Raw genomic sequence first — 55676 nt, forward strand, 5'->3', positions numbered from 1 at the left:
CGAGCGTGTCCAGCAGCGCTTCCGGCGGCTTGCGGGTCGTGGTCAGCAGCACGTCGAGCAGCTCGCCTTCGAGGACCCGGAACCCGGCGGCCACGGTCAGCAACGGCGCGACGAGGACCTCCGGGTCCGCCGACTTCGTGAGGTAGCCGTCCGCGCCGGCGCGCAGGGCCTGCTCGGCGAGCTCCAGATCGTCCGATCCGGACAGTGCGAGCACGCGGGTGGCCGGGTGGCGCCGCTTGATCTGGCGGATCGCGGCCGCTCCGCCCAGCGGCGGCATGGCCAGGTCGACGAGCGCGAGATCGGCGGCACAAGACTCGACCAGCGCGGGCGCCTCCTCGACGTGCGTGGTGGTGCCACCCACCTCGAAGCGGTCACCGGCGTTGGTCGTCAGCAGCAGCGCCAGCCCTCGGGCGAACAGCTCGTGGTCGTCCACGACCACGACCACCAGGCGCCGATCATTCACGGGCCTAGTATGGCAGGTACGTTCCGCCACCAAACCAGCCGCGTCGATCACAGTGAGTCATGAGGAGGGCCGACGTGCCGACCGTGCCGGGTGCGCTGCCGGTCGCCCGGGTGATGGTCACCGTGCGGCTCGCGGTCGCGCTGTCGATGGTCCTGCTGCTGGTCACCGGCGGCGACGACGTCCGGCGACACCTTCCGTGGGTCATCGTGACGCTGGCCGTCGCGTCCGGCTACGCCGCCGTCGTCGCGGCGAACCCGCGCTGGGAGCTGTACACCCGGCCGGCCGCCTGGCTGCTCACCGTCCTCGACGCGACCTTCACCCTGCTCACGATCGCCATGACCGGCGCGGCGACCAGCCCGGCGGTGGCGATTCTCGTGCTCGTCGTCACCGCCGCGGCCATCCGCCTGCCCCTCGGCCCGACCATGGCGCTCGCCCTCGGGCTCGGCGTCGCCTACCTGGCCGTGGTGCTCTTCGTCGACCCGGAGTTCACGTCGTGGCCGGAACGCTGGCTCCAAGGCCTCTGGTGGACGGGCTACCTGCTGCTCACCGGCCTGCTCGGGGCGAGCCTGTCCCGGCTGGTCGACCGCGAGCGCGAAGTCGGGATCGCCGCCCGGGTCGAGGCGATGGCCGAGCACGCCGCGGCCGAGGAGGAACGCGACCTGCGGCGGCGGCTCCTCGAGTCCTACCAGTCCCAGCAGGACGGCCTCGCTGTCGTACTGCACGAGTTCCGCACGCCCGTGACCTCGCTGCGCGCGCTGGCTCGCGGGCTCGCCGAGGAGGGCGCCCTCACCCCGGCCGACCGCGAAACGGGCAACCGGCTGATCGCCGAGCACGCGAACCACCTCTCCGACATGCTCGACGCCCTGGGCGACGTCGCGGCGAGCCGCCGTCCGGCGTTCGGCACCGGCCGGCCCCGGCCGGTGCAGCTGCGGGCCCTGGTGCTGGCCTCCGCGGACGCGGCCGGACTCCAGCCACCGCGGCTGCGAGTGTCCTTCGACGACGCCCTGACCGTCAAAACCGACCCCCAACGGTTCCGGCGCGTGCTCACGAACCTGCTCGAGAACGCGGCCCGCCACGGTGAAGGCAAGCCCGTCGACGTCGAGGCCGAAGTGACCACCGGCCGGCTGCGGCTGCGGGTGCTCGACCGCGGCTCCGGGGTGGACGCCGGCAACCTCGCGAAGCTGACCGGCAAGTTCACCGCGGCCGGCTCGAACCGCGGCACGGCCGGCCTCGGCCTCTGGATCGTCGAACAGATCGTGCAGGCGCTCGGTGGCCGGGTCGGCTTCCGGAACCGTCCGGGCGGGGGACTCGTCGCCGAGGTCGAGATCCCGGCCGACTGAGCGGGCCGGAAGTTTGGCCCGCGCGGGCCAGCCGTGGCGCGCGCGGACCATTCCCCCACCGCGCCCGCCGGGTGATCCTGGCGGCCAGAGCACCCGGACACCTGGAGTGGCCATGTCCCTCACCCGCGCCATCGAGCCCAGCCGCCACCCCGGGTTCGGCGGCGAAGCCCGCACCGGGCGGCGGCCAGACCCAGTCCCCCGGCAGCTGTTCCGCGACGGCAACGCGACGTTCTGGAACCCCGACGACATCGACCTCACCGACGACGCAGCCGATTTCGCCACGCTGTCCCCCCGCGAGCGGCGGCTGACCTGCCTGTTCGTGGCGAACCTCATCTCGATCGGCGAGTCGGCGCCCCAGGATCTGCAGCCGCTCGTGACGGCGATGGCCACCGAGAACCGGCGGCACGACGAGACGTACCTGACGCAGCTGGTGTTCGAAGAGGCGAAGCACACCCTGGCGCTGCGCGCGTGGTTCGACGCGGTCGGGATGAGTGACTCCCTGCCGTGGTTCACCGAGACCGGGGACGTCCGCCGCCGGGCCTTCCTGGAAGAGCTGTCCTGGGCGCTGTACGCCCTCACCGACGACCACTCGCCGGCCGCGCAGATCCGGGCCGCGGTGACCCACAACCACATCGTCGAAGGCTGCCTCGCCTTGACGTGCTACACCGCCGCGGCGCGGATCTGCCGCAGCCGAGCCGTCTTCCCCGGCCTCGTCCGCATCGTCGAGAACATCGCCGCCGACGAACGCCGCCACACCGCGTGGGGCACGTTCACGTGCCGCCGCCACGTCGCGGCCGACGACGCGAACTGGGCGATCGTCCTGCAACGCACGCAGGAGCTGCTGCCGCTCGTCACCGAGATGATCGGCGAGCTGCTGGCGCCGTTCGGCCCGGGAGCGCCGTTCGGGATCAGCGTGCAGGGGCTGATGGGCTCGGCGCTGAGCGACGTCGGCCGTCGCCTGGACTCGGTCTCGCAGGCGCGAGGTCGCCGCGTGGAGGAGATCGACCGCGACCACGCGCCGATGCGCCTGGAGCGGGAGATAGAGCGGGAAGGGAGCCACTCGGACGGCCATCGGGCCGTCGTGGCGTTCAAGCGCCCGGTGTGACCCGCGAGGCGACCGTCATGCTGCCCGACGAGGCCCACCTCGTCGGGCAGCGAGCTGTGCGCCGGTCAGCAGGTGGGGGGTGGCGAGCGGGCGGGTGCCCCGGGTGATCGGCCCGCTGAGCACGATCCGCGCCAAGTCGGCGATCACCTGGCACTTCGCGCAGCCGGAGTCGCTCACGTCGAGCCGCGCCGCGGCGGCCCCGGTCGAGGCGATGGCTTCGGGGAAGCCGCGGTTTCCGCCGCGGCACAAAACGCAAGGCAGCTCGGGCACGGGGATGTGCCCGAGCTGCCCTCCGCGGCGCCGTGCAACAGCCTGCCGCCGGAACCGACCCGCCGCCGTCAGGCGTGGGTGGCGTCGTCGGCGACGGTGCGCGTGCCTCGGTCGCGGTCGCGGTCCAGCGCGCCCCGGGTTTCCGGGCCGGCCAGCAGCGCGATGACGAACACCACAGCCGCTCCCACCAAGAAGATCGCCAGCCGCGAAGGGACGTCCGACAGCTGCGGGCTGAGGAGGCTGACCAGCGTCGGCATCAAGCCGCCGAGCATGAAGCCGAGGTTCCAGCTCACCGCCGTGCCCCGGGCGCGCAGCTCGGTCGGGTACTGCTCGTTGAGGAAGATCATCAGCGGCGCATACGCGGCGTTCGACAGCATCACCATGACCACGCACAGCAGCGCCACGACCGCGCCTCGACCACTCCCGGCGGCGGCGATGCCCCAGGTGAGCAGCGGCAACGCGACGAGGTTGCCCACGCCGAACCCGAGCATGGTCCGGCGGCGGCCGAGCCGTTCGCTCAGGTGGCCCGCGGCGATCGCGGCCCCGATCACCAGGATGCTGCTGACCAGCAGGATGGTGCCGCGCCGGCCGGCCGGGACCCCGACCACCTCGCTGAGCAGCGTGGGCAGGTACCCCGACGTCAGGTAGTACTGCGCACCACCACCGGCGGCCACCGCGATGTTGCGGGCGAGGATCTTCTTGCCCCGGCCGCGGACCAGCTCCCGGAACGCCACCGGCGCGCGCCGTTTCGCTTGGAACTCCGGGGATTCTTCGACCTTGCGCAGCACGAACAGGCTCAGCAACGCGCTGAGCAAGCCGCAGAAGAACAGCACCCGCCAGCCCCACTGGTCGAACGCCGGGCCGGGGAAGATCGCCGTGACCACGATGTACGCCACGCTGGCCAGCGCCGCACCGAGACCCGCTCCGCCGGCCCCGATCAGCCCGCTCATCAGGCCGCGCCAGCGCGCGCCGATGCTCTCCGTGCCGAGCGTGTGCGTGGTCGCAGTGACGCCGCCGACGAACAGTCCCTGCGCGACGCGCAGCGCCAGGAACAGGATCGGCGCGAGCACGCCCACCGCGGCGTGCGACGGGACCAGCCCCATCGCGGCCGTGGTGACGCCGACGCCGCCCATCACGAGCACCATGGTTCCCTTGCGTCCCTTGCGGTCCGCCAGCTCGCCGAAGATCGCGGCGCCCGCCGGGCGCATCACGACGGTGACCGCGAACGAGCCGAACACCGCGGCGATGCCCAGGGTCGGGCTGGTGCTGGGGAAGATGTTCTTGCTGATCGGTCCGGCCACGTAGAGCAGCAGGAACAGGTCGAACAGGTCGAAGGACCAGCCGGCGACGGAAGCGAATACCGCGGCACGAGGCGACTTTGACCGTGGTGCGATATCGGGTGCCAAGGTTTTCCCCTTACGGGATAGGGACCGGGATCAGCGGGACTTCCGGCGCGGACGGCGCAGGACGGCCCGGATCCGGTCGATCAGCGGAGCGAACAGGAGTTTCAGCGCGCTCGGCGCCTTGACCGGGCCGCTGGGCGCCTGCCCGGACGTCGCGGCTTCGCGCAGCGCGTCCGCGAACTGCTCGAACATGCGCCGGCTCACGTCCCCGGCCAGCGCCCGGCCGAACTGCGCGATGCGGCCGGTGAGGTACACCTTCGCTTCGGCTCGCATCGCGGTGCCGGTGGCCGTGGCTTCGGTGCGCAGCACGATGTCGGCCTGGGTCTGCGCGCCACCGGTGTCCTGCCCCTGCGCGAGCACGCGCAGGCGCTGACCGGCGCGGTCGTGCTCGACGACGTGCGCGACGCCCTTGAAGGCGAGCTTGATCGGGCCGACCGACACGCGCGCGCGGCCGGCGTAGTGGTCCTCGCCCAGGTCTTCGGTGAGCTCCGCGCCGGGCAGGCAGCGGGCGAGCAGCGAGACGTCGTCGAACACGCGCCACACCGCGTCCACCGGCACGCCGATCTCGGTCGTGATGTCGACGGCGATCGTCGGATCCCCGTCCGGCAGCACGATGTCGATCCGGCGGGTGTCCTCGGTGTGCTCGGCGGCCTCGCGGCCGTCGGTGCTGCCACCCGCCTGACCGGTGGCCCGGCCGACGAGCGCCCGGTGCGCGCAGTTGCCCGGGCCGGGAAGGCCGTCGGGGTACGCCTCGTGCGTTTCCTTGACGGCGGTGAGGATGTTGCGGTAGCCGGTGCAGCGGCAGATGACCCCGGACAGTTCTTCGGGCAGTTCCTCCGAGGTCACCTCGGGCTTGTTGCTCAGCAGGTCGTAGGAGCTCATCAAGAAGCCCGGAGTGCAGAAACCGCACTGCAGCGCGTGGTTGCGGCCGAAGGCCTCCTGCAGCGGGTGCAGGTCGTCCGGCCGGCCGAGGCCCTCGACGGTGACGATGTCCGTCCCGTCGAGCTGGACCGCGAACAGCAGGCAGGCCCGGGCCGCCTCGCCGTCCACGAGCACCGTGCACATCCCGCACACGCCGTGCTCGCAGCCCACGTGCGTGCCGGTGAGCCCGAGGTGGTCCCGCAGCGCGTCGGCGAGCGTGACCCGCGCGGGCAGGCTGAGCACGGCGGGCGTGCCGTTCACCGTCATCCTGACCTCGACGAGGTCGTCCACCGCGGCCTTCACGGCCCGCGGCTTTCCGTTCTGTGCCACCACTTCGGTCGTCACGAGTCCACCTCACCGGCGCTCCGGCGAGCGCGCTCGTATGCCTTGCCCAGTTCCCGGACCGCCAGCGTGCGGAACAGCCGGCGGCGGTAGTCGCGCGACGCGTGGGCGTCGCCTTCGGTGTCGACGAGCTCCTCCGCCACCGCGGTGAGCGGGTCGGACAGCGCGCTCGCCAGACGGCTCACGTCGCCGCCGCTCTCGCTCAGCGCGGCGGCCAGCTCGCCCCGGACCGAGCGCGTGACCGGCCGGTCGGACACGCCGAACCCGGTCAGCTCCGCTTCGATCGCGGTGGTGGATTCCGGGCCGCGCACCCGGACCCGGGCGACGACCCCGGCGAGCGCGAAGTCGCCGTGCCGGCGCGCGATTTCGGCGAACCCGAAACCCTCGCCCGTCCCGGCGGCCGGGAACCGCACCGCGGTCAGGATGTCGTCGGCCCCGAGCGCGGTCGTCATCGCGCCGGAGAAGAACTCCCGCGCCGGCACCCGGCGGGCGCCGCCGGGTCCGGTCACGGTCAGTTCGGCGTTCAGGCAGCACGCCACGGCCGGCAGCTCGGCGGCCGGGTCGGCGTGCGCGAGGCTGCCGCACACGGTGCCGCGGCTGCGCAGCTCCCGGTGGCCGACCCACGGCAAGGCCATGCCCAGCAAGGGAACCGCGGCAGCGGCCGGGTCCCGCTCGACCCGGCGCTGGCGCACCGTGGCGCCGATCTCCAGGTACCCGCCCGCGGCGCCGATCCGGTCGAGCTCCGCGACGGAGTTGATGTCCACCAGGGTTTCCGGGCGGGCGAGCCGCATGGCCAGTACCGGCACCAGCGACTGCCCACCGGCGATGACCTTGCCGCCGCCGCCCGCGCCCGCCAGTTCGGCGATCGCGTCGGGCAGACTCGACGGCCGGACGTAAGCGAACGGTGCGGCCTTCATGGTTTCACCTCACCGGCCCTGGAACTTCGGCGCGCGCTTGTCGGCGAACGCGGCGACGCCCTCGGCGAAGTCCTTGCTGGAGCGCAGCATCGAGTACGCCTTGCGCTCCAGCTCGATCCCGGAGTACAGCGGCGCGTCGATGCCCTTGTCGAGCACCTCCTTGGCGGTGCGGGCGGCCAGCGGGGAGAACCCGAGCAGCACGCCGACGATCCGCTCCACCTCGGCGTCCAGCGCGGCGCGGTCTTCGACCACGTTCGCCACCAGGCCCCAGTCGCCGGCCTGCTGCGCGTTGATCCGCGACGCGGTCATCACGTGGTACTTCGCACGGGACAGGCCGATCAGCCGGGCGAGGCGCTGCGTGCCGCCGGAGCCGGGGATCATGCCCAGCCGCATCTCCGGCAACGCGAACTCGGCACGCTTGGTCGCCACCCGGATGTCGGTGGACAGCGCGAGTTCGAGCCCGACGCCGAAGCAGTAGCCGTCGACCGCGGTGATCACCGGCTTGGGGCTGCGTGCCGCGGCGGTGACGTTCTGTCCCAGGTCGGTGAAGTCGATCGGGTCGACCTCCATGAACCCGGCGATGTCGCCGCCGGAGGAGAAGTGCTCCCCTTCCGCCTGGACGACGACGACCTTGATCTCGTCGTCGGCGTCGATCTCGGCGAACCGGTCGGCCAGCACCTGGCGGGTCTCCCAGGTGATGATGTTGTACTTGCCGTGATCGAGGGTCAGGTAGGCGACCCGGCCTTCGTGGCCGCGGTCGAGCCTGATCTCGCCTCCGGTGAGTGCCATCGTCAGTGGTTCCTTTCGTCTTCCGGGGTGCTGCCGGTCAGCAGCTCGTGGAGCACGTTTCCGTGCAGGGGCAGGCTGGTGACGTCGACGCCGGCCGGGGCGAGCGCGTCCGCGACCGCGTTGGCGATCGCGACCGGCAGGCTCATGCAGCTGCCTTCGCCACAGCCCTTCGCGCCGAGCCGGGTCAGCGGTGACGGCGTTTCCAGGTGGTCGCTGTTCAGCTCGAACGTGGTTTCGGCGGTGGTCGGGCACAGGTAGTCCATGAAGGTGGCGGTGGGCTGCCCGGCGTCGGTGTAGCGCATCTCCTCGAACAGCGCGCCGCCCAGTGCGTGCGCGAGCGCGCCGTGCACCTGGCCTTCGAGCAGGGTCGGATTGAGGATCGTGCCGGCGTCGTGCACGGTGACCACCTGCTCGAGCTTCACCTCGCGGGTCTCCGGGTCGATCCGGACGACGGCCAGTTCGGCCACGAAGCCGTAGCAGAGGCTCGAGTTGATCTGGTCCGAGCGGCTGGCCGCCTTCGACTGCGGCGGGGTGAACGCGGCCTCCTCGTACAGACGGGCGGAAGTGCCTTCCGGCAGCGCGCCGGGGTCCCAGTGCACCAGCCCGGCCGCGTGCTTGAACGAGACCGCCCGGCTCGGCTCGGCGCGCAGCCGGATCCGGCCCTCGTGGAGTTCCACTTCCTCGGCCTCGACGCCGAGCAGGGTGGCACCGGCGACCTTGATCGTCTCCGCGAGCTTTTCCGCGGCTTCGACCAGTGCGCTGGTCAGCAGCGGCGCGAACCGCGAGGAGTAGCTGCCCGAGCTGATCGTCCACGGCGTGGTGGCGGTGTCCATCTCGACGAGCGGGCGCACCTGGTCCAGCGGCAGGCCGAGCTGGTCGGCGACCACCTGCTGGGCGACGGTGGCGTGGCCCTGGCCCTGCGGCACGGTGCCCAGCAGCACCGAGACCAGCCCGTTGGGGTCGACGCTGATCCGGACGTGCTCGGTGGAGCCGGACTTGCCGCGCCCGGACGCCCGCTGCTCGGCCGGGGTGGCCAGGCCGACGTAGCCGATGTTGGTCGCGGACGGGTCGACGATGGTGGCCACGCCCAGGCCGAAGTACTCGCCCCGCGCCCGCGCTTCCCGCTGCTTTTCGCGCAGCGCCTGGTAGTTCGCGTTCTTCACGACCAGGTCCAGCGCACGGTCGTAGTCGCCGGAGTCGTAGATGCCGCCGGTCGGGGTGGCGTACGGGAAGTCTTCGTGGCGCACGAAGTTCCGCTTGCGCAGCTCGACCGGGTCCAGCCCGCAGGTCTCGGCGACCTTGTCCATCAGCCGTTCCAGGCCGAAGTACAGCTGCTGGCCGCCGAAGCCGCGGTTGAGGCCGGTGGGCGTCTTGTTCGTGACCACGGCCCGCGAGCGGATCTCGACGGCGTCGATCTTGTAGGCGCCGGTGATGTTGCCGAAGCAGCGGTAGAGCGTGCTGGGTTCCGGCGGCCGCAGGTAGGCACCCACGTTGTCCACCAGGTCCGCGCGCAGCGCCTGCACCGTGCCGTCGGCCGAGACGGCGGCCTCGAACCACATCGCCCGGTCCGAGCCGGCCGAGCTGGCCAGCAGGTGCTCGATGCGGTCCTCGGTCCAGCGCACCGGCCGGCCCGCGTGCTTGCTGGCCAGCGCCATCAGCGCGACGTAGGGGTAGATGCCCGCCTTGATGCCGAAGCTGCCGCCGTTGTCGGCCGGGATCATCAGCCGGATCCGCGACGTCGGCAGGCCGAACGCGCCGGCCAGCACCGCGACCATGGAGAACGGGCCGTGGAAGTTCGCCCACGCCTGGATGGCCGGGCCGTCCCCTTCGTCCTGCCACTCGGCGACGACCGAGTAGCACTCCATCGGCGTGGACGAGTAGCGCGGGAAGTCGTACTTGCCCTTCACCACGTGATCCGCCCGGGCGAACACGCCGTCCACGTCACCGAAGCTGAAGGTCCGGTCGGTCGCGACGTTGCCGTCCGCGTCCTCGTGCAGCCGCGGCGCGTCCGGCAGCAGCGCCTTCTCCACGTCGACCACCGGCGGCAGCGGCTCGTAGTCGATCTCGACGAGCTCCGCGGCGTCCTCGGCCAGGTACCGGTCGTTGGCGACGACCACCGCGACCGGTTCGCCGACGAAGCGCACCTTGTCCGTCGCCGTCGGGTAGTACGGCATGGGTGCCTTGAGCGCCAAGGGGAACGGGCGCAGGGTCGCCTTGACCTCCTCGGGGCCGATCACCGCGGCGACGCCGGGGTGCCGGCGGGCCCGCTCGAGGTCGACGCTCCGGATCCGGGCGTGCGGGTGCGGGCTGCGCACCACGGCCGCGGTCAGCGTGCCCGGCAACGGGTCCAGGTCGTCGAGGAACCGGCCGCGGCCGGTGAGCAGCGCGGGGTCTTCGATCCGCGCGGTCCTCCTGGCCGGCTTGTCGGCGACTGCGGTCATGCGGCTCACCTGCCTGCTTCTGCGGCGCTGTCGGACAGCGCGCGGTAGTTTCCGGAGCTCAGTTCGCGGCGCAGGATCTTGCCCACGCCGGACTTGGGGATGGTGTCGACGGCGACGAACCGCTTGGGGCGCTTCAACGACGGCAGCCCGGACTGCTCGCGGACGAAGGCCTCCAGCACCGCCGTCGCGTGCTCGGGTGTCATGCCTTCGGCGGGGACGAAGAACGCGGTGGCGGCCTGGCCCCACCGGTCGTCGGCCATGCCGACCACGACCACCTCGCGCACCGCGGCGCAGCGGATCAGCGCGTCCTCGATCTCGTCGGGGTAGATGTTCTCGCCGCCGGAGTTGATCATGTCGTCGACCCGGCCGGCGACCCAGAGGTCCCCGTCCTCGTCGGCGCTCGCCAGGTCGCCGGGGAAGTACCAGCCGTCGCGGATGGACTTGGCGTTGGCGTCCGCCCGGTGCCAGTACCCGGCGAACGCCTCGGGACTGGCCATCGAGATGGCGATCTGGCCCTGCTCCCCCGGCCGCACCTCGGCGTCCGGCGGGGCGGCGGGATCCGGGTCCACCAGCCGGACCCGGGAGAAGATCCCGGCGCGGCCCGCCGACCCCGGCTTCGCGAGCACGTCCGGGCCGATGGTGAAGGTGTAGATCTCGGTGCTGCCGAAGTGGTTGACGAAGGACTCCGGGTCCAGCGCGCCGGCGAGCTGCTCGGCCAGCGCCGGGGTCATCGACGAGCCCGCGTAGGCCAGCCGGCGCACGGTCCGCGCCTCGGCGAGCCGGCCGGTGCGCACCAGCGACCAGTAGATCGTCGGCACCAGGTACAGCGAGCCGATCCCCTCCGCGGTGATCAGTTCCAGGGCCTCGTCCGCGTCGAACTTCACCTGCGGCACCCAGGTTCCCGCGCCGACCAGGGTGGCCAGCAGGGTGCGCAGCCCCATGGTGTGGAACAGCGGCATCACGCCGAGGGTGGCGTCGAAGCGGGACTGTCCACTTTGGATCAGGTGCGCGATCGCCGCGTGGTGCTCGGCGGAGTGCGTGCGCGGCACGCCCTTCGGTTTTCCGGTGGTGCCCGACGTGTAGAGCATCACACTGATGTCCGTGTCGGCCACCCGGACGTCCGGGGCGCCGCTCGGCTGCCGCAATGCCAGGCGCTCGATGGTGTCCTCGTCCGGCGGCCCGGAGGCGATCCGCGGCACCGGGGGCAGGCCGGCCATTGCTTCGTCCGCGAGAGCCTCGGTCGAAGCGTCGGTGATCACCAGGGCGGGCAAGGCGTCGGCGACGCAGTAGGCGAGCTCGGGAGGCGCGAACCGGTACGACAGCGGCACCGAGACCGCGCCGAGCTTCTGCGCGGCCAGGTGCAGGCTGGCCAGGGGTTCGCCGCCGGCCAGCGACAGGACCACCCGGTCGCGGGGCCGGACGCCGAGCTCGGCCAGGGCCCGGGCCAGGCGATCGGTGTGCGCGTCCCAGTCGGCGTAGGTCATGGGACGTGCGCCACCCACCGCGCGGCGCCGGGGATAACGCTCCGCCGTCCAGCGCAGAACCGTGCCCAGATCCATGACCGTCCCTCCATCGCGACAGTGGCCGACCGCCTGTACCTAACAGTACGATACAGACCATCTGTTTCGGATGGTTGCGAACCTACGATATGGTTCGGAGCATGTCAACGGTTCGGTTGTCGACGACGTCGTACGTGGTGCTCGGGATGATCGCCCTGCGCGGGCCGTCCACGTCCTACGACCTCAAGCGCGCGATCGGCCGGTCGGTGGGGTACTTCTGGAACTTCCCGCACGCGCAGCTGTATTCGGAGCCCAAGCGGCTCGAGGAGGCCGGCCTCCTGGAGCTCGACGAGGAGGACTCCGGCCGCCGGCGCAAGACGTTCTCGATCACCGAAGCCGGCCGCAAGGTGCTGCGCGACTGGGTCGCCGAGCCGGTGAACGAGCACTTCGAGCTGCGCGACGTGGCGGAGATCAAGCTCTTCTTCAGCGAGCTGGCCGGCCCGGACGACGTCGCGCGGCTCGCGAAGGGGCAGGTCGAGCAGCACGAGCGCCGGATCGCCGAGTACGAGGAGATGCAGCGCCGCTTCGGTCACATCGAAGAGGTGGCCGGCCGGATGATCACCCTGGAACTCGGGCTGGGCATGGAGTACGCGGCCCTCGAGTTCTGGCGCGGCGTGTGCGACCGCGCCGCCCGCGGCGACTTCGAGATCGGAAAGCACTCGCTCCAGGAATAGCCCGCGAGGAACCCGGCGAGGTGGTGCACCACCGGACCAGGGCCTCGAGCGGTTCGTGCTCGGCGGCCAACGCCGCCGCGCGGTCGGCTCAGGACGCGACGCGCAGGACGAGCTTGCCGCAGGTGCGGTTGGACTCGCCGCGGGTGTGCGCCTCGGCGACCTGCTCGAGCGGGAACACCTCTTCGACCTCCACCACGACCTCGCCGGAGTCGATCAGCGCGCCGATGGTGGTGAGCGCGGGGCCGTCCGGCTCGACCAGGAACGGGGACACCCGCACGCCCTTCGCCTCGGCCGCGGCGGCCAGCTCGGGCGACACCCCGGCCGGGACGGCGACCAGCAGCCCACCCGGGCGCAGCACGTCCAGCGACCGCGTGCTGGTGTTGTCGTGGTGGTCGCCGACCAGGTCGAGCACGACGTCGACGTCGGAGACCGCGTCCTCGAACCGGACGCCTGCGTAGTCGATCAGCTCGTCCGCGCCGAGCTTGGTCAGCCAGTCGTGGCCGCCGGCCCGCGCGGTACCGAGCACGTGGGCGCCGAGGTGCTTGGCGAACTGGACCGCCAGGTGCCCGACCCCGCCGGCGGCCGCGTGCACCAGCACGCGCTGCCCCTGCCGGACGTGCGCGGTGTCCACCAAGGCCTGCCACGCGGTGAGCGCGGCGAGCGGCACCGCCGCGGCTTGCTCGTGGCCGACACTCGAGGGCTTGCGGGCGAACTGCCGCGCCGGTGCGGTGACGTATTCGGCGTAGCCGCCGGCCGCGCGAGGGAACCAGGGCATGCCGTAGACCTCGTCCCCTTCCCGCAGGGTCGTGACACCGAAGCCGACCTTCTCCACCACACCGGAGACGTCCCAGCCCAGGATGAACGGCGGCGCACCGAGCACGCCGGCCATTCCGGCCCCGGCCCGCGTCTTCCAGTCCACCGGGTTGATGCCGGCCGCGTGCACCTTCACCCGGACTTCGGTGGGCAACGGTTCCGGGCGGGCTACTTGCTGCACCGAAAGCACGTCGGGACCGCCGAGGGCGTGCTGGATGACGGCGCGCATCGATGTGTCGGACACTGGTTCTCTCCTCGGATCAGCTACCGGGAAAGAGCACGAGGTGATCTTTCCCTTGACCCGGACAACGTAGGTCCGGGGATATGGTTACCCGCAAGGGCTACAACTTCCCAATGGGAAGTATCGAGGTGAGAGGCTTGCCATGACCACCGTCTGCCTGACGGGACAGCATTCCGACCACGACGTCTACGCGGCGCAGTGCCCGTGCCGGGCGATGCTGGACCTGCTGGCGAACAAGTGGTCCGCGTTGGCCATCGGCGCGCTCGAGGACGGTCCGCAGCGGTTCGGCCGGCTCCAGCGGCACCTGCAGGGAGTCAGCCCGAAGGTCCTGACCCAGACCTTGCGGCGCCTGGAGGAGTCCGGCCTGGTCGATCGCACCGTCTACCCCGCCGTGCCACCCCACGTCGAATACTCGCTCACCGACCTCGGGCGCAGCGCGGCCGTGCCCCTGGGCATGCTGCGCAGCTGGGTCGAAGACAACATCGACAACGCTGTCCGCGCCGGCGCGTCAACGGCATCCCGCGTCGGCGAGAACACCGCGCAAGACTGAACGCACCACGGCCCGGACGAATCCACTGTGGACTCCACGCCGGGTCCGGGTGGCACGAAATTGTCCCTTATGGACGGTCCCGGAAGGCCGCCACCGCGCATTCGGCCGCGCTGCCCGCGTCTTCGGCGGCGACGACGACGCCGGCGATCGTGATCGCCGGTTCGAGCGGGATCGCCCGGACGCGGGTCGAGTGGATCTCGGCGACCTGGTCGGCGGGCAGCACCGTCCAGCTTCGGGAGTCCGAGCCGACTTCGACGATCGTGTCCTGGAGTGTGCCCGTCGGCCGGCCTGCCGGCGGGCACAGGCCGGTGTCGCGCAGCGCCAGGACCACCGCGTCGTACAACGCCGGGTCGTGCTCCCGGGCGGGCAGGCGCAGCATGTCGCCGGCCAGCTCGGCCAGGCCGACGGCACCGCCGTCGGCGGCCGGGTGGTGCTTGGACACCACCGCCAGCAAGTTCTCCTCCCAGGCCGGCAACACCGTCAGCCCGGCTACGGTGCCCACGCCGCGCGTCAGCGCCAAGTCGAGGTCACCCTGCCGCAGAGCGTTGAGCCGGGCCTCGACCGGCAGGTCGACCAGCACCACGTCGAACTCCGGCGCCCGCTCGCGCAGGGCGTCGATACCGCGTTCCAGACGGGCGGTCAGGCCGGCGGCGGTGCCGATGCGCACCGTCGTCGGGACCTGCTTCGCCGCAATCTGCACCTGGCCGGCCGCGGCGAGCGTGCTGCGCGCCGCGTCGAGCACGCGCTGCCCGGCCGCGGTGAGCCGGACCCGGCGGGGCGACCGGTCGAGCAGCCGGACCCCGAGCTCCCGCTCCAGCCGGGCGATCTGCTGGCTGACCGCGGGCTGGGCGACGTGCAGCCGCTCGGCGGCCCGCCCGAAGTGCAGCTCGTCGGCGACGGCGACGAAATAGCGCAGCGCCCGCAGCTCCATGCTTCCCGCCCCAGTCCGGATCGACGATAAGGTCAGCTTATCGCAGCACGTAGTGGTTGCCGCTGGTTCGCGTCGCCGTCCGGTGTTGTAGTCGTGATCATGACCATCGAACTCGGGCCGCTCGGCGCCTACCTGACCGCTGCCGGGGCGACCGCGACGGACGCCGTCGCGCTGGAGGAAGCCGGCTACGGCGCGATCTGGCTGGCGGCGTCGCCGGCCGCCGATCTCCTCACGGCGGAGCGGCTGCTCGACGCCACCAGCCGGATCGTGGTGGGCACCAGCGTGCTCAACGTGTGGCAGGCCGACGCGGGAACCGTCGCGGACTCCTACCACCGGATCGCGGGCAAGCACCCCGATCGCCTGCTCATCGGCATCGGCGCCGGCCACCGGGAAGTCGATACCGGGTACACGTCGCCGGTGGCGAAGATCGCCGGCTACCTGGACACCCTGACCGCCGCCGGCGTCCCCGCCGAGCGCGTGCTGCTGGCCGCACTCGGTCCCAAGATGCTCCGGCTGGCCGCCGAGCGCGCCGCGGGCACACTCACGCTCCAGGTGACGCCCGAACACACCAGCCGCGCCCGGGAGGCCCTGGGACCGGCCAAGCTGGTGGTGCCCGGCCACGGCGTGCTGCTGGACACCGACGCCGAACGGGCCCGGGAGGCCGCCCGGGCCGGCGTGCGCCCCATGCTCGGGATCGCCAACTACGCCAACAACCTCCGGCGAATCGGCTACACCGACCACGACCTCACCGAGCCGTTCAGCGACCGGTTGATCGACGCGCTCGTGCTCCACGGCGACGCGACGGCCATCGTGGCGGGCATCCGCGCGGAGATCGCGGCGGGGGCGAACCACGTGGGCCTGCACGCGATGGGTGCGGATCCGATCGGTGACCTGCGCGCGATCGCGACGGCAGCGCGTGACCTGGAAGCGTTGCGGGCGTAGCGATTCGGCCACTGCCCGGAACAGCAATGCGGGGCGACGCGCCGGCGTCGCCCCGCATTACGTCATCGCGCTACTGGATCGCGAACGGCGCCGACACGTCCACCGCGTACGGCGTCGTGCCGTTCTTGTCCAGCTGCAGCACATACCCGCCCGGCACCACGGCGGGCGGGCCGGACGCGTTGATGTCCGGCGCGCTTTCGGCCAGCGTGGCCGCCGGGAAGGACACGCGCACCACCTGGGACCGGCCCGGGTCGAGCGTCACCCGCGCGAAGCCGACCAGCCGTTGCGGCGGGACGACCACCGGGCTCACCGGCTGGGCCACGTACACCGGCACGATGTCGGTGCCGCTGCGGGTTCCGGTGTTGGTGACCGTGAACGTCGCGGTGGCCGTGCCGTCACGCGCGACCTTCGGCGTCACCGCCAGGTTCGTGTGGGTGAACGTCGTGTACGACAGGCCGTACCCGAACGGGAACTGCGGGTTGTACGCGTTGCCCGCACCGGACGCGGTGCTGGGCAGCTGGTCGAAGAACTTCGGCTGGTCCCCCAGCGGGGACGGGGCCGTGCCGGCGAAGTCGGCGCCGACGGCCGGCGCGTCGGACGGCCAGCTGATCGGCAGCTTGCCCGCGGGGTTCGCCTTGCCGAACAGCACATCCGCCACCGCCGTGCCGGCTTCCGTGCTGCCCTGGTACGCCATCAGCACCGCGTTCGCCTTCTCCGCCGGGCCCAGCCCGACCGGCCGGCCCGCGACGACCACGACGATCACCGGCTTTCCGGTCGCCTCCAGAGCCGAGATGAGGGCCTGCTGGTCGGGCGCCAGGGCCGGAGCGGGGTTGTCGCCCAGCCCTTCCGCGTAGGCCTTCTCCCCCACCACCGCCACGTAGGCACTGGTGCCCGCCGCGGCCGCGACCGCGCTGGCCTGGTCCGGCGCGTAGACCGCGCCCGGATCCGCGGCCCGGATGCCGTTCAGCACGGTGGTGCCCGGCGGAATCTGGTTGTCGGGGCCCATGCAGCACACGTGCCCGGCACCCGCCACGCCCTGCCAGCTCACGCTCCAGCCGCCGAGCTGGTTGGTCATCGAGTCCGCGCTCGGGCCGGTCACCACGACCTTCGCGCCGGCCGGCAAGGGCAGCGCGTTGTTCTCGTTGCGCAGCAGGGTGATCGACTCCCGCGCGGCCTTCGCCGTCTGGTCGCGGCCCGCGGTGACGGCGGCGTTGGCGGCGTTCGCGTCGACGCACGGTTTCGCCGGGTCGGCCACGCACGGCTGGTCGAACAGGCCGAGCTGGAACTTCAGCGTGAGGATGCGGCGCACGGCCTGGTCGATCCGCGCGTGCGAGATCTTGCCCGTGTCGACGGCCTGCAGGATCGCGGTCTGCCACCCCGCCGGGTCGGAGACCTGCATGCTCATGTCGACGCCCGCGTTCACGGCGGCGGCGATGGCACCCGAAAGGTCCGGCGCGATGTGGTAGGCGGTCTGCAACGCAGTGACGTCCTGGTAGTCGCTGATCACGACACCCTGGAAGCGCAGCTGGTCGCGCAGCACGTCGGTCAGCAGGTAGTGCGACGAGGTGGCGGGAACACCGTTGATCGAACCGGAGTCGACCATCACCGTCCCGGCGCCCGCGTCGATCCCGGCCGCGTACGACGGCAGGATCGTCGTCTGGAGGTAGTTCATGGGGAGCAGTGCCTCGGCCCGGTCGTGGCCGTTGACCGACTGCGAGTAGCCGGCGAAGTGCTTGACCGTCGCGCTGACGTTCAGCTCACCGCGCTTGGCGGGCGTCTGCATGCCCTTGATGTTCGCGGCGCCCATCGCGCCCGCCAGGGCCGGCTGCTCGGCCCACGTCTCGTAGGTGCGGCCCCACCGGTTGTCGCGCGCGATGTCCTGGACCGGCGCGAAGTCCCAGTTCCAGCCGGTGGCGCGCAGGGCGTCCGCGGTCGCCTTGCCGCCGGCCTGGGCGAGCGCGGGGTCCCAGGTGGCGCCCATGCCGATGGACTGCGGGTACAGCGGCGCCTGCCACGGGTGGCCGAAGCCGTGCACCGCGTCGACGCCGAACACCACCGGCAGGTGCAGGCGCGAGTTCTTGATCGCGAACTGCTGGATGATGTTGTACTCGTTCGCCCAGTCGTAGCCGGTGTTGCCCACGCCGCCCTTGCCCGTGGTGTCGACCGGGTTGTCGGTACCGCCCGCGAGGACCGAGCCGACGTGGGCGTCGACCAGGATTTTCCGCATGCACTCGGGATTGGGCAGGTTGAAACCGTTGTTGCCGCACGTCGCGCTGTTCGCGTCGGTCAGCGTGCCGACCAGCTGCTGGTCCATCTGGCCGACCTTCTCGGGCAGCGTCATCGCGTGCAGCAGCGCCTCCACCCGCGCCGGCACCGGGCGATGGGTGTCCAGCCAGGGCGCGGCGCCCAGGTCGATGGCGGCACTGCTACTGGCGGTGAACGCGGGAACCGCGAGTAGAGCCGCCGCCGCGAACACCGTGACGGTGGCGCGGGTACTGCGTCTGTGGTTGCGGAACACCTGACCTCCTTCAGCCGTGGTCGGTACGGACCGGCCGCATTGGGGCGAGCGCACCCTAGGCACCTTCCGCCTGGGCTGTAAAGCGCCGAACGGTGGCCGGACGCCCGTTCGTCCACACCTTGAAGTAAGAGGTGACCCGGGTCGGCGAGCCCGTTGTACGTTGTCCAAGAGCCGTCAGCGCCGATGGAAAGCAGTTGGCCGCGTGGCTAGGAGGCAGTGTGCTGGAAGCGCTGGGCATGACTCCCGGGGAAGAACGGGTCTACCGCGTGATCGTCGGCGGGTACCGGACCACGCCCGACGAAATCGCGGGCAGGATCGGCGTGGGCCGCGGCGAGCTGGAGCCGATCCTGGAGGCCCTGCTGGCGAAGGGGCTCGTCAGCAGGACCGAGGGGCACTACGTGTCCGCGCCACCGGACGTCTCCCTCGGCCCGCTGCTCGTGCACGGCCAGGAGAAGCTGGAGGCCGCCCGGGCCGCGGTGTCCCAGCTCGCCGAGGAGTACCGCGGCAGCGCGCGGCGGCGCGACTCCGCGCAGCTCGTCGAGGTCATCACCGGGGTGGACGCGATCCGGCGGCAGGCGCTGGCCATCCAGCGCGGCGCCCGCGAAGAGTCCCTGTGGTTCTGCCTGGAGGGCAACGTCGCGATGGCGGCGTCGGAGAACGTCGAGGAAGCGCTGGCGCAGGCCCGCGGCGTGCAGTACCGCGTGATCTACGAGACCGGCCTGCTCGAGGAACCCGGCCGGATCGTCAACGTCCTGGAGGGGATCGAGGGCGGCGAGATCGCCCGCTCGATCTCGAAACTGCCGGTGCGCCTGGCCATCTCCGACCGCTCGGTGGCGCTCTGCCCGCTGGTCACCCACGACAGCACGGGCGAACCCACCGCCGCGCTCGTCCGGGAAAGCAGCCTGCTGTCCGCGCTGGTCGCGTTGTTCGAGGTCTACTGGGAACGCGCGTCGCCGCTGCGGATCGGCGACACCGCGCCCACCGCCCACCTCGACCCCGACGAGCGGCGGCTGCTGTCCCTGCTCATCGGCGGGGTCAGCGACAAGTCGATCGCGACCCAGCTCAACGTCAGCTACCGGACCGTCCAGCGGCGCCTGCAGGACCTCATGCGCCGGGTCGACGCCCGCACCCGGATGCAGCTGGCCTGGCAGGCCAGCAAGCTCGGCTGGCTGGACGAGCCGAGCCCCGGGCACCTCCTGCCGCGTGACGGCGGAAGGCACCCGGAGCCCTTGGGCGGCGCTATTTCGAGCTGAGCCCGTACGCCCGGAGCACCGTCTGGTCGACGGCGTTGCCCGCGTTGTCGGTGGCCTGCACCCGCAACGCGACGTAGGAGTTCGTGGCCCCGAGCGACGGGTGGTCGATCGTGGCCTCATAGGACTTCCCGGCGCGCTTGACGTCGACGGCACGCCAGGTCTTGCCGTCGTCGTAGGACGCCCAGGCCTTGACCGACCGCACGTCCGGCGCGGCCATCCCGTCCTGGAACCGCGCGGTCAGGCCGATCCTCGCCCGGCGGCCGGCCGGGAGCCGGTTGCCGGCGTCCGCGTCGACCGCGTAGTCCAGCTGCAGCAGCGGAAGCAGCGTCGGGGCCGCCGACCGGGCCGAGCGGAACGTCCACGACGTCTGCGTGCTGGTGCCGAACAGCCACTCCGGCGAATCGCGCCGCACCGACAGGTCGAGCCGGTAGGTTGCCGGATCCCCGCCGGCGGGGAAGGTGCCGTACGCGTAGGGCTGCTCCGACACGAGCTTCCCGTCGCGGAACAGTTTCGCCGAGGTGGCGGCCGGTCCGGCCTGGTCGTCGCCTTCGTTGAAGCCGTAGTGCCCGGCCTGGCTGTCGGCGAACTCCGGGACGCGGATCCGGAGGTTGTCGCCCTCGCGGGTCGAGTCCATGCCCGGCACGCCCCGCGGGATGGCGGGCCGGACGACCGGCGCGAACCAGTCCTCGGTGAGGTTTTCCCGGCCCGTGTAGGTGCGCGGCGCCGCGGTCATGCCGCCGTCGAGCGGCGACATCTCGTCCCAGACCAGGCCGTGCTTGACCCGGTGCTGCCACTGGACGTCCCCGGAGCTGACGTACTCCTGCCGGGTCGACGGCGTCGTCACGTACCGCTGGTATTCGTTGACGGCGAAGTCCTGCCACGGCTTCCACGCGAACCGCTGTTCCTTGGCCTCACCGCCGCTGCCGGTCTGGCGGTAGTGGGTGGTGACGGTCGCGGTGTTCGCCGCGGTGACCTGGTGGACGATCTTTTCCGGGATCCGGTCGTGCTCGGTCTGCACGACGTCGTAGAGGTACGGGCTGACCGCGATCCCGTCCAGGCTCAGGAAAGTGGGGAAGCGCTTGATCTTGGCGAGGAGTGCCGTGCCCTCGTCCCGGTCGAGCTGGACGGTCGGGATCGCCAGGTTCGGCGCCGCGCTGATCGAGGGCACCGAGGCGGTGCTCCAGCCGTCCGGCACGACGATGAAGACGATCGCCGCCCCGGCGTCCGCGGCGGCACGGGAGACTTCGTCGCGGTTGTAGTCGGCCGGGTCCGGGTCGACGATCGCGGCCTTGCCCCGCGCGTTCTTGAAGTCCGCCGGTTTTCCCTGTCCGGCGGAGACGGCCTGCAGCAGCCGCCAGCCGTCCAGCTTGGGCGACCCGGCGAGGTAGCGGTTCGTGAGCGGGTCACGGCCGCCCAGGACGTTCACCGTCAACGGCGGCGCGATCCTCGACCAGCGGGAGCCGAACTCGAAGGCCCCGGTCGTCACCTTCGGCGTCGGGGTGACCCGGAGCTCGCGGGTGTAGTCGAACTGCATGGCGTAGTTCGCGATCTTGCGCGAGCCGAGTTCCCGGTAGGTGTAGTAGCTCCAGATCCCGGCCTGTTCCGACGGTTTCGGCGTCTCGATCTGCACCTTCACCGCCTTGCGGGCGTCCAGCACGAGGTTCGTGTCGCCGGTGATCCGGATCTCCGGCTGGACGACCTGGAACGCGGTGAGGCCGTCCTCGGTGCCGTTGACCTGGGCGGTCAGGTAGTACACGCCCGCGCCGAGCTCGACCGTCAGGCCGTCGCCGGCCAGCCAGGTGTTGACGTCGAAGCGGTAGTCCTCGCCGTACATCAGCAGCCACGGGGCGACCGTCGGCTTGCCCTGCAGGTCGAGTGCGGTGAGGGTGACCTTGTGCTTGGGCGCGGTCTTGTCCGCGCCGAGCGAGGTGTGCACTATTACGCCGTTCGCGGTCGCGGTGAGACGGCCGCTGTAGGTGCCCGGCGCCAGTTTCGCCGGGTCGCCGGTGATCGTGACGGTCGCCTGGCCGCCGGCCGGTACGTCCACAGTGGACGTTCCGAGCCGGATCCCGTCGGCGGCGGGGACACCGGCCAGGGACTTGGCGTCGAGGGCGAGCTTCAGCGAGACCGGCGTGGTTCCGACGTTGGTGTAGGTGACCTCTTTGGACACCGGCGCTTTGCCGTCCTCGACCGCGCCGAGGTCGAGCGTGCCGGTGGCGAAGACCTGCTGCTTCACCGCGCGCGCCACGTCGACCCGGCCGCCGCCCTGCTCGAACACCGAGCGCCCGGGGGCGGTCAGGGAGGTGCTGGCCAGCGCGTCCTTGAGCTGACTGCCCTTCCAGCCGGGGTGCTGCTGGGCGAGGATCGCCACCGCGCCGGCGACGTGCGGCGTCGCCATCGAGGTGCCGGAAGCGGCGGTGTAGTGGTCGTCGACGACGTCGCCCATGGCGGTCCCCGCGGCACGGGCGGCGACGATGCCGACGCCGGGTGCGGTGATGTCGGGCTTGACGGCGTTGTCGCCCAGACGCGGTCCGCGGCTGGAGAACGACGCCAGGCTCTCGTCACGGCCGACGGCGCCGACGGTCAGCGCGGCTTCGGCGGTGCCCGGCGAGCCGACGGTGTAGGCGCCTTGTTCGCCGTCGTTGCCGGCGGCCACCACGAAGAGCGTGCCGGTCTGTTCACTGAGCGCTTCGAGGCCGACGCTGAGCGCGTCGGTGCCGTCGGTCGGGCCGCCGCCGAGGCTCATGTTGACCGCCTTGGCGCCGGAGTGCGCCGCCCACTCCATCCCGGCGAGGACCCAGGACTCGTAACCGAAGCCGTCGTCGTCGAGCACCTTGCCGACGAGCAGTTTCGCGCCCGGCGCGACGCCCTTGAGCCGGCCGCCCGAGGCGGCGCCGGAGCCCGCGATCGTCGAGGCGACGTGCGTGCCGTGGCCGAAGTGGTCGGTCGTGTCGGGGCTGGTCGTGAAGTTGACCGCCTCGCTCACGCGGCCGGCCAGGTCGGGGTGGGTGGGGTCGTAGCCGGTGTCGAGCACCGCGACCGTGGTGCCGGTGCCGTCGTAGCCCGCTGCCCACGCCTCGGGGGCGCCGATCTGCGGGACGCTGCGGTCGAGGGAGACGCGGACCTTGCGGTCCAGGGAGATCCGCTCGATGTTTCCCGACGAGGCCCAGAACGCGGTGGCGTTCGCCTTGCCGGCCCGCGCGGAACGGCCGTTGACGCTGGTCAGCGTCGCGCCGAGGTCGGCTGCCGCCGAGGCTTTCCGGAGGTCCGTGCCCTTGCGGTAGGTGAGGATCAGCGGCAGGGTCGCCGACTGCTCGTCGGCGTACCCCTCGGCGATCAGCTCGGTGACGTCGAAGAGGGTCCGGTCGACCTGCTTCGCGGCCAGCCGCGGGGTGACGTCTTCGGGGAAGACGCTGAGGTGGCCGTCGACCTCCTGCTGGTGGAACCGGATCTTCTCCCGGCCCGGCGCGGGCCGGACGGTGGCGGCCTGCTTGCCGCCGGGCTGCCGTTCGACCTGGACGACGTCACCGGTGAGCAGGGTGACCGAGTGGCGTTCGAGGCCCGCGGGTGACGGTGCCGCCTGCGGGCCGGGCGCCGCGTTCGCGACTCCGGCGGTGCCCGCGGCGAGGGTGCCGACGCAGGCCACGACCAGAACAGATGATCTCCAGTGCATCGCACCAGGCTCGCGCCGCCGCCGGCATCCGTCACTAGGGCGGACGCGTCCGAATCACGACACGTCGCATCTTCGTCAGCGGCCGGCTACCGGCGGAACGCCGCGACGAGGAGCCGCCGGAGCTCGCGCCGGCCGTGGTCGTCGAGCCCGGCCAGGACCCGGTCCTCGGCCTCGGCCACTTCGGGATCGATGCGCGCGAGCAAGGTCATGCCCTCGCGCGTCAGCGTGGCGGGCAACGACCTCCCGGACGGCACCGTGGCGGGCCGCGTCACCAGGCCGCGCTCCTGCAGCTCGCGAACCACCTTGTTCATCGCCTGCGGTGACACCTGGGCCTCGCGGGCCAGCTCGGCGTTGGACTTCGGCGACCGCGCCAGCATCCGCAGGCAGAGGTACTCGGGCGCTGCCAGCTCCGCCGGCTCGAGCACGGTGGCGGCCACCTCGGCGCGCAAGGCCGCGGTGACCCGGTGCAGCAGGTAGCCGAGCGGCTCGTCCCGGAGACTTTCCATGCCAACCATGTTGACATGTATCAACCTGGTTGACACTCTGGGGTGCATGACGAACCCCTCATTGTTCGATTCCGCCTACCGCGGTCAGGCTCCCGAGATGGGGCAGGGCTTCCGGCCGCCGTGGAGCCTCGGCGAACCGCAGCCCGAGATCGCCGCGCTCATCGACGCGGGCGCGTTCCACGGTGAAGTTCTCGACGCCGGCTGCGGCGAGGGCGCAACGTCGCTCCACCTCGCCGAGCGGGGCTTCACGACCGTCGGCCTGGACCAGTCACCGACCGCGATCGAGCTGGCGCGTGCCGAAGCCGCCCAGCGCGGCTTGGCCAACGCCACCTTCGCCGTCGCCGACATCAGCACGTTCACCGGCTACGACGGCCGGTTCGGCACCATCGTCGACAGCACGTTGTTCCACTCGATGCCGGTCGAGCTGCGCCGGCCCTACCAGGAATCGATCGTGCGCGCGGCGTCGCCGGGCGCGTCCTACTACGTGCTGGTGTTCGACAGCGCCACCGTGCCCTCGGACCGGGTCAACCCGGTCTCCGCGGAGGAACTGCGGGAGGTGGTGGGGGCGTACTGGACGATCGACGAGATCCGGCCGGCCCGCATCCCCGCCAACGTCCCCGAAAACTTCCCCGGCTTCGAGGACTTCGCGGGCAGCGACGTCCGGGACGAGGGGAACGGCCGCAAGTCGACACCCGCCTGGCTGCTGTCGGCGCACTTGTCCTGAGCGGGACGTCGGTTCAGCTGCGGGAGATTGACCGTCAGGGCTGATTCGCGTCGGCGTTCAGCACCACGCTGGCTTCCGCCGTGTAGGCGAGGAAGGTGAACGACTCCTGGAGGTAGAGCTCGATGTGGTCGTCGTCGTGGGACTGGTAGCCGATGGACAGGTCCTGGCCCAGGTGCAGCTCGTAGTCACCGCCGCGGGCCGAAAGCAGGAGCGCGCCGTCGAGGGCGGGTGCCCAGATCGGTTCGTCGTGCAGCAGCCGGGACAGGTGGTCGAGAATCGGGTAGCCGTGGTCGGTCGTCTCGGCGACCTCGGTGTACGCCGCGGCCGAGAGCAGCAGGCGGTAGGGCCCGTCGACGCCGGCCAGCCGTAGCCGGCTGAGCGCTTCGGCAGCCGCTCGAGGGGCTTCGCGCACGTCCGCGGGCAGCCGGACCGACGGGTTGGAGCTGCCGGGCGCGATGCCGGCGATCCCGGCCGCGGGCAAGCCGCGGAAGATCGCCTGGTCCTCGGCGAGGGCGATGCGCTGAGCGGCGTCCTTCACCGGCTGCCAGTCGGAGTCCTTCGCGCCGCGCTCGACGTCGTCGACGGCCTGCCTGGTCACGGTGAACGGCACGCGCAGTTCGATCACCGGCTGGACTTCGCGCTGGCGGACGACCACGCCGTCGGCCGGTGTTTCGAGGGCGCGCAGGTGCCCGGTGCCCACCGCCGACAGTTCCGGGCCGGCCGGGCCGGCGACGTCCACGACCCGGCGGCCCGCGAGGGTGCGGGTCGCCGTGCGGCGGGCCTCGGCCTCGATTTCGGCCCAGGCGGCGGCCGGGATGGGGGCGAGTTCGCGGTGCAGGTTGTTCATGGTGTGCCGCTCCTTTTCAGGTCGCCGATACCCAGGGAGCCGTCCGGCGGCGGCTCCGCAGCCGTGGTCGCGGGGACCGGGTCGTCGAGGAAGTCCGCGCTGGGAACGAAGAACAGCCCGCCGGTGACCGCCGTGGAGAAGTCCAGGATCCGGTCGTGGTTGCCGGGCGGGACGCCGATGAACATGTTCCGCAGCATCCGTTCGACCACGTCGGGACTGGCGGCGTACCCGATGAAGTAGGTCCCGAACTCCCCGGACCCGATCGTGCCGAACGGCATGTTCTCCCGGACGATCTGCCGTTGCGTCCCGTCGGCGTCGACGATCGTGTTCAGCGCGACGTGGGAGTTCGACGCCTTGGCCGCGTCGGGGATCTCGATGTCGCTCAGCTTCCGGCGGCCGATCGCCCGCTCCTGCTCCTCGACCGGCAACGCGCCCCAGGTGCCGAGGTCGTGCAGGTACTTCTGGACCACGACGTAGCTGCCGCCGGCGTACGCGGGGTCCTCGTCCCCGACGAACACGGCGGAGGCCGCGACCGCCCCGGTGGGGTTCTCGGTGCCGTCGACGAAACCGAGCAGGTCCCGTTCGTCGAAGTACCGGAAGCCGTGGACCTCGTCGGCGACGTCGGCGTACCCGGCGAGCCGGTCCATCAGCCGGCGAGCCAGTTCGAAGCACAGGTCCGGACGCCGCGCCCGCACGTGGAACAGCAGGTCACCCGGGGTGGACACGGCCCGGTGGGTCGCGCCGGCCAGTTCGCGGAACGGGTGCAGGCCGGCCGGCCTGGGCAAGTCGAAGAGCCGGTCCCACAGCGCGGCACCGATCCCGACCACGCAGGCGGTGCCGTCCTCCGGCGCCCGGAACCCCACCGCGCGGACGATCCCCGCCACGTCGGGCAAAAAGTCCCGGACGACGCTTTCGGCACCCTCGCGCACGGTGACGACGAGGAAGATCGCCGCGCGGGCAGGGGGCATCAGCACGTCCTGCGGCCGTCCGGGCGGTGCCGTCACGTCAGCTCGCTCCTCCCGTCCGGGCCGTTCCCGGCGCCAGCGTGGCACACGTGATCGCCGGCCGCACCTGCGCGGCGGAGCGTTGTGCGGGGCGACAACGTCGATTGACGGGTCCGACAAGGACCGCCCGCCGATCCGGGCCCGAGGCTAGCCTAGCGGCATGAACGTGGCTGATCCCGCACACTGACCGGGCCCGAGTGGACAGCACCGGAAGCCGGGACCGCGTCCGGCCGTGGGTCGAGCACCTCTCCCGCGCCTTCCGTTCGTTCGGCGAGCACTACGGCTCCTACTACGCGGCCGCGATCACGTACTTCAGCCTGCTGTCCCTGGTGCCGGTCGCGATGGTGGCGTTCGCGGCCGCGGGGTTCGTGCTCGCCGGCGACCACGCCTTGCTGGACCGGCTCACGGCCGCGATCGGCGCGCAGGCCCCGGACGCGCAGTGCTGAAGCAGCTCGGCGGCCTGCTGCTCGCCAGGACCGGCCATTCGCCGTCCGGCGCGGTGTTCGGCCCGGTGCTCGGCTTGCTCGTGTTCGTGAACCTGACCGCCCGGCTGCTGCTGTTCGCCACCGCGTGGACGGCGACCTCGGCCGGCCCGTCGCCGCGCAGGAGGCGTTCGTAGGGCCCTGGGGAGACACCCAGGTCGCGTTCGAAGGTCGTGTCGAGCCGGACCGGGCGCCACGTGTCGTCGCGCCCCAGCCCGGACAGCTGCGGCCGCAGCCCCGGGCCGAGGAGATGCGCAGGATGATCTGGTTGGCGGCCACCCGCGCCGCGTCGGGCAGGAACCGCAGCCGCGGGGTGTGGCGCAGGATCAGGCGCACCTCGGTGGCGTTCACCGGCAGGTGCTTGCCCGCCCGGATGAACACGGGCACGCCGCCCAGGCACCGACCGGTAGCCGTCGTACTGGCCGCGCACGCACTCCTGCACGCCCACGGGCGGGATGGCCTTGAGCACCTCGAGCTTCGATGGGGGCGTCCAGGACCTGTAGCAGGTGGTTCTGCACGAACGAGGCCGCCGGTGATCCCGAAGATCACCAGGTCGGTCGCGGGCCAGTCCGGTCCCGGCACGTCGTTCACCCCTTCCCGGTGAGAAAAGCCATGGGCGGCACGAAGTAGAGCGCGCCGGTGACCACTGTGGACACTTCGAGCGGCCGGTCGGTCAGCCCGGTCGCCGCCGGGTCCGCGGCGTAGGTGACCACCAAGGCGCCGTACTCGCCGTCGGTGATCGACGCGAACGGCATTCGGTCCCGGACGACTCCGCGTTCGGGCTCGAACGCGACGGAATCGAGCGTCCGGCCGCCGGCCAGGCGGTCCCGCTCGGCGGCCGGCAGCGCACGCCACCGGTCGAGGTCGTGGACGTGTTTGCGCACGTGCAGGTACGAGCCGCCGGCGAACCGGGGATCGTCGCCGGGGCCGACGAGGGCCGCGTCCGCCGGTTGCGGGTTCCGTGGGCAGCCGTAGCGGAAGCCGTTCACCCGGTCGAGGACGGCAACCGCGTCACCGAGCACTCCGGACACGTGCCGCGCCAGCTCGAAGCAGCTGAACGGCAACTGCGCACGCAGGTGCAGGAACAGGTCGCCTTGAGCCGCCGTCACACCGGCGCTCTCCCGGAAGGGACGCAGGCGCGCGGGCCGCGGGCCGGGCAGCAGGCGGTCCCAGGCCGCGGACCCGATGCCCAGCACTCCCGTCGGCGCACCGGGCGCGGCCGGGCGGATGATTCCGGCGAGGTGCGGCAACGCTTCGCGCACCGCGGCTGCACCGCCCGGACCCCGGATCGCGAGGGTCACGAACAACGCGCTGTCGGTGAGCGGACCGGGGATGTCCTGGGGCTCCGGCGTTCCCGACCGTGCGGGCGGGTCCGGGACCGCGTGCACCATCAGACGAGCCGCGGGTCGTCCGGCAGGACTTCGCACGTGGGATCGACCTGAAAGCCCTTCGCCACCGCACGCACGACCGTCCCGGTGCCGCAGCCGACCCAGCGGACGGTGATGCCCTGCGGCCGGACGTCGTCGGGGCCGATCACTCCCTCGCGCGCGGAATCGGCGGGAGCGAGGTGGTAGGTCCGCACGTCCTCGGCGTCCTGGTCCACTTCGGTCACCTCGAACGCGAAGATGGCGACGCGCTCGCCGACCGCGGGGTGGTCCGGCGCCCACGGGTCGGCGAACTGCCCGCCGTCCGGGTTGCCGAGGGTCTTGGCCGTGATGGTGCGTTGTTCGTCCACAGTGGTCCCCAAAGGAAGGTGCCGGGTTTCCCCGGGCCGGGTCGGTCAGTCGGCCGTGGTGGAGGCGGGCCCCGATCCCGGGTGGCGACGCCCGGGGTTCAGGTGCAGTGCCTGGGCGGCGGTCACGAGTTCCGCGATCGCGCGCGGGTCGCTCAGTGAGCGGCCGGTCAGCTCACGGACCCGGCGCAGCCGGTACCGGACGGTGTTGGCGTGGCAGTGCAGGACCTGCGCGGCGCGATCGGACGAGCCACCGTGCGTGAGGTAGGCGTGCAAGGTCTCCAGCAGGATGTCGCGTTCCTCGGCGGGCTGGTCGAGGACGGCGCCGAGGACTTCCTCGGCGAGCCGCTGCCCCTCGTCGGGGTCGTAGGCGAGGAACGCGGTCAGCGGGCTGGAACTGAAGGCGTGGACCTCCGGCTTGCCGGGCGGGAGACCGGCGAGCGCCGTACGCGCCAGGTGCAGGGCGCGGGGGGTGTCGACGAGCGACCGGTACAGGGGACTCACCCCGGCGCGGGCGACCGCGACGTCGCGCAGGACGGCCAGCATCGGGTCGCGCTGCTCGTCGCGCAGGGACACCACGCCCGCCTGCAAGGTCGGGGTGAGCCGCCACGCCGAGACGATCCCGACTTCGGCCAGCCGCCGCTCGATGCCGACCAGGCTCTCTTCGGCCAGGCCGCGGGTCTCGGCCGCGACCACGGCCAGCTTCCCGTCAAGGGACAGGCCGAGCAGCTTGCCGGCCTCCCACGGGCCGGCGTCGAAGACGCGCTGGCCGGTGAACAGCGCCTCGGCCAGCGCCGAGCGGCGCCGTTGCTGCGCGACCAGCAGTTCCGCGCTCGCGGACCGGTAGGCCTCGGTGAGCCTCGACGCGTGGTCGTCGGTGACCTGCCAGAGCAGGCCGGCCACGTCGACCAGCGCGTCCATGGCGCCGGGCCGCGCCTGGGTGCGGGCGTGGTCCACCAGCAGCTCCCAGAGCATCGCGCACCCGATCCGGTAGACCTGGAGGACCTCCGGGAGCGGCGCGCCCTGCAAGGCGCGCCGGTGACCGGTCTCGTGCGGACCGGTCGCGTCGGCGGCGGTGACGGTGCCGGCGAGCGCGCTGACCATGAAGCGCAGGTTGACCGCGATGGAGCGGTGCAGGTCGTCGCGCGGCACGATCTTCTCGTCCCGGTAGAGCTCGATGCGGTCACAGGTGGCCGCGTAGACGTCGTCGATCAGCCGGGACAAGCGCGGCTCGATCCAGGCGACGAGTTCGGCGAGGGCGGCGTTCTTCACCCGCCCTCCTGCCCCGTCACCGGCCGGCCGGGGCGGTGGAGTTCGTCCACGCCAGACACGACCGGCATGCTACGCGCGACCGCGGGAACACCGCAGGTTTCGCCCGGCGTCCTCATGCGGCCTCCTCGGAACCCGGGTTCTCGTAGGTGACGGCGAGCCGGCCCGCGTCGAGCCCGACCAGGACCACCGCGTCGTCCCTGGCCTCCCCCGCCAGCAGCGCCCGGCCGATGCGGGTCTCCACTTCGCGGGCGATGAAGCGCCGGAGCGGGCGGGCGCCGTAGACCGGGTCGTAGCCCTGTTCGGCGAGGTACCGGCGGGCGTCGCCGGTGACCTCCAGAGTGATCCGCTGCTCGGCGAGCCGGGCCCGCAGGCCCTCGAGCATCAGGTCGACGATCCGCTCGATCTCCGGTTCGGTGAGCGGTTTGAACAGGACGATGTCGTCGATCCGGTTGAGGAACTCCGGCCGGAAGTGCCGGCGCAGCTCCGCCAGCACCGCGTCGCGCGCGTCGGGCTTGATCTCCCCGTCGGCGGTCACCCCGTCCACGAGGTACGGGGCGCCGATGTTGGAGGTCATGATGATCACGGTGTTGCGGAAGTCGGCCGTGCGGCCCTGCGCGTCGGTCATCCGGCCGTCGTCGAGCACCTGCAGCAGCGTGTTGAACACGTCGGCGTGCGCCTTTTCGATCTCGTCGAACAGCACCACCGAGTACGGCTTGCGGCGCACCGCCTCGGTCAGCTGGCCGCCTTCGTCGTAGCCGACGTAGCCCGGCGGGGCGCCGACGAGACGCGAGACCGTGTGCCGCTCCTGGTACTCGCTCATGTCGATCCGGACGATGTTGTCCTCGCTGTCGAACAGGCTCGCCGCCAGCGCCTTCGCCAGCTCGGTCTTGCCCACGCCGGTGGGGCCGAGGAAGAGGAACGACCCGATGGGGCGGCGTGGGTCCTTGATCCCCGAGCGCGCCCGGACGATCGCGTCGGCCACCAGCTGGACGGCCTCGTCCTGGCCGATCACCCGGTCGTGCAGCAGTTCGTCCAGGCGCAGCACCTTCGCGCGCTCGCCCTCCTGGAGCCTGCTGACCGGAAATGCCCGTCCACCGCGCGACGATCGCGGCGATCTCCTCGTCCGTGACGACTTCGCGCAAGAGCCGGTTGCCGCCCTGGCGGGTCGTGAGCCGCTCCTCCTCCCCCTCCAGCCGCCGCTGCAGCTCCGGGAGCTTCCCGTGCCGCAGCTGCGCGGCCCGGTCGAGGTCGTAGGCGTGCTCGGCGTGCTCGGCTTCGCGGCGGACCTGCTCGATCTCGCCGCGCAGGGCCTGGACCTTGTGGAGGGCGGCGCGCTCGGCTTCCCACTGGGTCCGCATGACGGCGGTCTCGGCCCGCAGGTCCGCCAGTTCCCGGCTCAGGTCCGCCAGCCGCGCCCGGCTGGCGGCGTCGGTCTCCTTGGCCAGCGCGGCTTCCTCGATCTCCGTCCTGGTCAGCCGGCGGGAGAGCTCGTCCAGCCGCGCGGGCATCGAGTCGATCTCCGTGCGCAGCATCGCGCAGGCCTCGTCCACCAGGTCGATGGCCTTGTCCGGCAGGAAGCGGTCGGTGATGTAGCGGTGGCTGAGGACCACGGCCGACACCAGGGCGCCGTCCTGGATCGTCACGCCGTGGAACACCTCGAGGCGCTCCCGCAGCCCGCGCAGGATCGAGATCGCGTCCTCGACCGACGGCTCGTCGACCACGACCGGCTGGAAGCGCCGTTCGAGCGCCGCGTCCTTCTCGACGTGCTTGCGGTATTCGTCGAGCGTGGTCGCGCCGATCAGGTGCAGCTCGCCGCGGGCGAGCATCGGCTTCAGCATGTTGCCGGCGTCCATCGCGCCTTCGGTGGCCCCGGCGCCGACGACGGTGTGCAGCTCGTCGACGAAGAGCAGGATCCGGCCCGCGGCGGCTTTGACCTCGTTGAGGACGGCCTTGAGCCGCTCCTCGAACTCGCCCCGGTACTTCGCGCCGGCGACCAGCGCGCCCATGTCGAGGGCGAAGACGGTCTTGTCCTTGAGCCCCTCCGGCACGTCGCCGCGGGTGATGCGCTGGGCCAGCCCCTCGACGATGGCCGTCTTCCCGACACCGGGTTCGCCGATGAGGACCGGGTTGTTCTTCGTCTTGCGCGAGAGGATCTGGACCACCCGCCGGATCTCGGCGTCCCGGCCGATCACCGGGTCGAGCAGGCCGTTCCGCGCGTCGGCCACCAGGTCCCGGCCGTACTTCTCCAGAGCTTCGTAGGTGACCTCCGGCATCGCCGAGGTCACCCGCTGGTTGCCGCGGATCGCCCGCAGCGCGTGGAGGAACCCGTCGCGGGTCAGCCCCGCGTCGCGCAGCACCCGGCCGGCGGCGCTCTCGCTGCCTTCGTCGAGGAGCGCCACGACCAGGTGCTCGACGGAGACGTAGTCGTCCTTGAGCCGGGCGGCCTCCTGGTCCGCCGCGTCCAGCAGCCGGGACACGCGCTGGGTCACGAACGCCTGGCCGGGGGCCACCCCCGGGCCGCCGACGCGGGGGCGGCGGCCGAGCTCGTCCTCGAGCGCGGCCCGGATCCGGCCGGGGTCGGCGCCCGCCTGGGTGAACAGGCGGGGAACCAGGCCGTCGGGCTGGTCGAGCAGGGCCAGCAGCAGGTGCTCGCCGTCGACCTCGGGGTGCCCGTGCTGCAGGGCCTTCGTCTGCGCGTCGTGCAGGGCTTCCTGGGACTTCTGCGTGAGCCGCTGGGGATCCATCGTCATCCTCCGCTGCGTCGGGAGTGCGTCCGGGACGCCGCCTCCAGGTCGGCGATCCGGTCGAGCAGGTCGGCCACCAGCCCGAGGGCCGCGTAGTTGAGGCAGAAGCCGGTGCGCAGGCGCTGCAGCCGCGCCACGGCGGCGAGCTGGGACGGCGGGAACCAGAGGACGCCGGCGGTGTCCGGGACGGCGTCGATCAGCCCGAGCACGACCCAGCGGCGCACCAGCTCCGGGTGCAGGCCGGCGGCGTCGGCGAACGTCGGCAGGTCGACGTGCGGGCCCCCGGGGTGCCGGCGGACGAGGGCGTAGGTCATCACCGCCTCCTGGGGTCGTAGGTGGAGGTCGCGGCCAGTTGCTCGAACAGCCGGCGGTCGTCGTCGGTGAGCTCGGGCGGCACGACGATCCGGGCCTCGGCGTAGAGGTCGCCCGGCTTCCCGCGGCGGTTGGGCAGGCCCCGGGCCCGCAGCCGGAGCCGCCGACCGCTCGACGTCCCGGCCGGCACCTTGATCTTGGCTTCGCCGCCGGGGACGTCGAGGGTGACGGCCGTGCCCAGCGCGGCCTCCCACGGCGTCAGCGGGAGGTCGACGGAGAGGTCGCGGCCGTCGACCCGGTACCGGGGGTGCGGGGCGAGGTGCACGACGAGGTAGAGGTCGCCCGGCGCTGCCCCGTCGCTGCCCTGGCCGCCCTGTCCCGCCAGCCGGATCCGCTGACCGTCGGCGACCCCGGCCGGGACGTTGACCTGGACCGTGCGCGGGCCACCGGGCCGGGGCAGCGTCAGCGCGTGCCGGCCGCCCCGGTAGGCCTCCTCGACCGTGAGCTCCAGCGCGGCCTCCTGGTCGGCGCCGGGCACCGGTCCCCGGCGCCGCCCGCCGCGGCCGCCGAACAGGCCGCCCAGCAGCTCGTCCAGGTCGATGTCGTCGCCCATGCCGCCGTAGGCGAACCGGACGTCCTGCGCACCCGACGGCGCGCCCGCGGCCTGGTAGGCCTGGGCCCGGGCCCAGGTCGCCGGGTCCATCCCGTCGGGCACCTGGCGGAAGCCGGCGCCGAACGCGTCGTAGCGCTGCCGCGTTTCCGGGTCCGACAGCACGTCGTAGGCCTCGGAGACGGCCTTGAACCGGTCCTCGGCCGCCGGGTCCTTGTTGACGTCGGGGTGGTATTTCGCGGCCAGCTTCCGGTAGGCGCGCTTGATTTCCGCCGGCTCCGCGGTCCGGGGCACCCCGAGCACGGTGTAGAAGTCGTCGGCCATCACTCCGCCCTCGAGGCCACCACGACGGCGGCCGGGCGCAGCTGGTGCTCCCCGCCGCCGTAACCCGACCGCACGACTTCGACGATCGTCCCGGGCGCGAAACCCGACACCGGGACCGCGCCGACGGCCTCGTGGGCGGCCGGGTCGAACGGCGTGCCGGCCTCGTCCTCGCGGCGGGGGAAGCCCAGCCGCGCCATGACGTCGTCGGCCTGGTTCCGGACCGCCCGTACCCCGGCGACGATCGTCGCCGGGTCGGCCCGCGCGTGGTCGAGCGCCATGTCGAGGTTGTCGAGCACGGGCAGCCAGGCGGCCGCGACCCGGGCTCGCTCGAGCACGCCGGCCTGCTCGGCGTCCCGTGCCGTGCGCTTGCGGAAGTTGTCGAAGTCCGCCGCCGTGCTCCGCCACCGGTTCTCCAGGTCCGCGACGCGGGCCCGCAGTGCGTCGATCTCGTCCCGCTCGCCGGGTTCGTCCCCGGCGTCCGGCGGGTCGGCTGGATGCGTCGTCATCGCGGTCAGGAGGTCGTGAACTCGGCGTCGATGACGTCGCCGTCGTCACCGGGCCGGCCGGCGTCGGGCTGCGGTCCGGCGTCGCCCCCGGCAGCGGCGAGCCCGTGGTAGAGCTGCTGCAGTTCGCCGGTCAGGGAACGCAACCGGTCGAGGGTGGGCTCCTGGTCGTCCTTCAGCAAGGCCCGCGCGTCACCGATGAGTGCTTCCGCCCGGGCTTTGTCGTGCACCGCCGCTTCGGAGCCGAGCTCGGCCAGCCGCCGTTCCACCTGGTAGGCGGCGGTGTCCAGGGTGTTGCGGGCGTCGACCAGCTCGCGCAGGCGGGCGTCTTCGCTCCGGTGCCGTTCCGCGTCCCGCACCATCCGGTCGACCTCGGCGGCGTCGAGGTTGGAGCTTTCGCTGATGGTGATGCGCTGCTCGGCGCCGGTTTCCTTGTCCTGGGCGGAAACGTCGAGGATCCCGTTGGCGTCGATGTCGTAGACGACCTCGATCTGGGGCACACCCCGCGGCGCGGGCCGGATGTTCTCCAGCCGGAAGCGCCCCAGCACGCGGTTGTCGGCGGCCTGCTCCCGCTCGCCCTGCAGGACGACCACGTCGACCGCGGGCTGGTTGTCCTCCGCGGTGCTGAAGGTTTCCTTGCGCCGGGCGGGGATCGTCGTGTTGCGTTCGATGACGCGGGTCATCAGCCCGCCGAGGGTTTCGATGCCCAGCGACAGCGGCGTGACGTCGAGCAGCAGGACGTCCTTGGCCTCGCCCTTGATGATCGCCGCCTGGACCGCCGCGCCGAGCGCGACCACCTCGTCCGGGTTGACGGTCATGTTCGGGTCCTTGCCCCCGGCGAGCCTGCGGACCAGGTTCTGCACGGCCGGGATGCGGGTGGAGCCGCCGACGAGGATGACCTCGTCGATGTCGTCCGGGGTGAGCTTCGCGTCGGCGATGGCCTGGCGCACCGGCGCCTGGCACCGCTCGACGAGGTCGGCGGTGATCTGGTCGAACGTCGAGCGCATGAGCGTCGTGTTCAGGTGCTTCGGGCCGGTCGCGTCGGCGGTGATGAACGGCAGGTTGATCGTGGTCCGGGTGACCGTCGAGAGCTCTTCCTTGGCCTTCGCCGCCGCTTCGAACAGGCGCTGCAGCGCCTGGGGGTCGGCGCGCAGGTCGATCCCGTTCTCCCCCAGGAACTCACCCGCGAGGTGGTCGACGATGCGGCGGTCGAAGTCGTCGCCGCCCAGGTGGGTGTCGCCCGCGGTGGAGCGGACTTCGACGACTCCGTCACCGATGTCGAGGACGCTGACGTCGAACGTCCCGCCGCCCAGGTCGAAGACCAGCACGGTCTCGCTCTGCTTCTTGTCCAGGCCGTAGGCCAGCGCCGCGGCGGTCGGCTCGTTGATGATCCGCAGGACCTCGAGGCCGGCGATCCGGCCGGCGTCCTTGGTGGCCTGGCGCTGGGCGTCGTTGAAGTACGCGGGGACGGTGATGACCGCTTCGGTCACCTTCTCGCCGAGGTACTTCGAAGCGTCCTCGACGAGCTTGCGCAGCACCAGCGCCGAGACCTCCTCCGGGGCGTACAGCTTGCCGCGGACGTCGAAGCGCACGGCGTCGTCCGGACCGGCGACGACGTCGTAGGCCACCGCGTCCAGTTCGCTCGTGACCTCGTCGTACCTGCGTCCGATGAACCGCTTCGCGGACGAGATGGTGCCCTTCGGGTTGAGGATCGCCTGGCGCCGGGCCAGCTGACCGACGAGCCGCTCGCCGGAGTCGGTGTAGGCGACCACCGACGGCGTCGTGCGCGCGCCGTCGGCGTTGGCGACCACCGTCGGCTGGCCGCCCTCCATCACCGCGATCACCGAATTGGTCGTACCCAGGTCGATGCCCACTGCTTTCGCCATGGCGGTCCCTCCGGACGATTCAGCGAGTTTTCGGAAGACGATCCGATTCGCCGATCGGTCTACTGGACGCCATTGGTGGTGTCAAGGCGGAACGGGCGAGTCCGAAACACGTGCTGGGCCATTGTTGACGGCGACAAAGAACTTTGTGGAGCACCACAGCCGGCGCACGCAAACCGCGAAACCCCGGCTCCCGATGGGGCCGCGCCACACGAATGTGTGTTTTCATCGACACCGGCCGGGATTCGTGATCGGATGGACCGCACTTCACGGTGCGACAGCGGGAGCAGGCGATGGACGAGCAGGGCAAGGCGCCGGAGTTCAAGCCGTACCACCACCCGGCCGCGGGGTGGGGCGCGACGAAGAGCGTCACGGAGTTCCTGGTGCGCGAGGGCGAGCTCGTGGACGGGCCGCGCGCGATCATGCGGATGAACCACGAAAACGGCGGGTTCGACTGCCCGGGGTGCGCGTGGCCCGACGACACCAAGGGCCTGCACCTCGACATTTGCGAAAACGGCATCAAACACGTCGCCTGGGAAATGACGCGCAAACGAGTCGGCCGCGAATTCTTCGCCGCGCACACGGTCGGCGAATTGACGCAGTGGAACGACGCCGACCTCGAAAGGCAAGGCAGGCTCACCGAGCCCATGCGGTACGACGCGGACAGCGACCACTACGTCCCGATCCCCTGGCCCGACGCCTTCGCCCTCATCGGCCGTACTCTGCGGGAATTGGACGATCCCGGCCGGGCGGCGTTCTACACTTCGGGCCGCTTGGGCAACGAAGCGACGTTCCTGTACCAATTGATGGCCCGGGAACTGGGCACGAACAACCTCCCCGACTGCTCGAACATGTGCCACGAAGCGAGCGGGCGGGCGTTGCAAGCGGCCTTGGGAACCGGGAAGGGCACCGTCGACCTCAAGGACTGGGAGCTCACCGACGCGTTGTTCATCCTGGGCGTCAACGCCGCATCCAACGCGCCGCGCATGCTCACCTCGCTGGCGGAGGCCTACCGCCGCGGCGCGCAGATCGTGCACGTCAACCCGCTCGTCGAAGCGGCCGCGACCCGGACGATCATCCCGCACGAGTTCGCGAAGATGGCCACGTTCCGCGCCACCCGCACCGGCACCATGAACCTGCAGCCGCGCATCGGCGGTGACCTGGCCCTCCTCCGGGGCATGGCCAAGGCGATCCTGGAGCTGGCGCGCACCGACCCGAAAGCCCTCGACACCGAGTTCATCGAGCGCCACACCACCGGCTTCGCCGAATACCGCTCCCTCTGCGAAACCACCCCGTGGGCGGACCTCGAGCGCCAGTCGGGCGTCGACGAGGCCGCCATGCGGGCCGCGGCCCGGGTCTACCGCGAGGCCGACCGGAGCATCATCAGCTGGTGCCTCGGCGTCACCCAGCACGAGCACGGCGTCGACACGGTCCGCGAGATCGTCAACCTGTTGCTGCTGCGGGGAAACCTGGGCCGGGAGGGCGCCGGGCCGTCGCCGGTGCGCGGGCACAGCAACGTCCAGGGCAACCGGACCTGCGGCATCGACCACCGCCCTTCGGCGTCCTTCCTGGACCGGCTCGGCGAGGTCTGCGGCATCACCCCGCCCCGGGCCGACGGCCTCGACACCGTCGGCACGATCGAGGCCATGCACCGCGGCGAGGTGACCGTGTTCGTCGGCATGGGCGGCAACTTCGCCCTCGCCGCGCCCGACACCCCTTACACCGCGGCCGGCCTGCGCAAGTGCGAACTGACCGTGCAGGTCAGCACCAAGCTCAACCGCAGCCACCTCGTCCACGGCAGGCAGGCGCTGATCCTGCCCTGCCTCGGCCGGACCGAGAAGGACCACCAGGCCGGCGGCCTGCAGTCGACGTCCGTCGAGGACGCGATGAGCATGGTCCACCTGTCCACCGGGATGAAGGCGCCCGCCTCGCCGCACCTGCTCTCCGAACCGGCGATCATCGCCGGGATGGCCCGCGCCGCCCTGCCGCGGAGCACCACCCCGTGGGAAAGCTACGTCGAAGACTACGACCGGATCCGCGACACCATGGCCCGGGTTCTCGACGGCTTCGAAGACTTCAACCGGCGGGTCCGGCTCCCGCTGGGGTTCCGCATCCGCCAGCCGGCCCGCGAACTGGTCTTCGAGACGCCTTCGGGTCGTGCGGAGTTCTCCGCGACCGGTCTGCCCGACGTCGTTCCCGCCGAGGGCACCCTCGCACTGGGGACGATGCGGTCCCACGACCAGTGGAACACCACGATCTACTCGGACAACGACCGCTACCGCGGGATCAAGAACCTGCGCACGCTGATCTTCATGAACGCCGCCGACATGCGCGACCGCGGCCTCGGCGAGTTCGACGAGGTGGACATCACGAGCACCGCCAAGGACGGCACCACCCGCTGCCTGCGCCGGTACAAGGTGGTTCCTTACGACATCCCGCGCGGGTGCGCGGCCGGCTACATGCCCGAGATGAACGTCCTGTGCGCCATCGGCGACTACAGCACCCAAAGCGACCAGCCGATCATGAAGCACCTCAAGGTCACGGTGCGGGCGTCGGACGGCTCCTAGCTGTGGTGTCCAGGAGATTTGTTAGCCGAGCGACGGGCGGTTTGCCTCCGGTGGATGAGTGGGGCCGGTAGAAGCCGACGTAGCGCCGGCCGCCGCCGTCGGGGATGTTGCCGAACTTGGTGACATCGACGTGGATCAGCGATCCGGGGTGGTCGTGTTCGCAGCGGCGCAGCGGTTCGCCGGCGACCCGGTCGATGCGGGACAAACGGTTGATCCGGCAGCGGGTCAAGACGGCGTGCACGGTCGAGGCAGGGAGAGCGAGCCGGCCGGCGATCTGGACCGGGCCCAGCCGCTTGCGCCAGCGCCGAGGCCTTCACCTGTCAGCACGACAGGTGATTACCGCCTCACCGCGGGACAACGTCCCTGGACAGCACACCTAGCCGTCGCGGCAAGGGCCGCGCACGACGACCGCCGCCGCGATGCCGGCGGACACACCGAGCACCGTGTCGAGCACGCGGTCGGTGAGCAGCGTCATCGGCTCGGCCGGCGCGGCGAACTCGGTCATCACCATGATGAGCGGGGTGAAGAAGCCGAGGGCCAGCCCGTAGTGGCGGGACATGAACAGCTCCGTCGGGAACAGCAGCGCGATCACCACCAGCGCGAGCGGCGTCTCGCCGAGGTCCGGCAGGAGCAGCACCGCCGTGACGCCGAGGCCGGCGAGCGTGCCCAGCACCCGGTGCAGGCTGCGGTGCAGGACGCTGCGGATCGAGGGGTGGAGCCGGTTTCGTGCGTCGGCAGCCAGGGGCACCGCGGCGGAGGCCATGGCCCAGTTCGCGTGCTCGACGCCCAGCAGCAGACCGAGCGAGCCGGCGACCGAGATCGCCAGCGCGTAGCGCAGTGCGTGGACCAGGGCACAAGACCGTCGCCGATCTTGAGCGCACAGCCCCGGCCCGCAGGCGGTCCGAGGTAAGACCGCGGCCGGGGTTCGCGCCGCCCCGGCGAATCCGATGACTACGCAGAACGCGATCGTCAGCACGCAGACCGACAACCCCGCCCAGGGCGCGACCTGCCCGGCCGGGACCATCGCAATCGCGCCGAGCGCGAAAATCCCGAAGAACGGCCCGCGCGGGGTGAGGCCGAGCCGGTTCGTCACCGGCGCCGCGGCGAACGCGAAACCGGCTTCGGCCGCCACCAGAACCCACGGCCGGGCGTGACAGCCGGAAAGCAGAACCCCGGCGGCGACGCCGGTCAGCAGGATCCCGCCCGCCTGCAGTTGATGCCGGAGGCGGAGCCCGCGGGCTTCGGCCCGTCCGTACATACCGGTGAACGAGCCGAATGCCGCGAAGATGATCAGCTCGGGACGCCCCGCCGACAGCAGCGCCAGCCCCGGGACCAGCAGACCCACGGCAACGCGGCACGCGTGAAACCAGTCGTTTCCCGCCAGGCGGCCCCCGGCCGGCCGACGCGCCGACGGCCGGGCTACCCGCACGGGAAGGTCTCCGATCGTGGCTCAGAAGTCGTTTCGAAACTGCCGACGATTCTGCCAGAGGGAATACCGGTACGCCCGAACCGAAGATTGTCGGATGCGCCAATCTTCGTTGTGTTTCGACAGCCGGGCGCGCACTACGCGTCGGACGCCGGGACTTGGTCCGGCGACCCGGCGAGGCGGCGGTGGAGGTCGAGGACCGCCTTGGCCCTGGCGAATTCCGCCGGGGTGAACGGCAGCAGCGCCCGGGTCACCACCAAGCCACCGCCGGGGCCGGCCAGCCGCAGCTTCGTTCCGTCGATGCCTTCACTGACCCCCTTTCCGCGGCGACCCGCGGGCTTCAGCGCGATGTCGCAATCGCCCAGTACCGCCAGCAGCAGCTGGACCGGATCCGGTTCCGGCGCGGCCGCCATCGTCAGCACGCGGGTCGGCAGGTCGACGAACTCGTGCACGTCCGCGGGTACGACCCGCACGTCCCGGCCGCCGCCGAGTTCGGTGACCGTGGCGATGTCCGCCGCGGTCGCGCCGGCCGGCGCGCGGACGAGGAACTCGTCCACCACGCCGTCCGGTACCGCCAGCACCTGCAACGAGACGATGTCGTAGCGGTGCGCCGCCAGCGCGGCCGTCACCCCCGCCAAGCTTCCCGGCACGTCGCGCACGGTGGCGCGCACCCGCCACGCCACCCCGGTCCGCGGCGGGTGTTCGCCCGTGGCGCCGCGCGCCGGGTCCGGTAGCGGGCGGTGCGTCCACCACCGGCGCCACGCGGCGGTGGCGATCAGGAGCCCGCCCAGCGCGAACAGCACGACCGGCCCTACGCGGTTGTGCGCCAGCGTGCTGACGAACAGATCGGCGACCCCGGTCGCGATGAACAGGGCCGCGAGCTCGACCAGCTCACGGCTCATCGAGGTCCTCGCTCGCCTGACGGTCTTCGGCTGTGCCTCGGCTTCGGTCATGCGGCCAGCATCCGCGCCCTCTCTTACCCCGCACGTGCCGAGCTGTCACGATCCAGTTAACCCGAGGCGCCTGCTGGGCCCGCCCGGGCAAACCAGCTGTTACCCGGCCGAGGTCGCCCGGCGATTCGCACGCTCATCACTGAAATCGCGGGTCCCTCCATCACCCGGCACACAGTTCCCCGCCCGCGTTCCCCTTTCCTCCGCTACTGCTCAGCGCGAATACGTAATTCTTCCGACGCGCGGCAGCCCGGCCGATAGCTATACCTGGGCCTCCCGTGGTCAACGGGCAGGATTGCCGAGAGGACGTTCGCAATGTCGCGGAAAGCACGATGGAAGTCATGGGTTGCCGGCGCGCTGGGCGCTGTTCTGCTCGGTACGTCGGGCGCAACCGGCGCAAGTGCGGCGGCAGCGTCGCCGGACCTTGCCGGCGACAACCCGTTCGCGCGGGGGCCAGCCCCCACCGAAGCCTCCGTCGAAGCGGAGCACGGACCCTTCGCGGTCGACACCGAGAAGGTCGGCGCCGGCTCGGGCTTCGGTGGTGGAACGATCTACTTCCCGACCGACACCGGCGAGGGCACGTTCGGCGCCGTCGCGGTCGCGCCGGGTTTCCTCGAAACCGAAGCCGCGATCGCCTGGTACGGCCCACGACTCGCCTCGCAGGGCTTCGTCGTCATCACGATCGGCACGAACAGCGTGTGGGACACCCCGGACGCCCGCTCGGAAGAGCTGCTCGCGGCGCTGCGCTACGTCACCGATTCGAGTCAGGCCAAGGGGCGCGTGGACCGCAACCGGCTGGCCGTGATGGGGCACTCGATGGGCGGTGGCGGGACACTGATCGCCGCGCGGAAGGCGCCCACGCTGAAGGCGGCGATCCCGCTCACCGGCTGGAGCCCGAACACGACGTTCTCCGACGTCCAGGTGCCGACGTTCGTCGTGAGCGCCCAGAACGACTTGATCGCCCCGGACGGGGTGTTCTCGCGCCCGTTCTACCGGAGCTTGCCGTCCACTTTGGACAAGGCGTACCTGCTGCTCGCCGGCGTCGGGCACCTGGCGCCGACCAAGCCGAACACGACGATCGCCGAGTACAGCATCTCCTGGCTCAAGCGCTTCGTCGACGAGGACACAAGGTACGAGCAGTTCCTCTGCCCGCTGCCCACGGGTGACCCGGCGATCGCCACTTACCAGGGCACCTGTCCGCTGAGCTGATCACCACCGCGCCGCCATCGTCCGGCCATCACCAGGGGGCGCGACCGACTGTCCGCTCGGGACAGATCGACACCGATCACCACCAGCACCGGCCGGTCCGCCGCGGTGCGCTTGGTCCGTGAGACGCGCCGGTACGCGATCCGCCACCGGCCGCAGAGGTCCCGCACAACATCCCGATCGGTCACCGCTCACCCCCGTTGGTCGAACATTCGACGGCCGCGGCGGGTGACGCGGTGGCAGTGCAGCTCTCGGCGTCGTTCGTCGCCTGCATGTCCGCCCAGGACAGGCCGACCTCGGCGATCAGCATGTCGAAGATGGGGGTCGCCGGACCCCTCGCCGAACCACGATGAGTTGTGTCCACTTTGTCCATCAGCGGTCAGCGCCGATGAAGACATCGAGGGCGGACAACCCCTCGCGGGCCGCTCCCGGAACGGCCTGCCGGCACGAGACGCACGCCGTCACGTGAGCCGCGACCGTCGCGGCGCAAGCGTTGTACCGACCTCTTCGTAACCAGATTTCCAGCTGGCGCAAAGCTTCCTGGCACGCCTGGGGCCTGGGCGCGGGGACCTGCTCGGCTTGCAGATAGGCCAGCCGCAGGCCCGCGCGGGCACGGCTGGCCAGCGCGGCGACGCCGTTCGGTGAGATACCCATGACCGACGCCAGGTCGGCCGGGGTGTGGCCTTCGGCGACGGTGTTCCACAGCACGGTCCGCCAGCGCACCGGCAGGGTGTGGAAAGCGGACCTGACCAGCTCGTCGGTCGAGCGCCGGAGCACCAGCTCCTCGGGTCCTTCCGCGACGTCGGTGCCCGGCACCACCGCGTGGGGCTCGACGCGCTCCCGGTGCCGGTTCCAGCGGGCGGCGAGGTTCCGCATCGTGACGACCAGATACGGGCGGAGGTCCTCCCGCGGCCCTCCGCCGGCGCGGACCACGGCGAGTGCGCACGTGAACGCCTCGGCCACCAGGTCGTCCCGTTCCGCGGGCTGCCTGGCCCAGCGCGCGGCGATCCGGCGCAGGGGCTCGGCGTGGCGGCGGAAGAGCTGTTCGCCCGCGGCGAGGTTCCCCGCGCGCAGGTCGGCGAGCAGCCTCCGATCCGGCAGGCGGTCATCGTCCGTGGGTTCGTCCATCGCAAACTCCGATTCAGCCGCTTCTTGACTTCGTGCAAGCGACGCCTCGATCAGGCAGTCCTTCACGCCGCATGCACTCTCGGTAATTCGATGGTGCACAAAGTAACAGTTACACATGTGTAGCCCTTACCGGCCACCCGATACGCTGCGTGAAGTGATGCCATCCAGACCCGGCGACGGCCGCGCCGCGCGTTGGGCCGGACAGCGCGAGCGTCGGCGCCGTGAGTTCGTCGACGCCGCTCTGCGAGCGATCGCCGAACACGGCCCGCGCGTGTCGGCCGCCCACATCGCCGACACCGCCGGCGTCGTCCGCCCGCAGCTCTACCGGCAGTTCGACGACGCGGCCGACCTGACGCGAGCCATCGCCGACCGGGCCACCGAGCAGATCATCGTGTCGCTCCGGCCGGTGTGGGAGCCCCGGGGCAGCACCATGCAGATGATCTCCGCCGCGGTCGACGCCCACACCGGCTGGCTCGCCGAACACGGCAATCTGTACCGCTACCTGACCTTGCACTCCCAGATCGGCCGCCGCGAGGACTCGATCGCCGACGTCAAAACGGTCATCGCGCGCCGGCTGACCCCGGTGTTCGAGTACTACCTGACGATGTTCCGGCTCGACATCCGCATCGCGCCCGTCCCCTCCTTCGGTGTCGTCGGTCTCGTCGACTCCTGCGCCGCGCAGTGGCTCGAGGCGCCGCACGCGCTCACGAAGGCGCAACTCGCCGGCATGCTCACCCGCTGGGTCTGGCACCTCCTCGACGACACGCTTCGCGCCGCCGGAATCGAAGTCGACCCGGATCTGCCGCTGCCGCTGAGCGGCCCGGTTCATCAGTGACGGCCGCAGGCCGGGTGCCGTAAACCGAGCCGGCGAGTTCGCGTTCCAGCAGGGCCGGGACTTCGCGGTCCACCCGCGGGATCCCCTCGAGCACTGCCAGCTGACGCGGATGGACTCCCAGGCCCGCAAGATGCCCTGCAGCCGCGCCGCCAGGGCGGCGGGAGCCGAGGTCGCGATGTCGGACTGGATGCACAGTACGAACTCCCGGGCGTCCGAAGCGGAATTCTGGTCGAGCAGGTCAAGAAAAACGTCGTCGCAGGTGCGGGTGCCGCAGCACAGCTGCTCCGCGGACGGGTCGTCGCGCACGTCGATCACTTCGGTCCGGCCGAGCAGACAGCCGCCACAGGGTGTCGGTGAACCGAAGCCGGGGATGCAGGTCGCCGAGCAGGAGTTGCGCGGGTCCCGGCGAATGCGTGTCGAGCCAAGTGGCGCAGCCACGTCGCGGCGATCAGCCTTCCGATTGCCGGTCGTCGCCTTGTCCGCGTCGGGGTAGCCCGCGTGGGTGAAGACGCTGATCCTCACATCGTTGCCCTGCAGCACTTCGGCGATCCGGCCGAGCGTCTGCGTCGCCTGCGCGGGCAATTGTCCTACGCACGAAATTAAAGACTCCTTTATGTCCCTGCGAGCCGGCTGACGCCTGGGATACGAACACGGTCCCGCAGAATCGGCAACCACACCCCGGGTGCTCGCGCGCACATTTTCGTCATCCACCAGCCGATCACAGCACCGCAGATCCAACCGCGTGAGGGAGCAGAAGCGCTTGGCCGGGGCGAAAACCGCGACAGCGTAACGTCTACCGCGCCGAGAACCTACCGCGGGCGCCGCTCTTCACCCAGCCACCCGGACAAAGTTGCGGGCCGGCGCCGAACAGCTTTGATGAAACCCGTCGGCCGAACTCCGCTCACTTACCCGGGGAGAAGCATCAATGGGCATCGACTTCGACAGTCTGAAGAAGATCGCGAACGATGACATCGTCGACCGCGCCGCCGAGTTCACGACGTCGCGTTTCGGGGAACACGCCGACGAGATCGCCGTGGTCGCCGGCCGGGCAAAGGATTTGCTCGCCGGTGAGTCGTGCGGTGAACAGCCGGACGCTCACGCGGCCGACGGTCCGCCCGCCTCGAACGAAAGCGGCTGACACCGAACCATGCGTGCCCATACCGCACACGTGCTGTAGCCCCGGTTACCCCCCGGGCGGGGGGTTCCGGCGCGTCGAAGCCGTAACCGGCTGTCCCAGCATGTCACCCTGAGTCACATGTCTCCCGATCCCCGCGCTCGCGACTCGAACGCAGGACCCTTCAGCGAATTCCACCGGACCCTCGACGAGCTGACCCAGCAAGTCATCGCCGCCCGCCGCCTCGGCCGCAACGCGAACGACGCCGCCCTCGACCTGCTGCAGGTGCTGCACCGCGAAGACGGGAACTGGGCGGTAGTACACCTCGCCTTCGCGATCACCGCCTTGGCGCACCTCCGCACCGTCACCGAAGCAGCAACAACCGCATCCGAGTAGTTTCCGAACACGACTCCCCCAAGCCGCCGAGGAGTCAGTTGCCGGGTCCGGCGCTCAGCGGAAAGACGACGAGGCCGTCTTCGATCAAGCGGGCGGCGCGGCGGACCTCGCCGGCGACCGCTTCGACCGCCTCCGCGAGGGGGCGGCCGGGGCGCAGCTGGGCCCGCAACGCCCGGAACTGGACCCGCCACAGTCCCAGCAGCGCGGCCGCGGCGATCTGGGGTTCGGGGTCGTCGGACGCGAACCCGGCTCGGGCGGCCAGCGCTTCGGCGGCGACGTCGACGAACCGGTCGGTGACGTCGTTCTGGTAGGCCCGCAGAGACGGGTTCCCGCGGATCAGCTCCCCGAACTTCCGGTAGCCGGCCAGTGCCGCGTCCGCGTCCCCGGCTTCCGCCAAGGCCGCGACCAGGTCGCGCACCTCTTGGTCGAGGATCTTCACCATCGCGGCCACGGGCGGCAGCGCGGGGTCCGCCAGCTGGGTCCGGAGTGCTTCGGCCAGCGGCTCGAGCCGGTCCAGGACCAGCGCCTCCTTGCTCGGGAAGTAGTTGAAGACCGTCTTCTCCGAGACCCCGCAGGCCTCCGCCACGTCGGCCACGCGGACCGCGTCGAAGCCGCGCTCGAGGAACATCCGCGCGGCGGTGTCGGACAGCTGCCGCCGCATCGCGCGCTTCTTCCGCTCGCGCAACCCTTCCCCGTCAGCTCGCCCGAGCGCCGATCCCCGCATGCCAGGAGACTACTACAGCCACACGAAACGTTCTGCTACTGTATTTTTATAGTCACTGAACCAACCCGGGAAGGACCGGCCATGGCCGAAATCGAGATCACGCGCGACTACCCCCACTCACCCCTGAAGGTCTGGCGGGCGATGACCGACCCGGACCTGATCCCCTACTGGACGTCGACCGGACAGGGCGCTCGCGCGGTCGGGTTCGAACCCGTGGCCGGCAACCGGTTCCAGTTCGTCGCCAAGCCGATGCCCGGCTGGCGCGGGATCGTCGACTGCGAGGTCCTGGAAGTCCGGGAACGGGAATTCCTGCACTACACCTGGGTCGGCGCGGAAGGAGAGACCCCCAGTCACGTCCGCTACCAGCTGGAGCCGACGCCCGGGGGCACCCGGTTCACCTACCACCACACCGGGTTCACCGGCGTCGGCGGCTTCGCCATGGCCAAGCTGCTCGGCTCCGTCCGCAAGAAGATGCTCACGGTCGGCGTGCCCGCGCTCCTCGCCGAACTGGACGAAACCGGTGCCCTGCGCCCGGGAAGCACGGTGCGGCCGGGGGACGATCGGTGAACGTCTTCGCTCAGGGCTTCGCCGTCGTCGCGGCGCTCATGCACCTGTGGATCTTCGGGCAGGAAAGCGTTTTCTTCCGCCGCACCGAGGTGCACGGCATGTTCGGCGTACCCGCCGCGGACGTCGAGGCGGTCCGCCCGTGGGCGTTCCACCAGGGCTGTTACAACGCCTTCCTGGCGATCCAGGCGCTGACCGGCGTGGTCGTCGTGCACCTGAGCGGCGGAACCGCCGGCGGCCGGGCCCTCGTCCTGGCCGCCGGCGCGTCGATGCTGGCCGCGAGCGTGGCCCTGTTCGCCTTCGACCCGCGCCGATCCCGGGTGCGGGGCCTGGTCGGCCAAGGCGTTCCCGCACTGGCCACCCTCGTCGCGACGCTGGTCTGACCGCGTCACCGGCCGGCGCGGCGAGGCACCAGGCTCCGGTAGAAGGTCCGGTGCGCTTCGGCGGCCGCCGTCCACGTGTAGCGCCGGGCCAGCGCCCGCCCCGGTGCCGGGTCGGCGCCGTCGAGCGCCGCCCGCAACTCGCGCGCGAAGCCGGGCGGGCCGTCGGCGAACCGCGCGGCCCCGCCGAAGACCTCGCGCAGCACCGGCAGGTCGCGGGTGACCACCGGCACGCCGGCGGCGAGGGCCTCCATCGCGGCCAGCCCGAAGCCTTCCTTCGTGGACGGGAAAGCGAACACCGCAGCCGAGGCGACGAGGGACGGCAGTTCGTCGTGAGCGACCGGGCCCAGCACGACCGGCTCGACGCCCAGCTCGGCGGCCCGCTTCTCCCAGCGGGTCCGGTAGTCGCGGTAGTCGAAGAGCGTTTCGCCGCCGGCGATGAGCAGCCGCAGGTCCGGGTCGGCCAGCAACGCGTACGCCTCGAGGAGGTCGAGCGACCCCTTCCGCGGCTCGATCCCGCCGACCGCCAGCACGTACCGGCCCCGCTCCGCCGTCCGCGGCGCCGTCGCGAACCGGTCGTAGTCGACGCCGTTGGGGATCACCGCCGCCTCGATGCCCCAGCCGGCCCGGACCTCGGCCGCGACCGACGCCGACACGCAGAGGTGCGCGTACGGCCGGACGATCGCGCGTTCGTGGCAGGCCGCCAGTTCCGGGGTGGTGAAGGTGTCCAGGTGGTGGATCGTGCGGACGCAGCGGTCGACGGCGTTGGCGCTGATGCAGTCCTGCGCGTGCACGACGTCGTACTCGGCCGGGGTGAACGCCGCCCGCAGCAACGCGATCGAGCGCAGGATCCGTTCCCCCACCGATTCGCCGGGGACGTCCGGGAAGGGCACGATCGAAAGCCGCACCCGCGGGTCGACCGGCCGGAAGAACCCGGCGTCGCCGCCGCGGCCGAGCGTCCACACCGTGACGTCCTCGCCCAGCTCGGCGAGGGCCTCGGCCAAGGCGAGCGTGTGCACCACGCCGCCGCGGGGTTTCGTGGAGTAGCTCAGCAGGGCGATGCGCATCAAGCCTCCCGGTACACCGACGGTTTCCGTTCCCCCAGGTGGTGCAGCACGCGGCGGGCGTTGGCGAGCTCCTGCTCGACGTCGAGCTCGGCCACCGCGATCCCGGCTTTCGACCAGGTGCGCGCGAGGATCTCGCCGCCGGGCCCGACGACCTTGGCCTGGCCGAGGAACCGCATCCCGCCCATCGCGCCGGTCTGGTTGGACGAGACGAGCACCACCTGGTTCTCCGCCGCCCGCGCCTGGTCGTAGAGGTCGAACAGGCGGGACTGCCGGTCCTGCGCCATCCGCGGCGCGCGGTTGGTGATGCTGGTCGGCCACGCGCTCAGGCAGGCGACGACGTCGGCGCCGTCGACGGCGAGCGAGCGCGCCGACTCGGGGAACGTCTTGTCGTAGTCGATCAGCATGCCCAGCCGCCCGACCGGGGTGTCGAACGCGGCGAACTCCGCACCGGGCGCGTAGGCGACCCGCTCCCCCGGCGGCTGGTGGACCTTGCGGTGCCGGCCGAGCACGCCGTCACCGGTGACGCACACCGCGGAGTTGTAGCGCCGCGGCCCGTCGGCCTCGCAGTAGCCCACGCAGACGACCATTTCCGCGGCGAGCGAGGCGATGGTCTTCAGCTGCGGGCAGTCCGGGTCGAGCGCGGGCGGCAGCGCGTCCGGGTCCGGATGGCGCAGGTCGGCGAGGTACCCGCCGAGGGCCGCGTCCGGCAGCACCAGCAAGGCGACGCCGGACGAGCGCGCGTGGTCGATCAGCGTCGCGATGCGCTGGAGGTCGAAGTCGAGGTCGCGGCCGAAGTGCGCGGCTACGGCGGCGATGCGGATCTGCCCCATTCACGGGACACTAACCGGGTAGGCGTCGGGCCGTCTGTCCGCCAGGTGTCCCATCGACCGCCGCGCCGTGGCCAGCGCCTGGGGGACGTCGAGTTCGGCGATCGCCATGCCCTCGGCGACGCCGGTGTCGGCGAGGACCTCGCCGCCGGGTTCGACGACCTTGGCGCTCGCGACGAACCGCAGGTCGCCGAAGGTACCGGACTGGTTGGCCGAGAGCCAGACGATCTGGTTCTCCAGCGCGCGGGCCCGGTCGAACAGGTCGAAGCGGCGCTTCCAGCGGTCCTGCTCGAGATCGGGCGCCGCGTGGGTGCGGCTGCCGGGCCAGGCGCTCATGCAGACGACGATCTCGGCGCCGTCCAGCGCCAGGGCCCGCGCGGACTCGGGGAACGCCTTGTCGTAGCAGATCATCATGCCGAGGCGCCCGACCGGCGTGTCGAACGCGGCGAACCCGCGGCCGGCGCCGTAGCTGGCGTTTTCGGCGAGGGGCTGGTGGACCTTGCGGTGGTGGCCGAGGACGCCGTCCCCGGAGACGCACACCGCGGAGTTGTAGCGGCGGCCGCCGGCGATCTCGCAGTACCCGGCCGTGACGACGAGGTCGCCCGCGAGCGCGGCCAGCCGGGTTATCTCCGGGCCGTCGACGGCCAGCGCGGGCGGTCCTTCGGCGCCGCCGTCGAGGTTGGCGAGGTAACCGCCGAGGGCCGCTTCCGGCAGCGCCAGCAGCCGCACCCCTTCCGCCTTCGCCTGCCCGATCAGCTTTTCGATGCGGGCGAAGTCGCCTTCGAGGTCGCGGTCGAACGGCGCCGCCACCGCGGCCATCCTGAGCGTGGTCATGAGTTCCCCAATCCGGTGACGCCGCCGTCGATGGCGGGCGTCGTTTCGCCGTCGGGCCAGCGCAGCGTGACGCCGGTGCCCGCGACCAGTTCGCCGCACTCCGCGGTGACCGCCGGGCCCGCGGGCGCGGGTGTGCCGGTGGTGAGCATCGCGAAGCCGGGAAAGCAGGTCAGCCAGTCCCCTGTGGACGCTTCGCGGGGCCGCGGGACGCGTTCGACGTCCAGGACCGCGCCGCACCCGGACGCCTCGGCGAGCATGCCGAGGGTGCCCGCGATCCCCGCCATCGAGACGTCCTTGGCGGCGGCCGGTCTCGCCTTCGCCACCGAGCCGAGCAGCTCGCGCAGCTCGGGCGTGCGCCGGAAGCTCGTCGAGTCCCACTGGCGGCCGGTGTAGCCGGGGCGCCAGCCGCCGGCCAGGTCCGCGGTCAGCCAGACGCGCTGGCCCGGCTTTCCGCCACCGCCGGGCACCGGGTCGGCCGTCCGGCCCAGCGCCGTGACCGACAGCGAAGCCGGCACCCCGAACTGCGTGTGGCCGCCTAGCACCGGCACGCCGTACGCTTCGCTCGCCTTGCGCAGTCCACTCAGGACACGGGCGGCGAAGGACGCGTCCCGGGCGCCCAGCGCGTCGAGCAACCCGGTCGGCGTGGCTCCCATCGCGGCCAGGTCGTTGAGGTTGACCAGCACCGAGCACCAGCCCGCCCATTCCGGGTCGCGTTCGACCATGGCCGGGATGATCGCGTCGCAGGCGGCGACGACGTCGGTGCCGGGCAGCGGGACGCCGTCGTCGCCGACGAAGCCGGGTACGCCGGTCATCCCGCGCAGCAGCGGGCCGAGCGCGGCCTTGGTCGAGCGGGCCAGCGCGGCGATCCGGCCGATCGGCCACCGCATCAGCACGTGGTCGTGCCCGGCGACGGTGACCGGCCGCACCCGCTGCCAGCCGAGCCGGGTGAACAGCTTTTCGGTGCGGGTCTGCACGGTCGCTTCGAACCGCAGCGCCCCTTCGGCTTCGGCCCGCGCGCACGCCGCGCGGACCAGCGCCGAGCCGAGCCCGGCCGGCGAGCCGGGCGCGACGACCAAGCGCCCGCCCCGCCACCAGCCGAGGTCCGGGCCGTCCGTGGCCGGACCGAGCCGGACCCCGCCGAGCACGTCTCCGGCGGTGTCCCGCGCGACCAGCACGATCGTGCGCGGGTCGGCGTCGTGGTCGTCGAGGTCGTGCCCGGCGAAAATCCCTTGCCGCGCCACAAAAGCCTCGTGGCGCAACGCGCGGTAGGCCGTCAGTCCACTGTGGTCGGCGGGCTCGAGGTGGAACGCCGGGCGGGCCGCGACACTGCGGACGTCACCCAGCAGCGCGAGGATGTCGTGATCCACGTCAGCCTCCCGCCGCGCTGAGCAGACCGCACGCGCCGCACGCGGCACAGCCCGCGCCCTGGTCCGCCCCCGTCATTCCGGCCGCCCGCAGCAACGCCGCGATCCGGCTCGTGACGTCGGCGACCAGCGACGGCGAAGGCGCGGTGGCCCCGTCGCGCCGGGCCAGCGTGCCGGCCATCGGCCGCATCGGCACGGCGAACGGGTAGACGCCCATGTCGATCAGCCGGCCGGCACCCTCCACAAAGGAGTCCGGATCCTCGCCGAGCCCGATCAGCAGGTACGTCGAGACGCGGTTGCGCCCGAACACCCGGACCGCTTCCGCCCACGCGGCTTCGTACTCCGCCATGGACACTGTGGACTTGCCGGGCATCCAGCGCCGCCGGACGTCGTCGTCGAGGGACTCGACGTGGATGCCGATCGACGTCGCTCCGGCGTCGCGCAGCTCGGTGAGCACGGCGAGGTCGCCCGGCGGCTCGATCTGCACCTGGATGGGCAGGCCGGGCACGGCGTCGAGCACGGCGCGGACGCACCGGACGAGGTGCCGGGCCCCGCGATCGGGCCCGGCCGTGGTGCCGGTCGTCATCACCATCTGCCGGACGCCGTCGAGGCGTACGGCCGCTTCGGCGACCTCGGCGAGCTGCGCCGGTGTCTTGGCGGCCACCGTGGACCCGGCTCGCAGCGACTCCTCGATGGTGCAGAACCGGCACCGCTGGTCCTCGGCGTACCGGATGCACGTCTGCACGGCGGTCGTCGCGAGAACGTCCTTGCCGTGCAGCAACGCGATCTTCCGGTACGGGATACCGTCCGAAGTGGACAGATCGTAGAACCGCGGCCGCGCCACCGGGGTCACGCTCAGGCCGAGATCGACCGTTCCCCGGTGGATCCGGCCGTCCCGGACCTCGTAGGGGCTCTCGGGGTTCAGCGGCAGCGTGGCGTTGGCACCGTCGACGACCAGGTGGCCGTCGTCGCTCGGCCCGGCGCCCTTGCTGCGTTGTACGGGTGCGTCCACGCGCACCCCGCGGACGGCGATGTCGGCGCGGGTGTCCAGATCTTCTTCGATGCCAACGCGCACAGACCGCTCCTAGAACATGTAGGTGGAGTTGATGATGGCGCCCTTGCGCGCGTAGTGGATCAGCGCGTCCTGGACGTCCAGCGGGTGCGTCGGGATGACGCCCTCGATGAGGTCCTCCTCGCGCGCGCCGTGCAGCGACAGGCCGAACCGGCAGCAGTAGGCCTTGCCGCCCTCGCTGATGAACGTCTTGAGCTGGTCGTTGATGTTCAGCTCACCCGGGAACGCGGCGTTGCCGGTGGTCGGGAAGCCGCGCGTGGCCAGGCAGTTCAGCGAACCCGGGCCGTAGAAGTAGATCGCGGCTTCGAAGCCCTTCCGCAGCGCGCGGGTGGCCTGCAGGATCGCGACGAAGCTCACCGACGACTCGTGCGCGATGCCGTGCACGAGCGTGAAGTAGCTCTGGCCGGGTTCGGCCTGGTAGTCCGGGAAGACCTTGGTCCCGCCGTACAGGTTGGACCCCTGCGGCAGCGACGGGTGCGGGATCTCGTCGAGGCTGGTCTTCTCGGTTTCGGTCAGCTCTGCCATCGGTCTATTTCCCTTTCTTCGGTCCGTACAGCACGTCGAACGTGCCGCGGAAAACCAGGTCGGCGAGCTCGCCGTCGCCGGCCGCGGCGGCCAGCTTGGCGAGTTCACCCTCGTGATCGCCCCACGGCTGGTCGGAGGCGAACAGCACGCGGTCGTGGCCGAGGCCCCGGCGCGAGATCTCGTCGACGAGCCAGCGCGGGGTGAAGCCGATCGCCCAGGACAGGTCGGTGTAGACCTGCTTGCCGGCGGCGATCCAGTCGAAGAAGCGGCCGCCGACGAGCTTGATGTGCCCGCTCATCCCGCCGCCGAAGTGGACGAGGTGCAGCTTGACGTCGTCGGCGTACGCGTCGACGAGCTTGCCGACCTCGTCGATGTCCGACGCCGCTCCGGGCGAGGTGTGGACGTGCACGACGAGGTCGTGCTCCCTCGCCGTGGCGAAGATCTTGTCGAGCTGCGGCCGGCAGGTGGGGTCGGATGCCTTGCCGCCCAGCAGGAAGCTGAGTTTCAGGGCTCGCACGCCGTCCTCACCCGCCAGCTTCAGCGCGTCATCGGTCCGGTCGGCGTCTTCGGCCCGCGGGGACACCCACAGCGCCGCACTGATCCGGTCGTCCTTGCCCGCCGCCTCGACGCAGAGTTCGTTGAAGGAGAACGCGATCGCCGGGTCCGGCACGCCGTAGTTCGGGATCACCAGCGCGCGTTCGGTGCCTTCACGGTCCAAATCGGACAGCAGCTCGCCGATCGTCGCGCGGCTGCCGATCGCGGGCGCGACCGGCGGTCCGCCGTAGAACGGGTACGCCGGCAGCACGCCCAGGTGCCGGTGGGCGTCGTTCGTCCAGCGCATCACGCCACCGTCCGCGGGGCGACCCAGTCGTCGTCGGCCGGGTAGGTGCTCACCGGCGTGCCGGAGAGCCACCGGACGTCCCCGCGGCCGCCGCCGGTGATCCGCCGAGCCAGGTACTCCGCGTCCGCCGCGACACCGCAGAACCGGCCGGAGCCCCAGGTGTGCTGCCACGGCAGGCCGAGGAAGTACAGGCCGGGGCAGCTGGTGACGCCGCGGTGGTGCGTCGGGTAGCCCTTGCCGTCGAACACCGGGACGTCGATCCACCGGTGGTCCCGGCCGAACCCGGTGCTCCAGACGACGGCCGAAAGCGCTTCCACGTCGAGGGCGCGCGGGCCGCCCTCCGGCTCCCAGACCGGCTTGTACCGTTCCTCGCGGGGCGCCGCGATGCCGCGCTGGGCGATGAAGGCGTCGATCGAGTCCTTGATGCCTTCGGACACCGTGTCGGCCGCGTCGAGGTTGCGGCGCAGGTCGTCGGCGAACTGCAGCTGTCCACTTCGGACGTTCTTGAGCCGGCCGTAGAGCTGCATCCCTTCGGTGGCGAAGGCGCGCAGGTCGATGTCGTGCCCGCCGTCGCGGCCGGTCACGTAGTGGTTCGCGCGGAACCGGACGGCGTCCGCGTCGGCGAACTCGTCGATTCCCCTTGCGTAGTAACCCATCTCGTCGAGCCAAGCGACGACGTCCCGGCCGCGGTAGCGCCGGGCCACCCGCGGCGCCGACCCGACGGCGAGGTGCACGCGGCGTCCGGCGAGGTGCAGGTCCTCGGCGATCTGGCAGCCGGACTGCCCGGTGCCGACGACGAGGACGTCCCCCTCGGGCAGCTGAGCGGGGTTGCGGTACTCGGCCGAGTGCAGCTGGACGACGTGCTCGGGCAGCCGCTCGGCCAGCCGCGGCTTCAGCGGCACCTGGTACGGGCCGGTGGCCAGCACGACGTGGTCGGCGGTCAGTTCCCCGGCCGACGTCGTCAGCCGGAAGCCGCCGCCGGGCAGCTGCCGCAGCCGCGTCGCCTCGACACCCTCGTGCAGCGGGACGTCGAAGTCCTTCACGTACGACTCGAGGTAGGCGACGATCTCGTCGCGGACCATGAACCCGTCCGGATCGTCGCCCGAGTAGGGGAACCCGGGCAGCCGGCATTGCCAGTTCGGCGTGACCAGGCAGAAACTGTCCCAGCGGCGGGTCCGCCATTCGTGCCCCGCGCGCTCGCGTTCGAGCACCAGGTGCCCGACTCCGGCGGTGGTGAGGCAGTGGGACATCGACAGTCCCGCCTGGCCACCGCCGACCACGATCACCGGCCGGTGCAGGCCGTCGAGCTCGAAGTTCATGCCGATCAGTGCACCGGCGAACGATTTCCGGACGGTTTCGCCCGGAACACGGGCGCGTTACCAGAACCGCGTGGAGTTACGCTTCTCCCGGCGTGCGCTTAACAGGCCACTCCGGCGGTTCGCCGACCTCCGCGGCGTCCCGACCCGCGAGGCCCGCTCAGCTGCCGCCCGCGGTGCCGGGGTTCATCGGCCGTCAGGACGAGCTCGCGGCACTCGACGTCGCCGCCGAGGACCCGGACGCGAGTGCCGTCATCGCGGTTTGCGGCACGGCGGGCGTCGGAAAGACAGCGCTGGGCCTACCGGGGCGACGCGCCGACACGGCTTGGAGCGGGTGGATTCTCGAGCTGGCCGATCCGGCCGGCGGAAACAGCTGACGTCCGCGAGCACCGGAGCGGCTTCGCTCGTCAGGTGGTCACGGCTCGATCACCAGCTCGGCGATGCGATCACCC

General features: G+C 71.7%; 52 protein-coding genes and 2 pseudogenes (2 of these 54 cut by a window edge). 17 read left to right on the forward strand and 37 right to left on the reverse strand.

The features are described 5' to 3' along the window. A protein-coding gene (locus ACZ7OH_RS00280; protein ID WP_400908451.1) for a response regulator crosses the window boundary here: on the reverse strand, positions 1-463 show its 5' portion. 209 nt of this gene lie to the left of the window's left edge; 463 of the gene's 672 nt are visible here — the first part of the coding sequence; its start codon is at positions 461-463; the stop codon falls past the left edge of the window. Positions 464-537: 74 nt separating this feature from the next. On the opposite strand from ACZ7OH_RS00280, the gene ACZ7OH_RS00285 reads away from it, so the two are divergent. After that, on the forward strand, positions 538-1803 hold the full coding sequence (locus tag ACZ7OH_RS00285; protein ID WP_470278868.1) for a sensor histidine kinase: 1266 nt from the start codon (positions 538-540) through the stop codon (positions 1801-1803). 112 nt (positions 1804-1915) lie between these two features. Then, positions 1916-2908 (forward strand): R2-like ligand-binding oxidase, encoded by a 993-nt coding sequence (locus ACZ7OH_RS00290; RefSeq protein ID WP_470278869.1) that lies wholly within the window; start codon positions 1916-1918, stop codon positions 2906-2908. Positions 2909-3246: 338 nt separating this feature from the next. Here ACZ7OH_RS00290 and ACZ7OH_RS00295 read toward each other — a convergent pair whose 3' ends face one another. Genes ACZ7OH_RS00295 through ACZ7OH_RS00320 form a run of 6 tightly spaced genes read right to left on the reverse strand, consistent with a single transcriptional unit; the run spans position 3247 to position 11550 of the window. After that, positions 3247-4584: an MFS transporter gene (locus ACZ7OH_RS00295; RefSeq protein WP_470278870.1), complete on the reverse strand. Its 1338-nt coding sequence runs from the start codon at positions 4582-4584 to the stop codon at positions 3247-3249. A 30-nt stretch (positions 4585-4614) separates the two neighbouring features. Next, positions 4615-5847 (reverse strand): xanthine dehydrogenase family Fe-S subunit, encoded by a 1233-nt coding sequence (locus ACZ7OH_RS00300; protein ID WP_470278871.1) that lies wholly within the window; start codon positions 5845-5847, stop codon positions 4615-4617. After that, entirely contained in the window at positions 5844-6761 is a 918-nt protein-coding gene (locus tag ACZ7OH_RS00305) for an FAD binding domain-containing protein (RefSeq protein ID WP_470278872.1), read from the reverse strand. The genes ACZ7OH_RS00300 and ACZ7OH_RS00305 overlap by 4 nt, the downstream gene beginning before the upstream one ends. Positions 6762-6770: 9 nt before the next feature. Beyond that, positions 6771-7550: an enoyl-CoA hydratase/isomerase family protein gene (locus tag ACZ7OH_RS00310; protein ID WP_470278873.1), complete on the reverse strand. Its 780-nt coding sequence runs from the start codon at positions 7548-7550 to the stop codon at positions 6771-6773. A 2-nt stretch (positions 7551-7552) separates the two neighbouring features. Beyond that, complete coding sequence (locus ACZ7OH_RS00315) at positions 7553-9991, reverse strand: xanthine dehydrogenase family protein molybdopterin-binding subunit (protein ID WP_470278874.1); 2439 nt, start codon at positions 9989-9991, stop codon at positions 7553-7555. A 5-nt stretch (positions 9992-9996) separates the two neighbouring features. Beyond that, positions 9997-11550 (reverse strand): class I adenylate-forming enzyme family protein, encoded by a 1554-nt coding sequence (locus ACZ7OH_RS00320; protein WP_470278875.1) that lies wholly within the window; start codon positions 11548-11550, stop codon positions 9997-9999. A gap of 101 nt (positions 11551-11651) precedes the next feature. On the opposite strand from ACZ7OH_RS00320, the gene ACZ7OH_RS00325 reads away from it, so the two are divergent. Then, positions 11652-12224, forward strand: coding sequence for a PadR family transcriptional regulator (locus ACZ7OH_RS00325; RefSeq protein WP_400908473.1), 573 nt, complete (start codon positions 11652-11654; stop codon positions 12222-12224). A gap of 88 nt (positions 12225-12312) precedes the next feature. On the opposite strand, the gene ACZ7OH_RS00330 is transcribed toward ACZ7OH_RS00325, so the two are convergent. Continuing rightward, positions 12313-13266 carry an NADP-dependent oxidoreductase gene (locus ACZ7OH_RS00330; protein ID WP_470279552.1) on the reverse strand — a complete coding sequence of 318 codons (954 nt, stop codon included), beginning with the start codon at positions 13264-13266 and terminating at the stop codon, positions 12313-12315. 154 nt (positions 13267-13420) lie between these two features. Here ACZ7OH_RS00330 and ACZ7OH_RS00335 point away from each other — a divergent pair, with 154 nt between their 5' ends. After that, positions 13421-13828, forward strand: coding sequence for a winged helix-turn-helix transcriptional regulator (locus tag ACZ7OH_RS00335; RefSeq protein WP_470278876.1), 408 nt, complete (start codon positions 13421-13423; stop codon positions 13826-13828). Positions 13829-13895: 67 nt separating this feature from the next. Here ACZ7OH_RS00335 and ACZ7OH_RS00340 read toward each other — a convergent pair whose 3' ends face one another. Continuing rightward, positions 13896-14759: a LysR family transcriptional regulator gene (locus ACZ7OH_RS00340; protein ID WP_470278877.1), complete on the reverse strand. Its 864-nt coding sequence runs from the start codon at positions 14757-14759 to the stop codon at positions 13896-13898. Positions 14760-14858: 99 nt separating this feature from the next. Between ACZ7OH_RS00340 and ACZ7OH_RS00345 the strand changes: the two genes are divergently transcribed. Continuing rightward, positions 14859-15701 carry a TIGR03620 family F420-dependent LLM class oxidoreductase gene (locus tag ACZ7OH_RS00345; protein ID WP_470278878.1) on the forward strand — a complete coding sequence of 281 codons (843 nt, stop codon included), beginning with the start codon at positions 14859-14861 and terminating at the stop codon, positions 15699-15701. 70 nt (positions 15702-15771) lie between these two features. Here the strand turns inward: ACZ7OH_RS00345 and ACZ7OH_RS00350 are convergent, their stop codons facing one another. Continuing rightward, complete coding sequence (locus tag ACZ7OH_RS00350; protein WP_470278879.1) at positions 15772-18219, reverse strand: glycoside hydrolase family 3 N-terminal domain-containing protein; 2448 nt, start codon at positions 18217-18219, stop codon at positions 15772-15774. A 218-nt stretch (positions 18220-18437) separates the two neighbouring features. Here ACZ7OH_RS00350 and ACZ7OH_RS00355 point away from each other — a divergent pair, with 218 nt between their 5' ends. After that, positions 18438-19472 (forward strand): helix-turn-helix domain-containing protein, encoded by a 1035-nt coding sequence (locus ACZ7OH_RS00355; protein ID WP_470278880.1) that lies wholly within the window; start codon positions 18438-18440, stop codon positions 19470-19472. Here the strand turns inward: ACZ7OH_RS00355 and ACZ7OH_RS00360 are convergent. Continuing rightward, positions 19459-23145 carry a S8 family serine peptidase gene (locus ACZ7OH_RS00360; protein ID WP_470278881.1) on the reverse strand — a complete coding sequence of 1229 codons (3687 nt, stop codon included), beginning with the start codon at positions 23143-23145 and terminating at the stop codon, positions 19459-19461. The genes ACZ7OH_RS00355 and ACZ7OH_RS00360 overlap by 14 nt on opposite strands. Positions 23146-23231: 86 nt before the next feature. Continuing rightward, the gene (locus ACZ7OH_RS00365; protein ID WP_470278882.1) at positions 23232-23651 is read right to left on the reverse strand and encodes a MarR family winged helix-turn-helix transcriptional regulator; all 420 of its coding nucleotides are present in this window, start codon (positions 23649-23651) and stop codon (positions 23232-23234) included. A gap of 46 nt (positions 23652-23697) precedes the next feature. Between ACZ7OH_RS00365 and ACZ7OH_RS00370 the strand changes: the two genes are divergently transcribed. Then, positions 23698-24375, forward strand: coding sequence for a class I SAM-dependent methyltransferase (locus ACZ7OH_RS00370; protein ID WP_470278883.1), 678 nt, complete (start codon positions 23698-23700; stop codon positions 24373-24375). A 34-nt stretch (positions 24376-24409) separates the two neighbouring features. Here the strand turns inward: ACZ7OH_RS00370 and ACZ7OH_RS00375 are convergent, their stop codons facing one another. Together ACZ7OH_RS00375 and ACZ7OH_RS00380 are read right to left on the reverse strand one after the other, a co-directional pair. Next, on the reverse strand, positions 24410-25222 hold the full coding sequence (locus ACZ7OH_RS00375; protein WP_470278884.1) for a family 1 encapsulin nanocompartment shell protein: 813 nt from the start codon (positions 25220-25222) through the stop codon (positions 24410-24412). Next, positions 25219-26226, reverse strand: a complete 1008-nt coding sequence (locus ACZ7OH_RS00380) for a Dyp-type peroxidase (protein ID WP_470278885.1) — start codon at positions 26224-26226, stop codon at positions 25219-25221. The genes ACZ7OH_RS00375 and ACZ7OH_RS00380 overlap by 4 nt, the downstream gene beginning before the upstream one ends. A 197-nt stretch (positions 26227-26423) precedes the next feature. Between ACZ7OH_RS00380 and ACZ7OH_RS00385 the strand changes: the two genes are divergently transcribed. Both ACZ7OH_RS00385 and ACZ7OH_RS00390 read left to right on the forward strand, forming a co-directional pair. Next, positions 26424-26672, forward strand: coding sequence for a hypothetical protein (locus ACZ7OH_RS00385; RefSeq protein WP_470278886.1), 249 nt, complete (start codon positions 26424-26426; stop codon positions 26670-26672). Then, entirely contained in the window at positions 26666-26845 is a 180-nt protein-coding gene (locus tag ACZ7OH_RS00390; RefSeq protein WP_470278887.1) for a hypothetical protein, read from the forward strand. Before ACZ7OH_RS00385 ends, ACZ7OH_RS00390 begins: the two co-directional genes overlap by 7 nt. A 450-nt stretch (positions 26846-27295) precedes the next feature. Here ACZ7OH_RS00390 and ACZ7OH_RS00395 read toward each other — a convergent pair whose 3' ends face one another. The 8 genes and pseudogenes from ACZ7OH_RS00395 to dnaK form a co-directional block, all read right to left on the reverse strand. Next, complete coding sequence (locus tag ACZ7OH_RS00395; protein WP_470278888.1) at positions 27296-28099, reverse strand: Dyp-type peroxidase; 804 nt, start codon at positions 28097-28099, stop codon at positions 27296-27298. Beyond that, positions 28099-28443 (reverse strand): hypothetical protein, encoded by a 345-nt coding sequence (locus ACZ7OH_RS00400; RefSeq protein WP_470278889.1) that lies wholly within the window; start codon positions 28441-28443, stop codon positions 28099-28101. Before ACZ7OH_RS00400 ends, ACZ7OH_RS00395 begins: the two co-directional genes overlap by 1 nt. Before the next feature lie 45 nt (positions 28444-28488). Further along, on the reverse strand, positions 28489-29712 hold the full coding sequence (locus ACZ7OH_RS00405) for a PucR family transcriptional regulator (RefSeq protein WP_400908518.1): 1224 nt from the start codon (positions 29710-29712) through the stop codon (positions 28489-28491). A 112-nt stretch (positions 29713-29824) separates the two neighbouring features. Further along, positions 29825-32456: pseudogene (clpB, locus tag ACZ7OH_RS00410) on the reverse strand (ATP-dependent chaperone ClpB). Between the two features lie 2 nt (positions 32457-32458). Beyond that, on the reverse strand, positions 32459-32770 hold the full coding sequence (locus tag ACZ7OH_RS00415; RefSeq protein WP_470278890.1) for a chaperone modulator CbpM: 312 nt from the start codon (positions 32768-32770) through the stop codon (positions 32459-32461). Then, positions 32770-33702 (reverse strand): DnaJ C-terminal domain-containing protein, encoded by a 933-nt coding sequence (locus ACZ7OH_RS00420; protein WP_470278891.1) that lies wholly within the window; start codon positions 33700-33702, stop codon positions 32770-32772. The genes ACZ7OH_RS00415 and ACZ7OH_RS00420 overlap by 1 nt, the downstream gene beginning before the upstream one ends. Beyond that, positions 33702-34208 (reverse strand): nucleotide exchange factor GrpE, encoded by a 507-nt coding sequence (locus tag ACZ7OH_RS00425; protein WP_470278892.1) that lies wholly within the window; start codon positions 34206-34208, stop codon positions 33702-33704. Before ACZ7OH_RS00425 ends, ACZ7OH_RS00420 begins: the two co-directional genes overlap by 1 nt. A 5-nt stretch (positions 34209-34213) precedes the next feature. Beyond that, positions 34214-36091, reverse strand: coding sequence for a molecular chaperone DnaK (gene dnaK, locus ACZ7OH_RS00430; RefSeq protein WP_470278893.1), 1878 nt, complete (start codon positions 36089-36091; stop codon positions 34214-34216). 269 nt (positions 36092-36360) lie between these two features. Here dnaK and ACZ7OH_RS00435 point away from each other — a divergent pair, with 269 nt between their 5' ends. Continuing rightward, positions 36361-38655 carry an FdhF/YdeP family oxidoreductase gene (locus ACZ7OH_RS00435; RefSeq protein ID WP_470278894.1) on the forward strand — a complete coding sequence of 765 codons (2295 nt, stop codon included), beginning with the start codon at positions 36361-36363 and terminating at the stop codon, positions 38653-38655. A gap of 73 nt (positions 38656-38728) precedes the next feature. Here ACZ7OH_RS00435 and ACZ7OH_RS00440 read toward each other — a convergent pair. From ACZ7OH_RS00440 to ACZ7OH_RS00450, 3 genes and pseudogenes are all read right to left on the reverse strand, one after another. Beyond that, positions 38729-38959 (reverse strand): annotated as a pseudogene (locus tag ACZ7OH_RS00440) (IS481 family transposase); the annotation flags it as partial. 72 nt (positions 38960-39031) lie between these two features. Next, positions 39032-40000, reverse strand: coding sequence for an FUSC family protein (locus tag ACZ7OH_RS00445; protein WP_470278895.1), 969 nt, complete (start codon positions 39998-40000; stop codon positions 39032-39034). Between the two features lie 218 nt (positions 40001-40218). After that, positions 40219-40983 carry an ACT domain-containing protein gene (locus ACZ7OH_RS00450; protein WP_470278896.1) on the reverse strand — a complete coding sequence of 255 codons (765 nt, stop codon included), beginning with the start codon at positions 40981-40983 and terminating at the stop codon, positions 40219-40221. Between the two features lie 363 nt (positions 40984-41346). Here ACZ7OH_RS00450 and ACZ7OH_RS00455 point away from each other — a divergent pair, with 363 nt between their 5' ends. Beyond that, the gene (locus ACZ7OH_RS00455) at positions 41347-42240 is read left to right on the forward strand and encodes a dienelactone hydrolase family protein (protein ID WP_470278897.1); all 894 of its coding nucleotides are present in this window, start codon (positions 41347-41349) and stop codon (positions 42238-42240) included. Positions 42241-42421: 181 nt separating this feature from the next. Here ACZ7OH_RS00455 and ACZ7OH_RS00460 read toward each other — a convergent pair whose 3' ends face one another. Together ACZ7OH_RS00460 and ACZ7OH_RS00465 are read right to left on the reverse strand one after the other, a co-directional pair. Further along, positions 42422-42547: a hypothetical protein gene (locus ACZ7OH_RS00460; protein ID WP_470278898.1), complete on the reverse strand. Its 126-nt coding sequence runs from the start codon at positions 42545-42547 to the stop codon at positions 42422-42424. 62 nt (positions 42548-42609) lie between these two features. After that, positions 42610-43365 (reverse strand): RNA polymerase sigma factor, encoded by a 756-nt coding sequence (locus tag ACZ7OH_RS00465; RefSeq protein WP_470278899.1) that lies wholly within the window; start codon positions 43363-43365, stop codon positions 42610-42612. A 157-nt stretch (positions 43366-43522) separates the two neighbouring features. Between ACZ7OH_RS00465 and ACZ7OH_RS00470 the strand changes: the two genes are divergently transcribed. The 3 genes from ACZ7OH_RS00470 to ACZ7OH_RS00480 all read left to right on the forward strand — a co-directional run bounded on the left by ACZ7OH_RS00470 (position 43523) and on the right by ACZ7OH_RS00480 (position 45710). Then, complete coding sequence (locus tag ACZ7OH_RS00470) at positions 43523-44200, forward strand: TetR/AcrR family transcriptional regulator (RefSeq protein ID WP_470279553.1); 678 nt, start codon at positions 43523-43525, stop codon at positions 44198-44200. A gap of 925 nt (positions 44201-45125) precedes the next feature. Beyond that, positions 45126-45338 carry an antitoxin gene (locus ACZ7OH_RS00475; protein WP_470278900.1) on the forward strand — a complete coding sequence of 71 codons (213 nt, stop codon included), beginning with the start codon at positions 45126-45128 and terminating at the stop codon, positions 45336-45338. A 117-nt stretch (positions 45339-45455) separates the two neighbouring features. Then, the gene (locus ACZ7OH_RS00480) at positions 45456-45710 is read left to right on the forward strand and encodes a hypothetical protein (protein ID WP_400908557.1); all 255 of its coding nucleotides are present in this window, start codon (positions 45456-45458) and stop codon (positions 45708-45710) included. Positions 45711-45744: 34 nt separating this feature from the next. On the opposite strand, the gene ACZ7OH_RS00485 is transcribed toward ACZ7OH_RS00480, so the two are convergent. Then, on the reverse strand, positions 45745-46434 hold the full coding sequence (locus ACZ7OH_RS00485; RefSeq protein ID WP_470278901.1) for a TetR/AcrR family transcriptional regulator: 690 nt from the start codon (positions 46432-46434) through the stop codon (positions 45745-45747). Between the two features lie 81 nt (positions 46435-46515). Between ACZ7OH_RS00485 and ACZ7OH_RS00490 the strand changes: the two genes are divergently transcribed. Next, positions 46516-47001 carry an SRPBCC family protein gene (locus tag ACZ7OH_RS00490; RefSeq protein WP_470278902.1) on the forward strand — a complete coding sequence of 162 codons (486 nt, stop codon included), beginning with the start codon at positions 46516-46518 and terminating at the stop codon, positions 46999-47001. Continuing rightward, complete coding sequence (locus ACZ7OH_RS00495) at positions 46998-47381, forward strand: DUF1304 domain-containing protein (RefSeq protein WP_470278903.1); 384 nt, start codon at positions 46998-47000, stop codon at positions 47379-47381. Before ACZ7OH_RS00490 ends, ACZ7OH_RS00495 begins: the two co-directional genes overlap by 4 nt. Before the next feature lie 5 nt (positions 47382-47386). Here the strand turns inward: ACZ7OH_RS00495 and ACZ7OH_RS00500 are convergent, their stop codons facing one another. From ACZ7OH_RS00500 to ACZ7OH_RS00535, 8 genes are read right to left on the reverse strand one after another with little or no spacing between them, the layout of a single operon-like run. Continuing rightward, the gene (locus ACZ7OH_RS00500) at positions 47387-48445 is read right to left on the reverse strand and encodes an MSMEG_0565 family glycosyltransferase (protein ID WP_470278904.1); all 1059 of its coding nucleotides are present in this window, start codon (positions 48443-48445) and stop codon (positions 47387-47389) included. Continuing rightward, positions 48445-49275 carry a carbon-nitrogen hydrolase family protein gene (locus ACZ7OH_RS00505; protein ID WP_400908570.1) on the reverse strand — a complete coding sequence of 277 codons (831 nt, stop codon included), beginning with the start codon at positions 49273-49275 and terminating at the stop codon, positions 48445-48447. The genes ACZ7OH_RS00500 and ACZ7OH_RS00505 overlap by 1 nt, the downstream gene beginning before the upstream one ends. After that, positions 49276-50106: a carbon-nitrogen hydrolase family protein gene (locus ACZ7OH_RS00510; RefSeq protein ID WP_400908573.1), complete on the reverse strand. Its 831-nt coding sequence runs from the start codon at positions 50104-50106 to the stop codon at positions 49276-49278. Continuing rightward, positions 50103-51473: an MSMEG_0567/sll0787 family protein gene (locus ACZ7OH_RS00515; RefSeq protein ID WP_470278905.1), complete on the reverse strand. Its 1371-nt coding sequence runs from the start codon at positions 51471-51473 to the stop codon at positions 50103-50105. Before ACZ7OH_RS00515 ends, ACZ7OH_RS00510 begins: the two co-directional genes overlap by 4 nt. A gap of 1 nt (position 51474) precedes the next feature. After that, the gene (locus ACZ7OH_RS00520; protein ID WP_470278906.1) at positions 51475-52545 is read right to left on the reverse strand and encodes an MSMEG_0568 family radical SAM protein; all 1071 of its coding nucleotides are present in this window, start codon (positions 52543-52545) and stop codon (positions 51475-51477) included. Between the two features lie 9 nt (positions 52546-52554). Continuing rightward, complete coding sequence (locus ACZ7OH_RS00525) at positions 52555-53067, reverse strand: MSMEG_0572/Sll0783 family nitrogen starvation response protein (protein WP_003073383.1); 513 nt, start codon at positions 53065-53067, stop codon at positions 52555-52557. Positions 53068-53071: 4 nt separating this feature from the next. Further along, positions 53072-53908: an amidohydrolase family protein gene (locus tag ACZ7OH_RS00530; protein WP_470278907.1), complete on the reverse strand. Its 837-nt coding sequence runs from the start codon at positions 53906-53908 to the stop codon at positions 53072-53074. Continuing rightward, positions 53908-55227 (reverse strand): MSMEG_0569 family flavin-dependent oxidoreductase, encoded by a 1320-nt coding sequence (locus ACZ7OH_RS00535; RefSeq protein ID WP_470278908.1) that lies wholly within the window; start codon positions 55225-55227, stop codon positions 53908-53910. Before ACZ7OH_RS00535 ends, ACZ7OH_RS00530 begins: the two co-directional genes overlap by 1 nt. A gap of 173 nt (positions 55228-55400) precedes the next feature. Here ACZ7OH_RS00535 and ACZ7OH_RS00540 point away from each other — a divergent pair, with 173 nt between their 5' ends. Further along, positions 55401-55601, forward strand: coding sequence for a hypothetical protein (locus ACZ7OH_RS00540; RefSeq protein WP_470278909.1), 201 nt, complete (start codon positions 55401-55403; stop codon positions 55599-55601). Positions 55602-55639: 38 nt separating this feature from the next. On the opposite strand, the gene ACZ7OH_RS00545 is transcribed toward ACZ7OH_RS00540, so the two are convergent. After that, positions 55640-55676 carry the final stretch of a nuclear transport factor 2 family protein gene (locus tag ACZ7OH_RS00545; protein ID WP_470278910.1) on the reverse strand. Its footprint extends 311 nt past the window's final position, so only the last 37 of its 348 coding nucleotides appear in the window; its start codon lies beyond the right edge, outside the window; its stop codon occupies positions 55640-55642.

This window comes from Amycolatopsis sp. NPDC114478 (genome assembly GCF_055633805.1).

Bases quoted from the DNA above. Each gene is read 5' to 3' on its own strand.
- ACZ7OH_RS00290 (WP_470278869.1), top strand. From the start codon at position 1,916: ATGTCCCTCACCCGCGCCATCGAGCCCAGCCGCCACCCCGGGTTCGGC.
- ACZ7OH_RS00305 (WP_470278872.1), bottom strand. From the start codon at position 6,761: ATGAAGGCCGCACCGTTCGCTTACGTCCGGCCGTCGAGTCTGCCCGAC.
- ACZ7OH_RS00310 (WP_470278873.1), bottom strand. From the start codon at position 7,550: ATGGCACTCACCGGAGGCGAGATCAGGCTCGACCGCGGCCACGAAGGC.
- ACZ7OH_RS00315 (WP_470278874.1), bottom strand. From the start codon at position 9,991: ATGACCGCAGTCGCCGACAAGCCGGCCAGGAGGACCGCGCGGATCGAA.
- ACZ7OH_RS00320 (WP_470278875.1), bottom strand. From the start codon at position 11,550: ATGGATCTGGGCACGGTTCTGCGCTGGACGGCGGAGCGTTATCCCCGG.
- ACZ7OH_RS00325 (WP_400908473.1), top strand. From the start codon at position 11,652: ATGTCAACGGTTCGGTTGTCGACGACGTCGTACGTGGTGCTCGGGATG.
- ACZ7OH_RS00330 (WP_470279552.1), bottom strand. From the start codon at position 13,266: ATGCGCGCCGTCATCCAGCACGCCCTCGGCGGTCCCGACGTGCTTTCG.
- ACZ7OH_RS00335 (WP_470278876.1), top strand. From the start codon at position 13,421: ATGACCACCGTCTGCCTGACGGGACAGCATTCCGACCACGACGTCTAC.
- ACZ7OH_RS00340 (WP_470278877.1), bottom strand. From the start codon at position 14,759: ATGGAGCTGCGGGCGCTGCGCTATTTCGTCGCCGTCGCCGACGAGCTG.
- ACZ7OH_RS00345 (WP_470278878.1), top strand. From the start codon at position 14,859: ATGACCATCGAACTCGGGCCGCTCGGCGCCTACCTGACCGCTGCCGGG.
- ACZ7OH_RS00360 (WP_470278881.1), bottom strand. From the start codon at position 23,145: ATGCACTGGAGATCATCTGTTCTGGTCGTGGCCTGCGTCGGCACCCTC.
- ACZ7OH_RS00365 (WP_470278882.1), bottom strand. From the start codon at position 23,651: ATGGAAAGTCTCCGGGACGAGCCGCTCGGCTACCTGCTGCACCGGGTC.
- ACZ7OH_RS00370 (WP_470278883.1), top strand. From the start codon at position 23,698: ATGACGAACCCCTCATTGTTCGATTCCGCCTACCGCGGTCAGGCTCCC.
- ACZ7OH_RS00375 (WP_470278884.1), bottom strand. From the start codon at position 25,222: ATGAACAACCTGCACCGCGAACTCGCCCCCATCCCGGCCGCCGCCTGG.
- ACZ7OH_RS00395 (WP_470278888.1), bottom strand. From the start codon at position 28,099: ATGGTGCACGCGGTCCCGGACCCGCCCGCACGGTCGGGAACGCCGGAG.
- ACZ7OH_RS00415 (WP_470278890.1), bottom strand. From the start codon at position 32,770: ATGACCTACGCCCTCGTCCGCCGGCACCCCGGGGGCCCGCACGTCGAC.
- ACZ7OH_RS00420 (WP_470278891.1), bottom strand. From the start codon at position 33,702: ATGGCCGACGACTTCTACACCGTGCTCGGGGTGCCCCGGACCGCGGAG.
- ACZ7OH_RS00425 (WP_470278892.1), bottom strand. From the start codon at position 34,208: ATGACGACGCATCCAGCCGACCCGCCGGACGCCGGGGACGAACCCGGC.
- dnaK (WP_470278893.1), bottom strand. From the start codon at position 36,091: ATGGCGAAAGCAGTGGGCATCGACCTGGGTACGACCAATTCGGTGATC.
- ACZ7OH_RS00450 (WP_470278896.1), bottom strand. From the start codon at position 40,983: ATGAGCCGTGAGCTGGTCGAGCTCGCGGCCCTGTTCATCGCGACCGGG.
- ACZ7OH_RS00455 (WP_470278897.1), top strand. From the start codon at position 41,347: ATGTCGCGGAAAGCACGATGGAAGTCATGGGTTGCCGGCGCGCTGGGC.
- ACZ7OH_RS00460 (WP_470278898.1), bottom strand. From the start codon at position 42,547: ATGCTGATCGCCGAGGTCGGCCTGTCCTGGGCGGACATGCAGGCGACG.
- ACZ7OH_RS00465 (WP_470278899.1), bottom strand. From the start codon at position 43,365: ATGGACGAACCCACGGACGATGACCGCCTGCCGGATCGGAGGCTGCTC.
- ACZ7OH_RS00470 (WP_470279553.1), top strand. From the start codon at position 43,523: ATGCCATCCAGACCCGGCGACGGCCGCGCCGCGCGTTGGGCCGGACAG.
- ACZ7OH_RS00475 (WP_470278900.1), top strand. From the start codon at position 45,126: ATGGGCATCGACTTCGACAGTCTGAAGAAGATCGCGAACGATGACATC.
- ACZ7OH_RS00480 (WP_400908557.1), top strand. From the start codon at position 45,456: ATGTCTCCCGATCCCCGCGCTCGCGACTCGAACGCAGGACCCTTCAGC.
- ACZ7OH_RS00485 (WP_470278901.1), bottom strand. From the start codon at position 46,434: ATGCGGGGATCGGCGCTCGGGCGAGCTGACGGGGAAGGGTTGCGCGAG.
- ACZ7OH_RS00490 (WP_470278902.1), top strand. From the start codon at position 46,516: ATGGCCGAAATCGAGATCACGCGCGACTACCCCCACTCACCCCTGAAG.
- ACZ7OH_RS00500 (WP_470278904.1), bottom strand. From the start codon at position 48,445: ATGCGCATCGCCCTGCTGAGCTACTCCACGAAACCCCGCGGCGGCGTG.
- ACZ7OH_RS00505 (WP_400908570.1), bottom strand. From the start codon at position 49,275: ATGGGGCAGATCCGCATCGCCGCCGTAGCCGCGCACTTCGGCCGCGAC.
- ACZ7OH_RS00510 (WP_400908573.1), bottom strand. From the start codon at position 50,106: ATGACCACGCTCAGGATGGCCGCGGTGGCGGCGCCGTTCGACCGCGAC.
- ACZ7OH_RS00525 (WP_003073383.1), bottom strand. From the start codon at position 53,067: ATGGCAGAGCTGACCGAAACCGAGAAGACCAGCCTCGACGAGATCCCG.
- ACZ7OH_RS00530 (WP_470278907.1), bottom strand. From the start codon at position 53,908: ATGCGCTGGACGAACGACGCCCACCGGCACCTGGGCGTGCTGCCGGCG.
- ACZ7OH_RS00535 (WP_470278908.1), bottom strand. From the start codon at position 55,227: ATGAACTTCGAGCTCGACGGCCTGCACCGGCCGGTGATCGTGGTCGGC.